General features: G+C 42.0%; 50 protein-coding genes, 1 other RNA gene and 1 pseudogene (1 of these 52 only partly in view). 8 read left to right on the forward strand and 44 right to left on the reverse strand.

The features are described 5' to 3' along the window. Positions 1 to 906 carry the 5' portion of an elongation factor G gene (locus tag WJP93_RS08355; protein WP_262536428.1) on the reverse strand. It extends 1,176 nt beyond the left edge of the window, so only the first 906 of its 2,082 coding nucleotides appear in the window; the start codon lies at positions 904 to 906; the stop codon falls past the left edge of the window. Between the two features lie 297 nt (positions 907 to 1,203). On the opposite strand from WJP93_RS08355, the pseudogene WJP93_RS08360 reads away from it, so the two are divergent. Further along, positions 1,204 to 2,325, forward strand: a pseudogene (locus WJP93_RS08360) (prephenate dehydrogenase); the annotation flags it as partial. 23 nt (positions 2,326 to 2,348) lie between these two features. After that, positions 2,349 to 4,040 (forward strand): FAD-dependent oxidoreductase, encoded by a 1,692-nt coding sequence (locus tag WJP93_RS08365; protein ID WP_337547738.1) that lies wholly within the window; start codon positions 2,349 to 2,351, stop codon positions 4,038 to 4,040. Between the two features lie 29 nt (positions 4,041 to 4,069). Here the strand turns inward: WJP93_RS08365 and WJP93_RS08370 are convergent, their stop codons facing one another. From WJP93_RS08370 to gnpA, 12 genes are all read right to left on the reverse strand, one after another. Beyond that, positions 4,070 to 4,567, reverse strand: coding sequence for a GNAT family N-acetyltransferase (locus tag WJP93_RS08370; protein ID WP_337547797.1), 498 nt, complete (start codon positions 4,565 to 4,567; stop codon positions 4,070 to 4,072). 43 nt (positions 4,568 to 4,610) lie between these two features. Then, positions 4,611 to 4,766 (reverse strand): hypothetical protein, encoded by a 156-nt coding sequence (locus WJP93_RS08375; protein ID WP_337547740.1) that lies wholly within the window; start codon positions 4,764 to 4,766, stop codon positions 4,611 to 4,613. Further along, complete coding sequence (locus tag WJP93_RS08380) at positions 4,763 to 5,587, reverse strand: DUF5131 family protein (protein WP_337547741.1); 825 nt, start codon at positions 5,585 to 5,587, stop codon at positions 4,763 to 4,765. The genes WJP93_RS08375 and WJP93_RS08380 overlap by 4 nt, the downstream gene beginning before the upstream one ends. Continuing rightward, on the reverse strand, positions 5,584 to 6,609 hold the full coding sequence (locus WJP93_RS08385) for a Gfo/Idh/MocA family oxidoreductase (protein ID WP_337547743.1): 1,026 nt from the start codon (positions 6,607 to 6,609) through the stop codon (positions 5,584 to 5,586). The genes WJP93_RS08380 and WJP93_RS08385 overlap by 4 nt, the downstream gene beginning before the upstream one ends. A gap of 85 nt (positions 6,610 to 6,694) precedes the next feature. After that, positions 6,695 to 6,862: a hypothetical protein gene (locus WJP93_RS08390; RefSeq protein ID WP_337547745.1), complete on the reverse strand. Its 168-nt coding sequence runs from the start codon at positions 6,860 to 6,862 to the stop codon at positions 6,695 to 6,697. A 158-nt stretch (positions 6,863 to 7,020) separates the two neighbouring features. Beyond that, a complete protein-coding gene (locus WJP93_RS08395; RefSeq protein WP_337547748.1) occupies positions 7,021 to 7,386 on the reverse strand; it encodes a hypothetical protein in 366 nt (121 codons plus the stop codon). A gap of 350 nt (positions 7,387 to 7,736) precedes the next feature. Then, the gene (locus tag WJP93_RS08400; protein WP_337547798.1) at positions 7,737 to 8,249 is read right to left on the reverse strand and encodes a site-specific DNA-methyltransferase; all 513 of its coding nucleotides are present in this window, start codon (positions 8,247 to 8,249) and stop codon (positions 7,737 to 7,739) included. Positions 8,250 to 8,409: 160 nt separating this feature from the next. Continuing rightward, a complete protein-coding gene (locus WJP93_RS08405) occupies positions 8,410 to 8,880 on the reverse strand; it encodes a pyridoxamine 5'-phosphate oxidase family protein (RefSeq protein ID WP_337547750.1) in 471 nt (156 codons plus the stop codon). 27 nt (positions 8,881 to 8,907) lie between these two features. Continuing rightward, a complete protein-coding gene (locus WJP93_RS08410; RefSeq protein ID WP_337547752.1) occupies positions 8,908 to 9,318 on the reverse strand; it encodes a TIGR04076 family protein in 411 nt (136 codons plus the stop codon). Between the two features lie 652 nt (positions 9,319 to 9,970). Continuing rightward, complete coding sequence (locus WJP93_RS08415) at positions 9,971 to 10,528, reverse strand: hypothetical protein (RefSeq protein WP_337547753.1); 558 nt, start codon at positions 10,526 to 10,528, stop codon at positions 9,971 to 9,973. 442 nt (positions 10,529 to 10,970) lie between these two features. Beyond that, positions 10,971 to 12,059, reverse strand: a complete 1,089-nt coding sequence (locus WJP93_RS08420; RefSeq protein WP_337547754.1) for a glycoside hydrolase family 88 protein — start codon at positions 12,057 to 12,059, stop codon at positions 10,971 to 10,973. A 13-nt stretch (positions 12,060 to 12,072) separates the two neighbouring features. After that, positions 12,073 to 14,238 carry a 1,3-beta-galactosyl-N-acetylhexosamine phosphorylase gene (gnpA, locus tag WJP93_RS08425; protein WP_337547756.1) on the reverse strand — a complete coding sequence of 722 codons (2,166 nt, stop codon included), beginning with the start codon at positions 14,236 to 14,238 and terminating at the stop codon, positions 12,073 to 12,075. 294 nt (positions 14,239 to 14,532) lie between these two features. Here gnpA and WJP93_RS08430 point away from each other — a divergent pair, with 294 nt between their 5' ends. Continuing rightward, positions 14,533 to 15,012 carry an S-ribosylhomocysteine lyase gene (locus WJP93_RS08430; RefSeq protein ID WP_337547757.1) on the forward strand — a complete coding sequence of 160 codons (480 nt, stop codon included), beginning with the start codon at positions 14,533 to 14,535 and terminating at the stop codon, positions 15,010 to 15,012. A gap of 126 nt (positions 15,013 to 15,138) precedes the next feature. Here the strand turns inward: WJP93_RS08430 and WJP93_RS08435 are convergent, their stop codons facing one another. The 12 genes from WJP93_RS08435 to WJP93_RS08490 all read right to left on the reverse strand — a co-directional run bounded on the left by WJP93_RS08435 (position 15,139) and on the right by WJP93_RS08490 (position 25,448). Then, positions 15,139 to 15,888, reverse strand: a complete 750-nt coding sequence (locus WJP93_RS08435; RefSeq protein WP_337547759.1) for a YebC/PmpR family DNA-binding transcriptional regulator — start codon at positions 15,886 to 15,888, stop codon at positions 15,139 to 15,141. 103 nt (positions 15,889 to 15,991) lie between these two features. Next, entirely contained in the window at positions 15,992 to 16,342 is a 351-nt protein-coding gene (locus tag WJP93_RS08440) for a type II toxin-antitoxin system PemK/MazF family toxin (RefSeq protein ID WP_066562565.1), read from the reverse strand. A 155-nt stretch (positions 16,343 to 16,497) separates the two neighbouring features. Next, positions 16,498 to 17,676: an alanine racemase gene (gene alr, locus WJP93_RS08445; protein ID WP_337547760.1), complete on the reverse strand. Its 1,179-nt coding sequence runs from the start codon at positions 17,674 to 17,676 to the stop codon at positions 16,498 to 16,500. A 4-nt stretch (positions 17,677 to 17,680) separates the two neighbouring features. Then, on the reverse strand, positions 17,681 to 19,276 hold the full coding sequence (locus tag WJP93_RS08450; protein WP_337547761.1) for an NAD(P)H-hydrate dehydratase: 1,596 nt from the start codon (positions 19,274 to 19,276) through the stop codon (positions 17,681 to 17,683). Positions 19,277 to 19,278: 2 nt separating this feature from the next. Beyond that, entirely contained in the window at positions 19,279 to 19,911 is a 633-nt protein-coding gene (locus WJP93_RS08455; protein ID WP_337547762.1) for a redox-sensing transcriptional repressor Rex, read from the reverse strand. A gap of 123 nt (positions 19,912 to 20,034) precedes the next feature. After that, entirely contained in the window at positions 20,035 to 20,430 is a 396-nt protein-coding gene (locus WJP93_RS08460) for a methylglyoxal synthase (RefSeq protein WP_066562574.1), read from the reverse strand. 126 nt (positions 20,431 to 20,556) lie between these two features. Beyond that, positions 20,557 to 21,636: a peptide chain release factor 1 gene (gene prfA, locus WJP93_RS08465; protein ID WP_337547763.1), complete on the reverse strand. Its 1,080-nt coding sequence runs from the start codon at positions 21,634 to 21,636 to the stop codon at positions 20,557 to 20,559. A gap of 72 nt (positions 21,637 to 21,708) precedes the next feature. Beyond that, positions 21,709 to 22,617 (reverse strand): peptide chain release factor N(5)-glutamine methyltransferase, encoded by a 909-nt coding sequence (prmC, locus tag WJP93_RS08470; protein WP_337547764.1) that lies wholly within the window; start codon positions 22,615 to 22,617, stop codon positions 21,709 to 21,711. Next, positions 22,617 to 23,549 carry a DUF1385 domain-containing protein gene (locus WJP93_RS08475; protein ID WP_337547766.1) on the reverse strand — a complete coding sequence of 311 codons (933 nt, stop codon included), beginning with the start codon at positions 23,547 to 23,549 and terminating at the stop codon, positions 22,617 to 22,619. The genes prmC and WJP93_RS08475 overlap by 1 nt, the downstream gene beginning before the upstream one ends. Positions 23,550 to 23,620: 71 nt before the next feature. Then, complete coding sequence (rpmE, locus tag WJP93_RS08480; RefSeq protein WP_066562581.1) at positions 23,621 to 23,827, reverse strand: 50S ribosomal protein L31; 207 nt, start codon at positions 23,825 to 23,827, stop codon at positions 23,621 to 23,623. 154 nt (positions 23,828 to 23,981) lie between these two features. Further along, positions 23,982 to 24,497 carry a DUF4364 family protein gene (locus tag WJP93_RS08485; RefSeq protein ID WP_264466621.1) on the reverse strand — a complete coding sequence of 172 codons (516 nt, stop codon included), beginning with the start codon at positions 24,495 to 24,497 and terminating at the stop codon, positions 23,982 to 23,984. Positions 24,498 to 24,521: 24 nt separating this feature from the next. Continuing rightward, positions 24,522 to 25,448: a TIGR01212 family radical SAM protein gene (locus WJP93_RS08490; RefSeq protein ID WP_227102177.1), complete on the reverse strand. Its 927-nt coding sequence runs from the start codon at positions 25,446 to 25,448 to the stop codon at positions 24,522 to 24,524. 232 nt (positions 25,449 to 25,680) lie between these two features. Between WJP93_RS08490 and rho the strand changes: the two genes are divergently transcribed. Continuing rightward, on the forward strand, positions 25,681 to 27,918 hold the full coding sequence (rho, locus tag WJP93_RS08495) for a transcription termination factor Rho (protein WP_337547768.1): 2,238 nt from the start codon (positions 25,681 to 25,683) through the stop codon (positions 27,916 to 27,918). 53 nt (positions 27,919 to 27,971) lie between these two features. Here the strand turns inward: rho and aroD are convergent, their stop codons facing one another. The 8 genes from aroD to WJP93_RS08535 form a co-directional block, all read right to left on the reverse strand. Beyond that, on the reverse strand, positions 27,972 to 28,754 hold the full coding sequence (aroD, locus tag WJP93_RS08500) for a type I 3-dehydroquinate dehydratase (RefSeq protein ID WP_227102219.1): 783 nt from the start codon (positions 28,752 to 28,754) through the stop codon (positions 27,972 to 27,974). Next, positions 28,751 to 29,962, reverse strand: a complete 1,212-nt coding sequence (locus tag WJP93_RS08505) for an NADP-dependent isocitrate dehydrogenase (RefSeq protein ID WP_262536407.1) — start codon at positions 29,960 to 29,962, stop codon at positions 28,751 to 28,753. The genes aroD and WJP93_RS08505 overlap by 4 nt, the downstream gene beginning before the upstream one ends. Positions 29,963 to 30,028: 66 nt before the next feature. Continuing rightward, positions 30,029 to 31,555, reverse strand: coding sequence for a SpoIID/LytB domain-containing protein (locus WJP93_RS08510; RefSeq protein WP_337547771.1), 1,527 nt, complete (start codon positions 31,553 to 31,555; stop codon positions 30,029 to 30,031). A gap of 108 nt (positions 31,556 to 31,663) precedes the next feature. Then, a non-coding RNA gene (gene ssrS / locus WJP93_RS08515) (6S RNA) lies at positions 31,664 to 31,845 on the reverse strand. A gap of 58 nt (positions 31,846 to 31,903) precedes the next feature. Beyond that, positions 31,904 to 33,802 (reverse strand): SH3 domain-containing protein, encoded by a 1,899-nt coding sequence (locus WJP93_RS08520; protein WP_337547773.1) that lies wholly within the window; start codon positions 33,800 to 33,802, stop codon positions 31,904 to 31,906. Between the two features lie 79 nt (positions 33,803 to 33,881). Next, on the reverse strand, positions 33,882 to 34,625 hold the full coding sequence (locus WJP93_RS08525; protein WP_337547774.1) for a S8 family serine peptidase: 744 nt from the start codon (positions 34,623 to 34,625) through the stop codon (positions 33,882 to 33,884). A gap of 7 nt (positions 34,626 to 34,632) precedes the next feature. After that, positions 34,633 to 35,502, reverse strand: coding sequence for a recombinase family protein (locus WJP93_RS08530; RefSeq protein ID WP_337547776.1), 870 nt, complete (start codon positions 35,500 to 35,502; stop codon positions 34,633 to 34,635). A gap of 204 nt (positions 35,503 to 35,706) precedes the next feature. After that, positions 35,707 to 38,235 carry an HAD-IC family P-type ATPase gene (locus WJP93_RS08535; protein ID WP_337547778.1) on the reverse strand — a complete coding sequence of 843 codons (2,529 nt, stop codon included), beginning with the start codon at positions 38,233 to 38,235 and terminating at the stop codon, positions 35,707 to 35,709. A gap of 225 nt (positions 38,236 to 38,460) precedes the next feature. On the opposite strand from WJP93_RS08535, the gene pyrB reads away from it, so the two are divergent. Both pyrB and WJP93_RS08545 read left to right on the forward strand, forming a co-directional pair. After that, positions 38,461 to 39,381 (forward strand): aspartate carbamoyltransferase, encoded by a 921-nt coding sequence (gene pyrB, locus WJP93_RS08540; RefSeq protein WP_227102212.1) that lies wholly within the window; start codon positions 38,461 to 38,463, stop codon positions 39,379 to 39,381. A 20-nt stretch (positions 39,382 to 39,401) separates the two neighbouring features. Continuing rightward, positions 39,402 to 39,824 carry an aspartate carbamoyltransferase regulatory subunit gene (locus tag WJP93_RS08545; RefSeq protein WP_337547780.1) on the forward strand — a complete coding sequence of 141 codons (423 nt, stop codon included), beginning with the start codon at positions 39,402 to 39,404 and terminating at the stop codon, positions 39,822 to 39,824. 137 nt (positions 39,825 to 39,961) lie between these two features. Here WJP93_RS08545 and WJP93_RS08550 read toward each other — a convergent pair whose 3' ends face one another. From WJP93_RS08550 to WJP93_RS08590, 9 genes are all read right to left on the reverse strand, one after another. After that, entirely contained in the window at positions 39,962 to 40,903 is a 942-nt protein-coding gene (locus WJP93_RS08550) for a GTP-binding protein (RefSeq protein ID WP_337547782.1), read from the reverse strand. 100 nt (positions 40,904 to 41,003) lie between these two features. Continuing rightward, complete coding sequence (locus WJP93_RS08555) at positions 41,004 to 42,095, reverse strand: GTP-binding protein (protein ID WP_337547784.1); 1,092 nt, start codon at positions 42,093 to 42,095, stop codon at positions 41,004 to 41,006. Positions 42,096 to 42,197: 102 nt separating this feature from the next. Continuing rightward, positions 42,198 to 42,755 (reverse strand): hypothetical protein, encoded by a 558-nt coding sequence (locus WJP93_RS08560; RefSeq protein ID WP_337547787.1) that lies wholly within the window; start codon positions 42,753 to 42,755, stop codon positions 42,198 to 42,200. 118 nt (positions 42,756 to 42,873) lie between these two features. Beyond that, positions 42,874 to 44,421, reverse strand: coding sequence for a ribonuclease Y (gene rny / locus WJP93_RS08565; RefSeq protein WP_337547788.1), 1,548 nt, complete (start codon positions 44,419 to 44,421; stop codon positions 42,874 to 42,876). A gap of 138 nt (positions 44,422 to 44,559) precedes the next feature. Further along, positions 44,560 to 45,114 (reverse strand): regulatory protein RecX, encoded by a 555-nt coding sequence (locus tag WJP93_RS08570; RefSeq protein WP_337547790.1) that lies wholly within the window; start codon positions 45,112 to 45,114, stop codon positions 44,560 to 44,562. After that, entirely contained in the window at positions 45,111 to 46,163 is a 1,053-nt protein-coding gene (gene recA, locus WJP93_RS08575; protein WP_118614511.1) for a recombinase RecA, read from the reverse strand. The genes WJP93_RS08570 and recA overlap by 4 nt, the downstream gene beginning before the upstream one ends. A 221-nt stretch (positions 46,164 to 46,384) precedes the next feature. Further along, complete coding sequence (locus WJP93_RS08580) at positions 46,385 to 47,650, reverse strand: diaminopimelate decarboxylase (RefSeq protein ID WP_227102206.1); 1,266 nt, start codon at positions 47,648 to 47,650, stop codon at positions 46,385 to 46,387. 206 nt (positions 47,651 to 47,856) lie between these two features. Then, entirely contained in the window at positions 47,857 to 49,293 is a 1,437-nt protein-coding gene (gene pyk, locus WJP93_RS08585) for a pyruvate kinase (RefSeq protein WP_227102205.1), read from the reverse strand. 68 nt (positions 49,294 to 49,361) lie between these two features. Continuing rightward, on the reverse strand, positions 49,362 to 50,228 hold the full coding sequence (locus WJP93_RS08590) for a hypothetical protein (RefSeq protein WP_262536380.1): 867 nt from the start codon (positions 50,226 to 50,228) through the stop codon (positions 49,362 to 49,364). 330 nt (positions 50,229 to 50,558) lie between these two features. Between WJP93_RS08590 and WJP93_RS08595 the strand changes: the two genes are divergently transcribed. Both WJP93_RS08595 and truA read left to right on the forward strand, forming a co-directional pair. Then, positions 50,559 to 54,824: an acyl-CoA dehydratase activase-related protein gene (locus WJP93_RS08595; RefSeq protein WP_337547793.1), complete on the forward strand. Its 4,266-nt coding sequence runs from the start codon at positions 50,559 to 50,561 to the stop codon at positions 54,822 to 54,824. A gap of 61 nt (positions 54,825 to 54,885) precedes the next feature. Next, positions 54,886 to 55,629 carry a tRNA pseudouridine(38-40) synthase TruA gene (truA, locus tag WJP93_RS08600; RefSeq protein ID WP_118614527.1) on the forward strand — a complete coding sequence of 248 codons (744 nt, stop codon included), beginning with the start codon at positions 54,886 to 54,888 and terminating at the stop codon, positions 55,627 to 55,629. Positions 55,630 to 55,672: 43 nt separating this feature from the next. Here truA and rhaM read toward each other — a convergent pair whose 3' ends face one another. Both rhaM and WJP93_RS08610 read right to left on the reverse strand, forming a co-directional pair. Then, positions 55,673 to 55,984, reverse strand: coding sequence for an L-rhamnose mutarotase (gene rhaM / locus WJP93_RS08605; RefSeq protein WP_066558293.1), 312 nt, complete (start codon positions 55,982 to 55,984; stop codon positions 55,673 to 55,675). 165 nt (positions 55,985 to 56,149) lie between these two features. After that, entirely contained in the window at positions 56,150 to 57,544 is a 1,395-nt protein-coding gene (locus WJP93_RS08610) for an MATE family efflux transporter (protein ID WP_337547795.1), read from the reverse strand. Positions 57,545 to 57,671: the final 127 nt, after the last annotated feature.

Here is a 57,671-nt window from a genome sequence, read left to right on the forward strand (position 1 = left end):
GTTCTGATCACACTTTACCATTACAAGCTCTCCAGTAGATGTTTCCTTTCCATGGTTTATTGTATATTCAGGTGATGGGAAATATTTCTTAATTACGTTCATCAGCATACTGGTACCCTGATTATGAATACCTGATCCAACTAATACAGGAACAATCTGACAGTCCATAACGTGAGTTCTAAGTGCAGTAGAAACTTCCTCATAAGTAAACTCTTCACCTGCAAAATAACGCTCCATCAGCTCCTCGCTTGTATCAGCAACAGCCTCAACAAGTGCATCACGGCTGATGTTTAAGTGCTTATCCATATAATCAGGAATATCACACTCTTCATATTCGCTTGTATCATTGATAAAACGGCGGCCCTTCATCTTTACAACATTTACAAAGCCGACGAACTTTTCATTCTCACGGATCGGCACATGGAACGGTGCTACCTTACGTCCAAAACGATCATTTAACTCAAGAACGATCTTACGATAGCTGGCCTGATCATCATCCATGCCCGTTACAAAAAACAGTCTCGGCAGCTTATACTTTTCGCAAAGCTCCCATGCCTTTAATGTACCAACCTCTACGCCAGATTTGCCGTTGATCACGATAACAGCGGCACCTGCTGCGTGGCAAGCCTCCTCTACTTCTCCTACGAAGTCAAAATATCCAGGTGTATCTAAGAAATTGATCTTGATGTCCTCGAACTCGACCGGAACTACGCTGGTCGAAATGGAAAACTGACGCTTCTGCTCTTCCTTATCATAATCGCTGATGGTGTTTCCGTCCGTCACCTTTCCCATCCTAGCTGTAATACCGGTCTGGTAGGCAATAGCCTCAACAAGTGTTGTCTTACCACATCCGCCATGTCCCATTACTACAACGTTGCGGATGTTTCCAGTTTCATAAACCTTCATAAGTCACGTCCTCCAATCTTTCTTTGCTTTCCAAGTTTATTTTGTCTCTTTTGCAGTATGTAATTTCGAGACCCCTTGAAATCCGATAGATATATTATATAAAATATTTCAAATAATTGCAACTATTTTTTCACATTTTTGATATGGTTTTTATTACAATTCATGTTACGAAAGCCATTCGGTGCAATGATTTCGTCGTTGGAACTATATTTCGCGCTTTAAAGTGAAAAAGCTTGACTTTCCACTCCACTTTCGCTACAATACGTTCAGACACTCTGGTTTTCCTATACTGCCAGAGCACGGAAAGGCAAAATTATGAAGCTTAAGACAATAGGATTTATCGGGCTTGGACTGATTGGCGGTTCAATCGCCCGCAAAATAAAGCAGGTTCACCCTGATACCGTAATTATGGCTTATATGAGAACACGCAGCACGCTTGAAGAGGCAAAGGCTGACGGCATTGTTGACATAATTTTAGATGGTGTAGATGAGACACTTCGCGCATGTGACATGATCATCCTTTGCACTCCCGTTTCTTTTAATGAATCGTATTTAAAGGCTATTCGGCCATTTATAAAGCCTGGCTGCATTGTGACTGATGTTGGCAGTACAAAAACAGCTATTCACGAGACGGTAATCGCACTTGACATGGAGGACTGCTTTGTCGGCGGACATCCAATGGCAGGCTCTGAGCGCACTGGATATGCATGCTCAAAGGCTTCTCTTTTGGAGAATGCATATTATGTAATCACGCCGACTTCAAAAACAACGAACGATCAGCTCGACACAATGATTCAATTTGCCGCTGATCAGGCAGCTATTCCGCTTGTACTTGACTATAAAAATCATGACTATGCAGTTGCAGCAATCAGTCATGTACCGCACGTTATTGCATCATCTTTAGTAAATCTTGTTGCTCAGTCTGATTTTCCTGACGGGACAATGAAAAAGATTGCTGCAGGCGGTTTTAAGGACATCACAAGAATTGCATCTTCTTCTCCTGTTATGTGGGAGCAAATTCTTTTTACAAATAAGGACAATATTATTTCCTTATTAGAGGATTACAAAAAGGCAATTGACCAGACAATAACCGATCTAAAAACAGACAATCATAAAGACATTTACGATATTTTTGAGCAATCTGGTACATACCGCAACTCCATCAGCGATAAGCGCGGCAGTGCAACAATGAATCCGGAATATGCCATCTTTTGCGATATTCCTGACCAACCAGGTGCTATCTCTGTCATTGCCACTTTGCTTGCCTTTGAAAATGTCAGCATTAAAAATATAGGAATTAACCATAACCGTGAACATATGGCTGGTACAATCAAGATTGAGTTCCATGATCAGGCTTCCTGCGAAAGAGCAACAGAATGCCTTAAGTACCACCATTACCCGGTTTATCAGAAAAAATAAGAAGATATTCAGAAAGGATCTTTATGAAGATAGTAATTGTGGGTGGTGTCGCATGCGGCGCGACAGCAGCAGCCCGTATCAGAAGATTAGATGAGCATGCTCAGATTATCGTATTTGAGCGTTCCGGATATATTTCCTATGCTAATTGTGGACTTCCATATTATATTGGAGATGTTATTACAGATCCAGAGGCTTTGACACTGCAGACGCCAGAAAGCTTTTTTAAGCGTTTTCGTGTTACAATGAAGGTTCATCATGAGGTGACAGCCCTTCATCCAGAGAGAAAAACTGTTTCTGTAAAAAATCTAACTACAGGAGAGGTATTTGAGGAATCTTATGATAAATTGATTCTTTCTCCAGGTGCAAGGCCGACACAGCCAAACCTTCCAGGTATTGATATGGAAAAAGTATTCACTCTTCGCACTGTCGAAGATACTTTTCGTTTAAAAAAATATATTGAAACCAAAAAGCCCACGTCAGCTGTGTTGGCCGGCGGCGGCTTTATCGGACTTGAATTGGCTGAAAATCTAAAGGATCTTGGCATAGATGTAACAATCGTTCAGCGCCCAAAGCATTTAATGAATCCATTTGATGCAGATATGGCATCATTTATTCATAATGAAATGAGAAAGCACGGCGTAAAGCTTCTTCTTGGACGCACTGTAGAAGGATTCGAAGAAAACGGTGAAACTATTCGTGTACTGCTTAATGATGAGCAGGTGCTACATGCTGATCTTGTTGTCCTTGCCATTGGCGTCACGCCAGATACACATCTTGCAAAGGAAGCCGGACTGCAGCTTGGTATCAAAGACAGCATTGTAGTCAATGATCGCATGGAAACATCAATTCCTGATATTTATGCAGCCGGCGATGCTGTTATGGTTAAACATTATGTCACAGGCCAGGATGCACTGATTTCTCTTGCAGGACCAGCAAATAAGCAGGGACGCATTATTGCAGACAATATCTGCGGCGGCGACAGTCACTACCTTGGAAGTCAGGGAAGCAGTGTCATTAAGGTATTCGATCTGACATCTGCAACAACTGGTATTAACGAAACAAATGCACGCAAAGCTGGATTAGATGTTGATACAGTAATTCTTTCTCCAATGAACCACGCTGGCTATTATCCCGGCGGCAAGGTTATAACAATGAAAGTTGTTTTTGAAAAGAATACATATCGTTTGCTAGGCGCCCAAATTGTAGGCTACGAAGGCGTTGACAAACGAATTGACGTGTTGTCAACAGCCATTCATGCAAATCTTAAGGCAACTTCGCTACAGGATTTAGATTTAGCTTATGCGCCGCCATACTCTTCTGCAAAAGACCCTGTTAACATGGCAGGTTTTATGATTGATAATATTGCAAATGGCATCTTAAAGCAGTGGCATTTAAGTGATCTTACATCAATTTTGCAGGATTCAAATGCAACACTTCTTGATGTGCGTACTATTTCTGAATATGAACACAGTCATATTGAAGGCTTTAAAAACATTCCTGTTGATGAGCTCAGAGATCATTTATCAGAAATTGAAAAAGATAAGCCTGTATACGTAATATGCCAAAGCGGACTTCGAAGCTACATTGCGACACGTATATTGTCACAAAATGGCTATGATGCCTATAATTTTGCCGGAGGATTTCGTTTTTATGAAGCCGTAATGCATGACAGAAGCCTTGTCGAGAAAGAAACAGCTTGTGGAATGGATTTATAAGTTTCTTACTTGCCAGTGGGGACATTAATTCAGCCACCGCACCTGTCCCCCTGGTCTTTGATTATGTATTCCATCTGTGTTTCTTTTGGCTTCAGTCCCATTTTTTCATAAAATGCTTTTGCTGAGTCGTTTCCTTCCCAAACATTTAAAGTAACTTCATAGCAGCCGAGTCTCACCGCTTCTTTTTTTACATGCTCAAACAGCTTCTGACCGATATGCTTTCCTCGAATCATTGTGTCCACACATAGATCATCGATAAATAGCGAGGTAAACTGCACCATATTGTTTGAAAATGGCTGCTGTCTTAATTTGCAAAATGCATATCCTACCACTTGATCTTTTTCATCCACTGCTACATATACCGGATTTTGATCATCCTCAAACATCTGTAACAATTCTGCATCTGTATATTTTGTTGTTCCACTCACAAAAACATCTGGTCTTATTTTTGCGTGAATTTCAAGAACCTGTGACAACAGATCCATTACTTTTTTGATATCTTTTTCTTCAGCTCTTCTGATTTCAATTTGCTTCTCCATAATTTTTCCTTTCGATTATTTTATCATATCTTTATCGTGACTCTGCCTTTTTCAAAATCAACACCCAATCATTTGCTTTATCTTTTCTTGAATCAAGCTTGAAGCAGGTGTTCCAAGACCAATCTGAAACAGCTTCACTCCTGATATATGGCTCATCAGCAGGACAATAGGAAGTTATACTTTTCATTTTCCTCCACATTTTCCACACCAATGGCATCCATTACAACTATATCTTCTTTTACAAGTTTTGCATCGCGGCTGTATTGGAACATCGGTCTCTCCAGACGGATACGACAAACCAGAGCGCTTTGCCTGTACACTTTGGTATGCTTTAGGTATTCGATAAACTTTTCCATCTTTAATAAATACATTGCCTGTTCCGATAAAGTCAAATCGAACATTTTCCTTTTCACACTGATCATGTAGCGATTTTACCCACTCATGTCGACAGGGACGATTTCCGTCATAGTTTTCTCCATCACAAAGAACTTGTTCAAATTGCTTTGTTGCAAGATAAGGCTCAACATGCACTTCAGATAAAATCGGTGCAATCATAAAAGCCTTGTGTTTTGCAGGAATATCAAGTAATATCGGCAATCTTTCATCGGCTCTTTTTTGATTTTCCGTCGTGACACAAAGTATTACATTCTCCCAGCCATCATTCCAATCGAATGGAAGACACTGCTGGATTCGCCCGGCTCTTTTGGTCTGAATCCAAAAAGAAACATCCGAACGAATCCGAATCATATCCCATATTTCATCACGCCAGACATCTGCCTCTTCCAGAAAAAAATCAGACGTCATGCACACATGCAGCATTGTTCCAGACGGTATTTTGTAGATTCCCTGACGTGTTTTTTTGAGTGGAAGATTAAAATTCGTTTTGGTTTTATATATCAAACTTCCATCTTGATCCCTCTGTGCATCTAAGTAGTACATATAGCAGTGATCACAGCCTTCGCTGTATTTGTTACATCCATGCCACGGATTCCAGATATTCATTTTCATAATTCCGCTCTTGTTTCCTCTGGCACTGCTTCAATATCTTCGATCGTTTTCAATGCTTTTTCATCGCAAAACGCATTGATCTTGTCAAACAATTTTGCACATGCCAGTGTATCCTTCCACGGCACAACATCACTTTCCAATTTTCCAGCTTGAATACAGCGAATTGCATCTTGAATCTCATATGTAAAACCATTTTTTGTTTTTTGATCTACAAAATGCTCTTTTAATTCCCCGTCATTTCCATACAAATATGCCTCTGATGCATAGTGAGGATGTGGAAGAACGATTTTTCCAAATCGGCCATAAATTACCATCTGCTCCTCTAACTGTGCAACAAAGCTTGTCAGCAAATCAGCAAATGTATCTTCAAAGCAAATGGCAACATGGTCTGTAACATCGACACCGGTATCACTCCAAGTTGCCGACACGGATATATTTTTAATTGCTTGATTTAAAATAAACGTCGTGATTTCATATGTATAGACCGTGATATCCTTTGCTGCGCCACCTCCCAACTTTGGATTAAAATATCGATTTTCTTTGTCATCTGGCGCTACAAATCCAATATTACACTGCAAAACAGTTGGCATTCCGATCTTTTCTTGTTCCACCCATCTTTTTGCCTGTTGCACAGCAGGAAGATACCGACTCCACAAAGCTTCCATGACAAAAATCTTTTTCTCACTCGCTAGCGCATACAAGTTCTTCGCTTCCTCTGAATTTTGAAACATCGCTTTCTCACACAAAACTGGTACGCTGTGATTTACGCAGAGCACACTCAAGCGATAATGATCATTTGTTGTCACTGCAATATAGGCACAATCTGGTCTTTCCTTCTCCAATAAAATCTCATAATCATCATAATAGCTTTCAACACCATTCTCTTTTACAAAATTTTCTGCTCTTTCAAGACTTTTACTTGCAACTGCACATACCTCGCATCCATCAATTCGCGATACGGCATCACAAAACTGCCTTGCAATATGACCTGCCCCCAAAATGGCAAAACGAAATTTTTTCATAAGGGTCCTCCTAGTATCAACTCTTAAGTAATTGTTATCGTATTTAATTTCTCATTACCTGATTATTCTCTTTTTTATACGCATCTTAAATTTCTGGCGAGTAGTCTATCTTAACCTCCCTGATCGGCTTCAAAAATTGATCTACATCATAATACAGCCGCTCCAATATCGGTATTAGGTCAATATATTCCTCAACCTCACCTACACTGCTATACTTTGCCATTACAACCAAATAACCATGATCCCACTCCACTACTTTTATGTATCGTTCCAAACGAGTAGATGTTCGAAAGCGAATCACGTCATTATTAAATTAAAATATTGTGTAGTTCCCTTGACTCCTTAAAATGGCGCATGTGTTCACTTTTTCACCTCCATTTCTGACTATTATTTATTACTATCCATAATGCTCTACTTCATAATCTTATCCATCAATGATTTATAGCTGTCCACAACATCGTAAACAACATTGCCATTAGAGATCGCTTTAAAGTGTTCTCTTGCACAATGAATCTTTGATTCCTCAATCAAATGCAACTGCATAGAGGACATAGAACCCTTCGTTTCCGCCACAAAATAGATATGCTTTACTTTGCCCTCATAGAAGGCGATTGCCCAATCAGGGTTATAATGTCCTACTGGAGTCGAAATATAGAATCCATCTGGTAACTTTACATATACGACCACATCTGTATTGATATCCAGTTCGGTAGCAAAGTCGCGTTCATTGGTCGAATCAAACACAACATGATCATACAAATGCTTCTTTGCTTTCATCGCATTGATGCCTAACCTTCCCTTAATAGTCGGATCGGTAAAGACCTCCGTGCCGTAACACTCATCTAAAACATCGTAAGTAATGTGCTGAATAATTGCCGTAGCTTTTTCATCATTGATGAGCGCAGCTGCTTTGATGATAAACTCTTCTGGATTATCTTTAAACTGCTCGAAAACAGACTTTTGAATGCCACAAAAATAGCAATAATATCTTTACGGGTCAGCTTTGTCTCTTAAATCGCTTTTTCATTGGTATCTTGGAAGTGTCTTCTGGAAAAACTATCCTATTTTCAGCAATGAGTTGAGCCATAGATTCCGGAATATATGACCAAACACGGTTGTAATTTGGTTTATAGACCTTTCCTGTTTGTTGTCCACGGGCCACGAGGATCGTTATCCGGATTAGAATATCCTTTATAATCTTTGTCGATGCCACGAAAAGCTTGAAATGTTTTCCCTGTATATGCAAGAACATATTCGTGATCTGTGTAACATTTACTTTTATCAAGTTGTGAAGATGCTCGACGTTTCCACACAAATGTTGCCAAAAAACAACGTGTTTCAAACACTTCATCACAGCATTTCTTAAGATTCTCCTGCTCATTATCATCAATACTAATAAAAATACCCCCTTCATCCGTCAACAAATTTCTTGCCAACATCAGTCTTGAATAAATCATGCTGCACCAGTCAGAATGAAAGCGCCCGTTGGTGTCTGTATTTTTGAATAAACGGTCGCCTGTTTCTTCATCATACATTCCCATCTGTTGATTTTCTTCTTCCTGTGAATGCATGAAATTGTCAGCATAAATGAAATCGTTGCCTGTATTATAAGGTGGGTCTATTGCCCTTACAAAATTGATACAATCACACGATTATACTCTGAAACGATAGGCACAGTGTGCATTATGAACGTTACGCACAGTGTGCAAAGTGGGTGCATAATGAACGATAGCTTTTTGTGCGTACATCGGCAGCGCCTCCTTTCCTATGATTTAGGTATTGCAAACTTGAAGTTGTCTATTATCTGATACAAGCTTTGGCAGTATAGGATTCAACATCAATCTTAACCACATTTACTGCACTTGCCATCTTATCGTCGATCTCATGTTCTTCGCCAGTCTGTACTTTCATAAGAACGCCAAGTGCTTTACATTTTTCTTTTATATCTTCAATGATCATTGCTTTACCTCGACACATAACGCTCTCATACTCTGCTCCATATTTGCAAGGTATATCCGCTTTAATAAGAGATTCACCTCTATCAATTTCTACAAATACATTCCTGTTTTCTTTGAGGCACTCCAGCTTGTGTCCTTCTTTCGCACAATGCACATAAAATGTCAGCTTTCCCTTTTCCATTTGGTAGCCATAATGCAATGGTACAATATAAGGAAATTCACCGTCAAACATTCCTAAATGCATATATCTTGCTGACGCAATAATTGTCTCGATTTTATCAATGTCGGTAATCTCTCTATCTTTCCTTCGCATAGTTTTTTACTCCCTTCAAATTCCGATTTATCCCGTATAAGCGTCATCCGCCGTGTTCTTGAAGTTCTGCTTCTCCAGCCACTCCTTTTCTTCCTCATTCTCCGGGATGTCGATTCTTTCTATTTTAAATATGACAGGTCTTGTCCCGTCATTACAGCAGGTGATCATCATGCGCTCATCATTTGTCCAGCCATGCATGATGGATCCGCCCTGTAAAGCGGTATAGACATATCGGCTCACTGCATCCCATGCCTCACCGCAGAACTTGCCGTTCATCAGATGATAAAAATCATCCTGCTGTGGTGTTCTCTTCAATAAAAATGTCTCACCTGCCTTGAAGCAGGGACACGGTCCTGACTTCGGATTAGCCAGATATTTCTCCTGCAGTTCTGGGAATACTTTTGTTTCCAGAACCGTTATTCTACATTCGTGCTGCATAACATTACTCCTGTTCTGTATCCAATTTTTTCAGTCTTTCAATCCATCGACGAGACTGGGGTCAGGGCCGACCAGCTGTGTGCAGCTGGCAGACCTGACCCCGAAACTTTCACACTACACTTTCTCTATTCATGTTCTGCATCCCTATACAGCAAATGTGCGTTAGTATGCAAGAGTTTATCAAACATTGCTATTTCTTCATCGGAATATCCCTCTCGCTCTGTCCATTTATAATCTGGCAACTCGCATCTTGCAGAATCAAATCCATTTTCAGTCGGACGTTCAAAATTAACAATTACCTTTTGTTTTCCATCTTTTTCAATTATTTGTCATTGAATTTGCCGTCTAAAGCAACTCATTTCTACATTATTACTGTAATGGATAAACATAGAACCCGTAAGTGTCAATGCCCTCTCGGGCTGATGACTCATTTCTACAGTACCCCTTCAAAAACCTAGGTTTTATGCGGTTTCCAGAGCCTATTTTTGCAAGTATTTGTCAGAATATTCTGACAGGTCCTCTTTTTCGTGCATGTTTACAATTTGGACACATTTAACACGCCAAATCTTCCCAACCCCTGAGTTTACTATAGCACAAAACTATTCCTCTGTCATCCTATTTTTTCACCAAAACTATAGAAGAACACATTCGCTTATACTCTCTTTAACTCCGGTGAGAAATATGTTAAGACAGCATTTGCACCCACTTCCCATGGATTACAACTAAGTGATAAAATATGGGATGTTGGTGGATTTGTAACCACATTTAATAAGCCCCTCTGTTCAAACTGTTGATCAAGTTCTGCTCTGCTGAAACACTTGGGAAGCTCTTTTAAAATTTGCAATACTTTTGCTTCCTGATCATCTGACAGATTCATCCATATTGAACTGACAGCTGGTGGAATTACCACTGGTGTATTACAAAAGCGCTCCCAATCATTCGGATGATCTGCAAAATATTTTTTGATTTCGGTTCTTTTCTCATCGGTAACAATTTTACACCACTCTCCATCTACACACTCGCTCCTTATTTGAATCTTCATTTTGGGTGTAAAAGCTTTTTTCAGAAAGACCCACTTTCCAATTTGCTCTCCTTTTTTCCAAAATTGCTTTCCATAACCGCTATCTTCCTCTGCATATTTCGCTTTGATATCAACAACTTGCCAATATCCTACACTATACTGCGTAACCCAGTCACCTATTTGAAACATCTGCCTGCTCTATTCCTCACGTTTTTTCTTATGTACTCTTATATACTTACTTTTGCACTTCCAATCCAAGTATATTATAAATATAATATCAAGTAAAGTCAATTTTTCGCATATTTCAAGAACCTTTCGGATGTAATATTGTAACCTAAATCCGCGGTGAACCGATTTGCTTTTACGAGGCCGAACGTTGTAGCAGGACTTTCAAAGTAACTTAAGATAATAAATAGCGTAACAGGTACCTGCGGAAAAGAGAGGCCGACAAAACAATCGGCGAACCGCGCTCGTAAAACTTCCGGGTTGCACCTTGTAACCTCACGGACTCCACACACTTCCGGGTTGCACCACACACACTTCCGGGTTGCCACACAAAAAACGGCACAGCCCACTTTCGCAGGCCATACCGTTTCGGGTTGTCACATTATCATATTGTATAGCATAAAGATTACTGCTGCTTTTTGCTGTCGTTTAAAATTGCAGTAAAGAATGCCAGCGCCAGACCTTGTCCCCATCCCTGGATCCAAGCCTTTGGTACGCCCATATATCCCTCGCGGTCTTTCATAACTGCTGTGCCGCCTGATACGTTCAATACTCTTCCATCTGCGGAAACATTATCTAAAATGCCTTTTAATGCCTTCTGAACATACTTTGCATGAAGAGGATTGTTCATCTCTACCATTGCTGCTGCGATACCTGCTGATGCAGATACTTCCTCGTATGCTTCCTCATCATCGAGAATTGTTCTCCAAAGACCATTTTCTGTCTGAACGAGTTTCAATGCTGCAAGCTGATCGCGAAGTGAGCACTCTACGTCCATGCACGGTGGGAACAGATACCAGTCATACAGATTCTTCTTTACCTGAGACATGGTATATGCTGCCCATGCATTAGCACGGCCCCAGTAAAAACCTGACATGTGATCTTTATGAACGTTGTTGTAGCCATGATACCACAGGCTTGTCTCTTTGTTCTGCAGATACTGAATATGCCAGTAATACTGATTTAATGAATCGTTGATGATGTCCATTGCCTGCGGCTGATACTCCATAAGTGCTGCATCTTTCGGATCGTCTGGATTAAGCATACGAAGCTTTGAACCAACGCGAAGCATTAAGAAAGCTGCCATAAAAAGTGTATCTGCCCAGCACTGCTCTGGAAAATCGTTGTTGCTTGAAACAGTGTGCTGCAATACATGATCGCCAAAACGAAGTGCATCGTTTCTAAGATACTCGATCTTGCTCATGATGATATCCCAGTACTTCTTGTCGCCTGTGTACTCGTACAGAGTGATCAGGCAGTGACCCATTGCGCAAGTATTTACATTCCATGACGGCAGACCCATCTCGATGTACTCGTCTACCCAGTTCTTTAAAAATTCCATGTACTCTGTTTTTCCGGTTGCCTTATATGCCTCTGCCAGTCCATAATAAGCTACACCACACGGCCAGTCCCATGTCAGATCCATGGTCATCGTCTTCTTTGCCACACGGTCAATCGCAGACAAAATTTCTTCATTGTCGAATGAAACCTTCATGTTTTCCTCCTGATTATAAAATCTTTGTTGCAAATGGTGCAAGCTCTACAGTTACATCACCCTTTGCAGTCTTAATTACTGTCTTCTGTGTGTCACCACTGTTATTGATGACTACCAGCTTATCAATTTCCTCATAATATGCACACTCAGTATACAGGTTGTCACAGATATAATCTCTTACCTTATCTTCCTTGCCAAGAAGTGTTAACAGTGCTCTCATTAAGAAACGTGTAGACTCCTTTGATACGCGGAAGGATGACATATACATTGCCTTACCTGCACCAAATTGATTCAGCGTAATAAGCGGTGTCTTTCCATTAGCAGCCAGTACGCTTACATTTGCGCTCTTGCAGTAAACGCCCGGATTTTCTACCATTGATTCACCGATATTTGGTGTATCTTCCATCACAAATGTGCCTTCTGTAACTGGATTTACATACTTTCCGATACACTTTTTGGTGCCAAGATCCTTGTCGATGCCAAAGACAGGTGCTAACTGGAAGAAGCTTCCATTTGCCCATACAGCAGACGGATCATTTACGCCAAGCAGACCTCCGCCGTTGTGAACGAATGCAGTCAGTGCTTCGATTACACCAGCTTCCTTCCAATAATCGCCGCCGCTCCATGCACTGTTTGCAACACCTGCGTTAATGATAACCTTTACATCTTCTGGAATACCATTTGCTAAAACATCATCAAAGCTCATAAACTGTACATCAAATGGAAGACCTGAAATTGCATCAAGAAGATTTGTCAAATCGACCTCTGGATGCTCATGCAGATGACCGCTGCAGATCCATGAACGAAGTGAACCCCATGCAGTAAGCACTGCTACCTTGCCTGGCAATGTGTATGGCTCACATGATGCGTTGAAGCTCTTTAACAGACGAAACTCATCTGCTACCTGTGCAATGTAATCACAGAAATCCGGGAATGGCTCTACAAGATGCAGATATCCGCCCAGACCAATACGGTCTACTGGCTTACGAAGAAGTGCACGACGCACATTTACCCAGTAACGGCTTGCATCCAGCTTTGGATTTCCGCCCGGTGCAAATGTTGGCTCACCTGTCAGACCAGTCGGGAACAAATATGGATGGAAACGAAGCTCATGCGTAACACCATCTACACCTGCGCAAAGACGTGCCTCAAAGCCATTGAATACACACTTGATCAGACCATCAAAGCCAAACTCCTTAAAACGCTTGGAATACGGCTCTACACCAATCCAGCTGTCATCATAGAAAACATAAGCTTTCTTTCCATAGCTGTGAACGATATCGATTAACTTCTTTCCGAAGCTTACAACAAATTCATTGATAAAATCCATCCATGCTCTATACTTCTTAGACGGAACATTATGAGTGGAAGTATAAAGTCCTGCATTGACAAAATCCTCGGATGTCATCGCGTAGCCATACTTCTTCTCAAATTCCTTGAGCGCTAACGGTGTGGTTGTCATTGCATATGAACCCCAGTCAGAGAATGCATCTCTGCAGTTTTTGTCATCCTTCCAGAACCATGCAAAGTTGTAGAACATGGAAGTAAAACGAACTACTGTTGTATCTGGATTTTTCTCACACCACTCTGTCATCCACTTTATCATATGAGCCTGTGTCTCTGGGTATCTTGGATCAACTGCCATCAAATGTTCCTTGTCACCCCAATCATTTGTAATGTGATTATACATGGAAATCTCTTCCCAAAGGCGAACTGCAAGGAAGTTTACTGTATAGCTGTGCCACGGTGATGCACCAGTAATAGTTACTGTTTCTGCCTCAGAATCAAAGCTCCAGTTCTTGATCTCCTCGCCTGTTGTGCGGTCAAAAACTTGCCAATATGCCAGTGCTTCCTCTGACTTATTGAGCTTAAACTGCTGAGTAAAATATCCCTTTAATGGGCTGATCACTACTGTATCAGACTCTGCCATAACAGGCTCGCTCATTAAAAAGTTTTGCTGAAGTTTATCCATATTCTTTTTCGCCCATGCATTATCGGCACGGATTACGCAAATCGTAGAGTAAATACCATACCCTGCCTTTGTAATATCTTCTGAAAGCTTCGTACCATCGCTGTCGCGAATGACGTCTGCTCCCCATTTTTCTGCCATTTTTAATGTCAGGCTCTCAAAACCTGCTTCACCTGGCAGCGTAAAGCTGCCTTTCTTTATTTCTGCCATCTCATCCTCCCTTTCCTGAAAAGCTCACAGCTTCTCACACTTTCGGTAGTTACCCTTATCATAACCGAAATAATTGATCAATTCTAATCATATTGTTGTCTTTTCTTTGCAGTTTTGACGAAATAGCGTGTCCTTGCCCTTATTTTCACATACATTTTTAACAAAGCAGTTTGGAAGTTTGTTTCATGCTTGCAAGTATCCTTTTTTTCCTTTACAATGAAAGTCAGACAATCAGCTGTCTGATAAAAAAATAGGTCAAAATTCATTTTAAATTTTAGAAAGGATATATGTATTATGGAAAAAATTGCAAGCTTTCAGGTCAATCATCTTACTCTTGTCCCTGGCGTTTATGTTTCTCGCCGCGACAAAGTTGGAAGTGAAACATTAACAACATTTGATCTTCGCATGACAAGACCAAACAAAGAACCTGTCATGAACACGGCTGAGGTTCACACACTTGAGCATCTTGGCGCTACATTTTTACGCAATCATCCTGTATGGAAGGATCGCGTCATTTATTTTGGACCGATGGGATGCAGAACTGGATTTTATCTGATCTTAGCTGGTGAATTAGAGCCGATGGACATTATTGATCTGCTTTGTGAAATGTATGCTTTTATGGCTGGTTTTGAAGGTGAGGTACCAGGTGCAGATGCAATTTCCTGCGGAAACTATCTTGATATGAACTTGCCTATGGCAAAGTATCTGGCAAAACGCTATCTGGACAATGTGCTCGGTAATCTGACAGAGGGTAACACAGTTTACCCGGCATAATGGTCCCACTACAATACTTATACCCCTCGTACTTAAACCTTGAGGGCATAAAAAAAGGCACAGCCGAAGGTTCTCCTAGCGGCGGTGCTTTTTTTCGTTCTATTCAATTTGAGGCGAAAAACGTAATCAGTCCTCGTCTTCCTCTTCCGGCTGATTCCAGTTATGATATACTTCCTGTACATCATCATCGTCATCCAGCATATCAAGAATACGGTTCATAAGCTTTACATCATTATCAGATGTCAGATCAACATAATTCTGAGGAATCATAGTAACCTCTGCGCTTGCCATCGGAACACCTGCTTTTTCAAGTGCCTCTCTTACCTCAGAGAAGTTGTCTGGATCGGTGTAGATCTCGTAGCAGTCTTCTTCCTCAGAGAAATCCTCTGCGCCTGCATCAAGAGCAGTCATCATCAGCTCATCTGCATCGCCCTCATATTCTTCCTTATCTACGATGATCTGACCCTTGCGGTCAAACATGAAGGATACGCAGCCATTTGTTCCTACGTTTCCGCTGCCCTTTGTGAAAGCGTTGCGCACATTTGATGCGGTACGGTTACGGTTATCGGTCAGTGTCTCTACAATAATCGCAGTTCCGCTTGGGCCATATCCCTCGTAAGTGATAGACTCGTAGTTTGCAGCATTTGCATCTCCTGCTGCCTTCTTGATGCTGCGGTCAATGGTATCATTTGGCATGTTGTTTGCCTTTGCCTTTGCAACGACATCACGCAGCTTGCTGTTGTTTGCCGGATCTGCTCCGCCTTCCTTTACTGCAACTGCGATTTCACGGCCGATACGGGTAAATACTTTTCCCTTTGCGGCATCGTTCTTTTCCTTCTTATGCTTAATATTGGCAAATTTAGAATGTCCTGACATTTTTAACGCTCCTTTGTGACTTAAAACTATATGTTTGTTTAACTAATTTATCTTATCATGTATTTTTCAATCTTGCAAGTATAATTTGAAAGACCCGCTCTATCTATGTACGGGTGATGTCTAAACTGACGCGCAGTGCCTCGTCTATCTGGCGGATCATATCCTCTTCCAGATGACATACCTTTTCGCGAAGGCGCTGTTTGTCTATTGTGCGAAGCTGCTCTAGTAATACAACGGAATCTTTTACGATACTGCAGCAGCGTGAATCAATTACAACATGCGTTGGCAACTTTGCCTTTGACATGCGTGATGTAATGGCGGCACAAATCACTGTCGGGCTGTGCCTGTTTCCCATATCGTTTTGTATAATAAGTACCGGGCGGACACCACCCTGTTCAGAACCTACCACAGGGCGAAGATCCGCATAATAAATATCACCTCTACGGATTACCATATATGCACACTCCAATTTCTTTCAGGATATTCTAAGTATTTCCATATTGGAATTTCTTATTCATCCTGACAGATGCTGTTATTGTATGGTATGTGCATATATTGATCATCGCAACAATTTAACGCTGTGCTTTGCACTCCCGCATCTTACTCTGATTACATAAAATCACAGTAATCGTCTTCGTTATAATCCTTGCTTCCGACTACTTTGCCGTGGCGGTAATAAACTCTCGGAATACGCTTTCCAAGGTCACACAAAAGTTCATAATTAAAGCTTCCCGCAAGTTCAGAAACTTCCTCGGCGCTCAGCTCATTATCACCGCTTTTTCCAATGACAACTACCTCGTCGCCTTCTTTTGCTTCTGGAATATCACTGATATCTACCATTGTCTGGTCCATGCAGATACGGCCCAAAATCGGCGCTTTCTTTCCATGGATTAAAATACTTCCCTTATTTGAAAGTGCTCTTGGATAACCATCTCCATAGCCAATTGGAATCGTGGCTACCACAGTTTCATGATCTGTTACAAATGTTGCTCCATATCCGATTGCTGTTCCTGTAGGAACAGTCTTAATATAGGCAATCTCAGACTTTAGTGTTAGTGCCGGTGTGAGCGATACAATATCCTTTCTGACTTCCTCTGACGGGTAATAGCCGTACAGAGAAATACCGATACGAAACATATTGCCCGGCGCATTTGTCATCCAGATGCCTGCTGCTGAATTAGCACAATGGCAGATTGGAGGACAGCATCCTGCCTCTTTTAAGCTCTCTACTATCTTTTGGAAGCGTTTTTGCTGCTCAATAGCTCCTTGATTTTTGATCATATCAGCAGTTGCCATATGAGTAAAAATACCCTCTGTACAAATATTCTCCTGAGTTGAAAGCCATTTTACAAAAGAAAGTGCATGCTCTGGTGTCATGCCAATGCGGCTCATTCCCGTATCTACCTTTACATGTACATATGCTTTTTTGCCCATCTTTTTTGCCGTCTCAGAAAGAAGCATTATCTTATCTTCCTCAAAACCGGCATAACGAATTTTATGATCAACCAGATCTGCAAAGCGTTCCGGATGAACATAACCGAGCACCAGAATGGGCTTTGTGATGTTATGGCGGCGCAGATTTAATGCCTCGTCAATTGTGGCTACGGCATAGCCCCATACCAGATCATCAATTGTTTTTGCAACTGGGACGGCTCCCAGACCATATCCATCTGTTTTAATAACACCGCAAAGCATTGCCTCTTTTGGAACATTATCTCTAAACGACTCCATATTGGCTCTTATGGCATCCAGATTAACCTCTGCCCAGACTCTGTGATAGTTATGCATATCCTTATACCTTCTTCCTGCTTGTTTGTATCAGCACTTTTGATAGTCCATCTGCCAGATCACGCGCGATCATACTATATGGACTCTTTTCCTTTGCCGCCTCATCACCAGCTGCGCCATGCAGCCAGACGCCAAGAACAGCTGCCCTTTCGGCAGACAGCCCCTGTGCGGCAAGCGACGCGATCACGCCGGTCAGTACGTCACCGCTTCCGCCTGTTGCCATACCGCTGTTTCCGGTAAGGTTCAGATATCTGTTTTTTTGTGTTAGAATGACTGTGCGAGCATCCTTGCAGACGCATATACAGCCAAACTTTTTTTGTAATTCTTCTGCAAAATATAGAAGATTTTTAGCTGCCTCTTTCGCAGATGAGTCCATCAAGCGACCAAGCTCACCTGGATGCGGCGTAAGAATCACATTTTCTCCAAGGTATTCTGCCTGATCAATATTTGTTCTCATCGCAAGCAGATTTAAGGCATCTGCATCAATAACAATAGGGCAATTTTGTGATCTGTTCCACTCTAAGACCATATCCAAAAGCTTTTTTGCTAAGGTATCGGTTGAAAGTCCTGGTCCAATCACAATAGCTTTTGCCTTTGGAAGTACCTCATTTCGCAGATATGCCAGCTGTTCTTCATCTTTTGAAATTTCTGAAATACAATGCAGCACTGCCTCTGGAAGCAGCTGCTGTAAAACCAGACGATTGCATTTGGGTGTGACAATATCAACAAGACCTGCTCCTGTGCGATAGGCAGCAAGTGCCGACAAATATGCGGCTCCTGCCATGCCGCTGCTTCCTGCAATAATCACAACACGACCAAACGTCCCCTTATTGCCCCACAAACAACGGCTGCCAAGCCAGTCTTTTGCATCAGATTTTTCAAGACAATTAAATGGAAATCCGTCTACATGATAAACTGCTTCATTTGGCATACCTATATCGCATATGATTGTCTGATCTGATAATGATGCACCAGGATACAGAAACTGACCTACTTTTCCATAGCCAAATGTGATCTGTACATCTGCCTTAACACATGCACCGAGCATCTGTCCGCTTTTTGCGTCTAAACCAGAGCATATATCAACAGCAACACCATATGCACCGCACTTCTTTTTATGTTCATTCCATTCTTCAATAGCAGCGCGGTAAACTCCACTCACCTTGCGCGACAAGCCAACGCCAAATAGAGCATCCACATACACCTGCGCCGGCACATAAAGATTTGAAAGTGCTGATCTGTATTCTTCTTCATCCTTATCATCTGACTCATAAAAGTATTGCACGGGCAAAATTTCCATTTTGTCTAAAAGTGCTTTTTGATAGAGCCATTCCTTCGTTGCCTTCTCGATTTGTCCAATAGCAGCAATTCTAACAGACCAGCCGTTTTGTGAGAGGATTCTTGCCATTGCCAGTCCATCAGCACCATTATTCCCCATGCCGCACATAATAAAGACGCATCCTGGTTTTTGCACTGACATGATGTGCTGTGCTGCACAAAGCGCTGCACGCTCCATCAAAATCAGGCTTTCCATTCCAAACTCTTTAATTGACCATGTGTCCGCCTGCTTCATCTGCTTTCCTGTCAACAGCTGCTTCATGATTATTCCTCCTGATTACTAAGACGATATGAAATACGCATCAGACTCTCTGACAAATGAACATTTTCTACAACCACATCATCTGGTACACGAAGATCGGTGTGGGCAAAATTCCAGATACCGCGAATGCCGATCTTGATAAGTCTTTTAGCTGCTGCCTCTGCCCCTGCCTTTGGAAGAGTCAGTGCTGCAATCTGAACATCGTTATTTCTGATATAATTTTCCAGATCATCCATTGAATAAACTGGAATACCACGTACAGTCTTTCCCTTTAACTGTGGATTTGTATCAAACATTGCCTTTGCAACAAAACCACGACGCTCAAAATTGGCATAGTTTGCAATCGCCTGACCAAGATTTCCTGCACCGATTATAATTAAATTGTATGTCTTATCAAGCCCCAATATTTTTCCGATTTCATGATAAAGATACTTTACATTATAGCCGTATCCCTGCTGTCCGAAGCCTCCAAAATTATTCAGATCCTGTCTAATCTGTGATGCTGTAATCTGCATTCTTTTGGATAACTCTCCGGAAGAAATTCGCTCTACGCCCTCCTGCATAAGTTCTCCCAGATAACGATAATACCGCGGTAGCCGTTTGATAACAGCTCGGGATATTTCTCTATGCTCCATGATGTCTCCTTTTTTAATCACTTGTAAATTTATTTTATTATCTGCTTTTAAGTTTTAAATTAAATATTGCTTAAAAACAAATGAATGCAGCCTTAAGGGCTGCATTCTGTGCATAACTGCGTACTATTTGTAATCTCTCCACTCCATATCACCTCGGTCAAGACACAATACAAGTGACTCTGCGGTGGCGATGTTTGTCGCCAGAGGGATATTATACATATCACACAACCGTGAAATCTCAGCCAGATTCATACTTTCTGCATCCTGCTCTAAATCAGCACTGTGAAAAAATATAACCAGATCGATATCATTGTTTGCGATCATATTTTGCATCTGCTTCGAGCCTCCCATCTGACCCGGAAGCAAACTGGTCACTTTCATGCCTGTCGCTTTGGCAATGTGGTTTGCTGTCGCATTGGTCGCAATCAGCGTATGCTTCTTAAAAATGCCTTTATACGCAATGCAAAAACTTTCCAGCAGCGTCTTTTTGCTGTTATGAGCGGTAAGTCCAATGTTCATATCTAATCCTTCCTTTCCACATAGCTAAGAAGAATTATATCATATCTTTTCAAAAAGTCTATATTTTTTGATGTTTTTATCAAAAAAGAGCAATTTACACAAAATAGTACAACACTTTTTGTAAAACTACATTATCTGATTTTCCATATTCGACAGTTTTTCAGCCTGATCTGCTGCTGTCAGACTGTCAATCAGTTCAAAGAGATCACCGTCCATAATGGCATCAAGTTTATAAAGTGTCAGCTTAATTCTGTGATCTGTCACGCGGCTCTGCGGAAAGTTATAAGTACGAATTTTCTCAGAACGGTCTCCTGTTCCAATCTGGCTTCGTCTGTACTTTGCCTGCTCATCCTGCTTCTTTGCTGTCTCAAGTTCAAACAGCTTAGCACGAAGTACCTTTAATGCCTTATCTTTATTTTTAAGCTGAGACTTTTCGTCCTGACAGGAAATTACGATTCCTGTTGGAATATGAGTCAGACGTACAGCTGAATCTGTCGTATTGACACACTGGCCGCCATTTCCTGATGCACGGAATACATCAAACTTGCAGTCATTCATATCAATGACAACATCGACATCCTCTGCCTCCGGCATGATTGCAACTGTTGCTGTTGACGTATGGATTCGTCCGCCGCTTTCTGTCTCAGGCACACGCTGAACACGATGCACACCACTTTCGTATTTAAGTCTAGAATAAGCACCCTGTCCGGAGATCATAAATACAACCTCTTTCATGCCGCCAATACCACTCTCATTTACACTGATCAGCTCACTTTTCCAGCGGTTTCTCTCTGCAAATCTGCTGTACATACGAAACAGATCTGCGGCAAAAAGTGCTGCCTCATCTCCGCCTGCACCAGCACGAATCTCAACAAATACGTTTTTCTCATCATTAGGATCTTTTGGAAGAAGCAAAAGCTTTAACTCTTTTTCAAGCTCAGGCATCTGTTTTTTTGCCTCAGCAAGATCTTCCTTTAAAAGCTCGCGCATCTCTTCATCACGCTCTTCCTCTAAAAGCTCCAGATTTTCTTCAATGCTTTTTTTTGTTTTCTTATACTGTGTATAAGTCTCCACCAGAGGGGCAAGCTCGGCCTGCTCCTTCATAAGACGGCGAAATTTTTCCGGATCAGATGTAAGTACCGGATCACCCAGTTCATGAAGAAGCTCCTCAAAGCGGATTAATATATCATCCAAACGGTCAAACATAAATAACTCCTCTTTTCTATTATTCATTCACATTTTCTACTTACGGACGCGGCTTAACGATTGTTTTGTAAATCATATCTCATCCAGTACGCCCCACACCACGCGGTCAAGTCCTGCAAGATCGCGCACAAGAGTCGGCTTTGAAAAACCATTTGCACGAAACAGCTCTGCCACCGCTTCCCACTGGTTATAGCCAATCTCGACAAAAAGTGCGCCGCCCGGATTTAAATGATCTTTTGCAGTTTCAGTCAGACGCCTGTAAAAGATAAGCCCATCTTTTCCGCCTGATAAAGCAAGCATAGGTTCATTATCCTTTACCTCCGGCTCTAACCCTAAAATTACATCGTCTTCAATGTAAGGTGGGTTTGACACAATCATGTCAAATCGTCCTGGCACCTGTTCGAGTAAATCACTCTCGAAAAACTGCACCGATACATGATTGTCTGCTGCATTTTTCTTTGCCACCAAAAGCGCTGCACTTGAAATGTCGGACGCTGTCACCTGTGCAAAATTTCCGTAATGAGCGAGCGACACAGCTATGCAGCCACTTCCCGTGCACACATCAACAAGACTTGCCCCTGGCTTATCCTTTGCATATGAAAGCACTGTCTCTACAAGCGTCTCTGTATCCTGCCTCGGTATCAAAACAGCAGGGGTTACAGAGAACTCTAACCCCATAAACCCCTGCGTCTTTGTCAGATACTGAAGTGGAATACGCGCTGCGCGCTGTTTTATAAACTCACGATACTGTTTTATCTTCTCTTTCGATTCCACAATTTGTCTGCGATTTAAAAAGAAGAAACTCTTTGTAATCGAAAAGCAGTGCTCCATAAGAAGCCATGCGTCAATGTCTGCATCTGGTACATTTGCTTTTGTAAGTGTATCTTTTGCCTCGCTTAAAAGCTGTCCCCACGAAATTATTTCATCATTTGACAATTGATTCTGACTTTGTATTTCTTTCTGTACCTGATTATCTTCCATCAATTAAAGTTTGCCTCCTCATATGCCTTCCAGTCAAATACGGCCTCTACTGCACAGATAGCTACCTCTGCCATCTTTTCATCTGGCTCCTTTGTGGTCAGTCCCTGAAGCATTAAACCTGGCTTACTTAAAAGATTAACAACTGGATTGTCACTGTTTCCGGCAAGACGCAAAAACTCAAAAGAAACGCCGGCGATTACCGGAATCAAAAGGATTCTTGATACCAGACGAAGCCACAATGTCTCCGGACGAATCACCAAAAAGAAAAGAATGCTGATAACCATGACAATTAACAAAAAGCTAGTTCCACAGCGCTTATGCTCCTTAGAGCTTTTCATAACATTTTCTACTGTTAATGGCATTCCATGCTCAATACAGTTAATACACTTATGCTCTGCACCGTGATACATATATGTTCTTTTGATATCTGGCATCAATGAGATCAGTCCAACATAGGCAATAAAAATAGCGATACGAAGCACGCCTTCAAAAAGTGCCATCCAAATACCATTTCCAAGAAGTGGCTTCATGAGTGTGGATACCCATGTTGGAAATACCATAAAAATCCCCATCGCTAATATGATAGAAATAACCATGGTCAGGTCCATAATTACTTTTTCTGCTTTATCGCCAAACTTTTTCTGAAGCCATTTTTCAAAGCGTCCCGGTTCTTCTTCCTCGCCGTCCTCCATAAAAAGGCTTGCAGAATAATTTAAAGATTTCATGCCAAGTACAAGTGAATCCACAAAGCTAAAGATTCCTCTTATAAATGGAAGACGAAACAGCTTACACTTTGATCCCACGCCCTTGTATGTTTCTTTTTTTACTTCAATTTCTCCATTTTCCTTGCGAACAGCCACACTATACTCGCTGCCGTTTCGCATCATAATTCCTTCCATGACGGCCTGGCCGCCAATTCCTGATGACTTCATCCGCACTCCTTTGTTTGTCCTTAAACGACAAAAGAGGTTGAGATAAAAATCTCAACCTGCTTCAGTCAACATCATTCACTCTTTAAACCATACTTACGGTTAAACTTATCAATACGTCCGCGTGCGGAAGTTGCCTTCTGCTGGCCAGTGTAGAACGGATGGCACTTAGAACAGATTTCAACGTGGATCTCCTTCTTTGTGGATCCGGTAACGAACTCGTTGCCACAGTTGCAGGTAACCTTTGCCTGATAATATTCTGGATGGATTCCTTCCTTCATGAGCTCACCTCTTCTTCCTTGTGATGGTTCCCAACCATCATCATAGTCATAATAATTTACGCGCACTTGACACTGTACGAACACAGCGCTTATAACGCAACAATAAAATCATAACACAAAACATTCCTCTGTGCAAGTACTTATTTTATTATTTTTATAACAATTTTTTCATGGCAAACTCATAGATTTCTTTGCTTGCTTTTTCCCAATTGTCGCACATTTTTTCAGCCATCTCCTCTGTCGCTGCCGAAAGCTTTAACTCAATTAGCGTATTCTTGCCTTCCTTTACGACACAATCAATCTCAAAATCATTGCTTGCCGTACTCTTATAATAATTGGCCAGCACAGAATTTTCTGTTCTAAGCTTAAAATTGTTTTCCTTTAAAAAATCATCCATGTCCTGCTTGACTTCGCCTGTTATTTTATTTTCAAAATAAAAGAGCACCTCTTCGCCCTCTTTTGTCAGCTCGTAGCGTGATGTATTTCTGATTGTTTCCTTGTGAATCAGAGAGGTTCCCAGCAGTTCATTGATCACCATCTGAAAGGTAAAATAGTCTGTATACGATTTACTCACAAAGAACTCAGACATCTGCCCGTTTGACAACGGATAATTCACCTTTTTCAATAAATAAAGTATCATCAGTTTATATAATGTCAATGGTTCTGCCATAATCCAATAGTTCCTTTCTATATATCAGCCCTGCTCTTTTAAAAAGCAGCCTTGGTATATTCCCCGTGTCTTCAATTCATGATGAATACAATTAAGCACACTGCGCTTTGCCCGGCTCCACAGCGGTGAAATCAGCTGATTTGACGGACCATCTCCTGTCAGCCTATGAATGACAATATCTGGTGAAAGTGCACCGATGCAGGAAACAACAAGATCCACATATGCTTCCATAGACAATGTCTGAAACTTTCCGGCACGAAATTCATCTGCAAGGTCAGTATTTTCAAGCACATGAAGAAGCTGCAGCTTTATTCCAAAGATCCCTGCATTATTCAGATAACGAATAGTTTCGAGCATTTTTTCCTTATCTTCGCCTGGAAGACCAAGTATCACATGAACGATTACAGGAATCTGTGCATCATTAAGACGCTTTAATGCGTTTTCAAAGCATGTCAAATCATATCCACGTCTAATATAGGCTGCCGTGTCCTCGTGTATTGTCTGAAGTCCCAGTTCTACCCACACCGGCTTTCTTTTGGAATATTCACAAAGAAGTGAAACAACATCCTCTCCCACACAGTCTGGTCTTGTCGCAATATCCACCACTGCAACCTTTTCATGTAAAAAAGAAGGTTCATAGACACGTCTTAAATAATCCAAATCTGCATATGTATTTGTAAAAGCCTGATAATATGCAATATACTGCTTTGCATGAAAGGAGCCAAGCTTTTCAATCTGACTGTCGATCTGCTCTTTAATTGACAGCGCTCTGCTGCCTGCAAATTCACCTGAACCGCCTCTGCTACAGAAAATACATCCGCCGCGCCCGATTGTTCCATCCCTGTTTGGACAAGTAAAACCGGCATCTAACGATGCCTTATAAGTCTTTGAACCAAACGTTTGCTTCAGGTAATAATCAAGCGAATAATACGGTTTTTCTCCCCACAGCATCTTTTTCCTCCTTCACACGTGACGCACTATAGAATAATGATATCAATTTTACATACATTCGTCAAGTTTTGGTTTATTTTTTTACTTTACTTTTTGCCATTTCATTCGTATAATGATAGTGTGATGTTTAGCTGCAGCTATGCGAATGCTGCATCATTTCGAAAGGTGAAATTAAAAAAATATTATAATTTGTATTTTGTCTGACAAAAACATGAGAAAGGCATGGTTATTTATGCGTGGAAAATTAAAATCACTTCCGCTCACTGAGCTAAAACAGATTGCGAAAGAAAATCACATTAAGAACGTTTCTACTCTGCGCAAGGCGCAGCTGATTGATGTAATTCTGGAAAGACTTAGCCCGGAACAGGCACAGACGCCGCAAACACAAAATGTTCAAACATCTGATACGGCTTCATCCGACAACGAACTTGTATCGGCATCTTCTGAAACAAATTCCACTGATACAAAGACAGCTTTATCAGAGACAGATTCTTCACAAATGAGCTCTGCTCCATCTTCTTCTGATGATGTACAGGATTCTTCTTCTGAAAAACTTGCTGATCCAACAGCACAAAGAGAGCGCCGCTCCTATGCTGCTTCTGCAGCTTCCTATGCTGCCGCAAGAAATAATTTTTACAGCAGGAATAATTCCTATTCCTCCTCTTCCTTTAAGGATCTTCGCCAGTCAAACGCCCACACGGTTCATCCGCGTAAGCCACGTGTACGAAACGGTCGCCCTGATTCTAACTGGCGCGAGGATTCTGTAAACCGCTTCGATACTACAAGAAATGATTCCCAAGGACGCTTTGATAATACAAGAATAGATTCTACAAGCCGCTTTGATAATACAAGAATGGATTCCTCAAATCGCTTTGATTCTACGAGAAATGATGTTCAAAATCGTTTTGATAATACAAGAAATGATTCCCAGGGACGTTTTGATAATTCCGGAAGAGATTTTTCAGGACGCAGTGATTTTTCAGTCAGAAATGACTACTCAAACCGCTATGATTCCAGAAATGATTATCAGAACCGCTATAACAATTCTTCAAGAGATTATACAAACCGCTACGATAATTATAGAAATGATTTCCAGAACCGTTTTGATTCCAGAAATGACTATCAAAACCGTACCGACTTTAATCGAAATGACAGAAATGATGCTATGAACAGAAACGATATGACAAACCGTACCGATGCTGTCAATCGCTTTGATTCAAGAACAGAGCTTTCCAGTCAGAATCGTTTTGATTCAAGAGATACATCTGCTCAATATTCTAATCGTTTTGATAACGCAATGCGTGATGATTTTGCAAACCGCTTTGATAATGATGGTGCTCTTCCAGAAGGATGCCAGCCGGCATGCGGTATTCTTGAGGTTTTACAGGAAGGCTTTGGTTTCCTTCGCTCTGCAAACTTCTTAACTGGTCAGCAGGATGTATATGTTGCGCCGTCTCAGATTCGTCGTTTTGGCCTTAGAACAGGTGATATGGTAGATGGTTTCCAAAAAGCAAATCCAGATGATAATAAATATGATGCTTTGATTCGCATCAATACAATCAATGGTGTTAATCCTGAGCTTTGCTCACACCGCCCGAATTTTGAAAAGCTTACTCCTGTTTTCCCTAACAGTCGTCTGTCTATGGAGGTTGAAGGCGGCTCCACTGCTCTTCGCATTGTTGATCTGATCAGCCCTATTGGAAAAGGACAACGCGGTATGATCGTCTCCCCGCCAAAAGCTGGAAAGACAACGCTTTTAAAGGAGATTGCAAATGCTGTTACACACAATTATCCTGATATGCATCTTATCATCCTTCTTATTGATGAGCGCCCAGAGGAGGTTACAGATATCCGTGAATCCATTCAGGGAGAGCATGTTGAGGTAATTTATTCTACATTTGATGAAACACCTGAACATCACAAGCAGGTTGCTGAGATGGTTCTTGAGCGTGCGAAGCGTCTTGTTGAGCATAAGCAGGATGTTATGGTTTTATTAGACAGCCTGACTCGTCTGGCTCGCGCATATAATCTTACCGTGACTCCAAGCGGACGCACTCTTTCTGGTGGACTTGATCCGGCTGCACTTCATATGCCAAAGAAGTTTTTCGGCGCTGCCAGAAATATGCGTGAGGGCGGCAGTCTTACTATCCTTGCCACTGCACTTGTTGACACTGGAAGCCGTCTTGATGATATGGTATTTGAAGAATTTAAGGGAACTGGAAACATGGAGCTTGTATTAGACAGAAAGCTGTCTGAGCGCCGTATCTTCCCGGCAATTGATATTACCCGTTCTGGAACAAGACGTGAAGATCTGCTTCTGACACCAGATGAACTTACAGCTGTTTCCACTATCCGCAAAAGCATAAGCGGACTAAAGAATGATGATGCAATTGAACAAATTTTAAATCATTTTGTACACACAAAAAATAACGCTGAATTTATTGAAACACTTCCAAAGGTAAAACCATAATTATAGTAAATCTAAAAAAAGCAGTCAACTGACTGCTTTTTTTTAGATTATAACTATTCAACTGCTCGCTCAATTGCCCATAACACATCTGACAGCTCTTTGGCTGATACCTGTCCCGGTGCACTGGCTTTTCCCATGCTTCCAAAACTCATTACACTGCCAAATAAACCGCCGCAAAGCCTGCTCACACATCCTGTGCGCCCCATTGACATTGTAATTAAAAGTGTCTCTGGATGATTCTCCTTCATAGTTCCTGTCGCCAAAAGAAGCGCTGCCACATCTGCAAGAGACTGAGGCATCACTGCTATTTTGCAGACATCTGCGCCGTAGCCTGCCATCTGCTCCATTGTTGTAATAAGATTTGAAGCTTCCGGTGTCTTTTTAAAATCGTGCTGTGATACAATCACACCGATACCCATCTGGTGTGCATGTTTTATCAATTCCTGTACACATGCCATTCCCTGACTAAGCTCAACATCAAGAAGGTCAACCACATTGCTTTCTATACTATTACTTTCTATTATTTCATCAAGAAGTGCCTGGTAAGCTGTGGGAGTAATATCCCTTTCACCGCCCTCTCGTCTGCTTCGAAATGTTACTAAAAGCGGCTTTCCCTGCAGATTCTTACGAATTTTTTTTGCAAGCGCATTTCTCTTTCTTGGCTGAAACACGTCCTGATACCAATCGATACGCCACTCAGCAATATCTGCCACACTGCTTTTTCCAATGCGCACAGACTCTTCTAAAATCTCATTTTCTGTTTCATAAGCAATTGGTACACAGATTCGCACCTTTCCATCCTCAAGTGTTGTATTTCCTGCTCTCAGAACACTCATGCAAGCAATGCCTCCAATCTGCTTCTGATTGCACTAAGAAATTCCTCACTAGTTACTGTCTGTGCATTTGAAAGCGTTGTGATGGCAGACAAATCCTTTGTCATAATGCCAGACTCGATTGTATCAATAGTTGCCTGCTCTAACTTGTCTGCGTAATCACACAGCTTCTCTAAGCCGTCCATCTCGCCTCTTTTTCTGAATGCACCGCTCCATGCAAAAATTGTTGCAACTGGGTTAGTGGAAGTCTTCTTTCCTTCCTTATACTGATAGTAATGTCTCTGTACTGTTCCATGAGCAGCTTCATACTCGTAGCAGCCATTCGGAGATACTAAAACAGATGTCATCATTGCCAGAGAACCAAATGCTGTTGCTACCATATCACTCATAACATCACCATCATAGTTCTTGCAAGCCCAGATATATCCGCCCTCAGAACGAATTACTCTTGCAACAGCATCATCGATCAATGTATAGAAATACTCAATACCAGCCTTCTCAAATGCTTCCTTATAATCGCGATCATAGATCTCCTGGAAAATATCCTTAAAGGTGTGATCATACTTTTTGGAAATGGTATCTTTTGTCGCAAACCACAGATCCTGCTTTGTATCAAGCGCATATCTAAAGCAGCAATGTGCAAAATTCTCAATGGAAGCAACGACATTGTGCTGTCCCTGAATGATACCTGCTCCTGTAAAGTTATGGATCAGCTCTCTTGTCTCCTCACCAGCTTCGTTTGTGTAAACAAGCTCTGTCTTTCCCGGTCCCGGAATCTTCATCTCAGTTGCCTTGTAGACATCACCATACGCATGTCTTGCAATTGTGATTGGCTTCTTCCAATTTTTTACAAGCGGTTCTACGCCTTTTACAAGAATCGGTGCACGAAATACAGTTCCATCTAAAATAGCACGAATAGTTCCATTTGGACTTTTCCACATCTCATGCAGGTTATACTCTGTCATTCTTGCCGCATTTGGAGTGATCGTTGCGCACTTAACGGCAACACCGTACTTCTTTGTCGCATTCGCACTGTCAATCGTTACCTGATCACGTGTCTGGTCACGGTATTCAAGTCCCAAATCATAATATTCTGTTTTCAAATCAACAAACGGAAGAATCAGCTCGTCCTTAATCATCTTCCAGAGAACTCTGGTCATCTCATCTCCGTCCATCTCTACTAATGGAGTTGTCATTGCTATTTTTGTCATAATTTTCCTCCTCCTGCAGCTTCGAATGCTGACATATCTTCATGTGAAAACATTCACTTTGATAGTTTACCATGTTATTGTATCAAATGCAATCCCCTGATAAAAAAACAAAAGAATCTCCTGCCACGTTTTTCCCTGCTCTAATAGTTGGTACGCACAATTTTGTGATAACCCAATACCATGTCCATTTCCGCCGCCACAAATCACATAGCCTGTCATCTTATCCTGATTCATCACTGGAATCAGACAAAAAAAAGCACTTGGAAGGTAATTTCCTTCGCTTAGCGATACTGTTTCCTCTGATTTATTTTGATATGTACGATTAGGTTCACTTAAAAGCTTTCTCATAACAAGCTCTCCTGTCACCAAGACACTTCCTTTTTCGTATTTAAGCTTAAGCCCTGATGCCATGCCGCCGGCGAAACGACCCGTCACCTGCACAGATGTTAATGTTGAGCCGATGATCTTTTCTAAGCTTTCTCCTTCTGCCTTGATACATTCACTTTGACTGGCGCTAAGCGCTGGAAGACGTTTTAAAAACAGTTCCTGCATTACATCAAGAGGGATCTCACAGCGCCACCTGTACCATGCCATATTTGACTCTAATCCAGCTGCATTCTGGTCCTGTAAAAATGCACTGACTGTCGCCTCATCTGTCATATCACGATCTGGCTCTCCTGTTAAATTAAGTGATTTCAGATAAGGAAGCGTCTGATTTCCAGACCAGGCAAGATTATCTGAAGTATAGCCGCATGATGTTGAAAAATAATATGGCACGATTGGCGCACCGTCACGCGTCATTATCACACCTGATGTAAGCTTTGCTCCCTGCGCTGAAATCTCCTGATAGCCTGCACTGTTATACACCTGATAATCTACAGAATCATCTGCAAATGAGCCATAATTATCAATCGTTTTTTGGTGAAGAATACGTTCATATGCATATGTACGTGCACATACAGCCTGCAGCTTAGCTGCTTCTAATCCATAGGAAACAGGCATCTCGCTTGGTACTACCTTTGAAACATAATCCTCAAGCGGCAGTTCATTTACAATCACAATGCCCTGTTCACTAAGATATAAATCAAGAACACCTTCATATTCATGGCTGATGCCGCGCCTTAAAATACTGTCAATTATAACGAAGCCACCCTCCGATGCCACACGAATCGATCCTTCCTGAAAAAACGGATGCTCCGGTGTAATCGTAACAGTCTGTCCGCCGGTAAAAATCTGCTCCTTTGTGCCAGACTGTATATGAAATGTATCTGGACATGTTATGATTACCTTGGCATGCTCAAATGAGGTGTTGTCTGAATTTTTCAGCTTAACGCGCATAGAGGGCATCGAAGCTACAGCTTCCTCAACTGGTTTTGTTTCTTCCTGATTTTGAGTCGCTGTTTTTTCATTTTCCTGTATATCAGACGTTGTTTCTTCTTGTGTCTCTGACAAAACACTTTGTTTATTTGCCGTCTGGATTTGTGTTTCATTCCAAATAGCATTTTTCCACAACACAAAAGCTGCGATCAAGATCTCTGCCGTTGCAATAGCCAGGCAGACGATATGGATACGCCTCACGCGGAAATTTTTCATGCTGACACCCCTGCCGCCTGTTTTTAATGTTTACACAAGAAAAGAAAGAAGGCACTACTGCAGAATGTTCTGCTGTAATGCCTTCGTACGTTATAATTTTATCTTTTGTACTATCCCAGAGTGCCGTCCCTGCCCATTTGACGCCTAGCTAATGCTAGGTGGGCAACCGCAATCAAACTTCTGCCTTCCACTGCACAACGGAGGCCTGACATCTGCCTGACAATATAGGAATCCCGTATTAAGTCATGTAGGTTCAAATAAAAGCAAGACTTCGTACACCCCAGGATCTATTGTTAGTATAACATATTTTACAGAAAAATCAAGTAATCATTACATTTTTTTCTGTTCTTATTCTTCATCCCAGTCATCTTCTAGGATTTCATCGCCCCAGTCATCCTCGTCGGAATATTCTTCGTGCTCGTCGTAGTCATCATATGCTTCTTCCTGATACTCGTCTTCGTACTCTTGCAAAGTTTCTTCACCGCTTTCATCAACAAAGCCTTCGTCTTCTGCATTTTCATGCTCTGGATCATTGTCCCATTCGGCTTCCTCAATTTCCTGTGGCTCCCATACAGTGTGTGTATCCTGTACTGGCACTGCTTCTTCTTTTGACTCTTCTTTTGCTTCCTCTATCGGACGTTTATTCTTAGCTGCCTTCTTTCGTGCTTCCTGCTCTTTTGCACTCTGCTTTACGTGTGCCTTCGCTGTCTTTTGTGCACGCTGCACTTTTTCCTGTGCAGATATAGGCGTTGGAACAATTGCTTTTTCTTCGTCGTTTCCGGCTTCCTGCTCATACACATCATCATCATCGTCTTTGTTTCGTCTTCTGATTAATGTAACTGCAAGAATAGCAACAACAATTGCAATCGCAAAGATAACACCAATGATGACCATTGTTAAATTATTAATAGTCAGCTGATAACGGTATGTCTGCTGGGGAATGGTCGGGCCTGCTGCTACAGTTGTTACCTGCTGATTCTGTGCGTTTGTCTCTGCTTCATTACTTTCATTTTCCTGTGCCTGTGATTCAGGCTGCGTGGCTTCGACAGCCTCTTCACTGCTTGTCACCTCTGCCTCATCTGACTCCTGTGAAGTCAGAACAGGTGCTGCAGACTTCTGATCATCTGTCAGTGTATTTACAACTTCATATGTTCCTACAGGTGTGCCATCCTGGAAAATAAGATACTGTGAAGAGACATAACCAACACCATTTGGTGTCTCAACCTGACTCCAGTTTCCAAATGTTCCAATGCGGTGAACTGCATCGCCTGGCATTAAAGAAGCAATTCTTGGTGCTGATGTGCTTGGATACTGACGCACATTTAATCCGGAAGCCAGATCATTTTGAGCCATTACAGAGTCATCTGCCGCTGCATATACTTCCTGCTCGTTTCCCTGCACCTTTAAAAATGCATGGTCGAATAATGTCTCTGTATCACTGTAGAAATTATCATTATCTGATTTCATGATTACACAGATAAGATCCATGCCATCACGATATGCTGCTGTAACTAATGTACGTCCTGCTTTTGCAGTATGTCCTGTTTTTCCTGCATACACACCTTCATATGGACGTGCACCATTAATCAGCTGATTTGTGCTGGTACAATTTCTCTCACCATACTTGTTTGTTGCCGGAATCGTGTAGGTTGCTGTTGAATCAACATAACGAAAAACATCATTTTTCAGTGCTGCATCAAAAATAATCGCCATATCGTGAGCTGTTGTATAATGATCATCATCATCTAGTCCATGCGCATTCATGTAATGTGTATTGACTGCACCAAGCTCTTGTGCCTTATCATTCATCATCTCAACAAATGCGTCAATGGAGCCTGCCGTATAAACTGCCAGCGCGCTCGCACACTCATTTGCGGAATTAAGCATAAGGCCAAACAGCGCATCACGCACTGTCATCTCCTCGTCCAATATTGCCACTGGATTTAATGTAGAGCTGTTGCTGCTGATAGAATCCATAACTTCACTGTTAAATACAACAGTATCGTCAAGATCAGTACAATGCTCAAGTGTGACAAGTGCCGTCATAATTTTCGTGATACTTGCCGGGTAGTAACGGTCATCCATATTTTTTGAATATACAATGGAGCCGTCCTTTCTGTTAATTACACAGTATGCCTCCGCCTTGACATCAGGACCATCCTGCTGTGCAAATACGGATACGACAGACAGCATGCAAAGACATACTGCTACTAGTACTGCCGTTATTCTTTTCATTGTTTGCTTCATAATACGTAACCTTTCTTACGCCTTCCATTTTTCATTTTCTGTTGGTCATTATACATTATTTGTTTGTATTATGCAAGCACTATTCAAGTAAATGACTTATATCAAGCTGTCCCCACCCCTGATGACTGCGCGGCAAACCTAGATTTTTCGCACTTTTCCAAAGCTTTAGCTTCACATTTGTATTTGTCATTTGGGGATAACGTTCCAATAAAAGAGCTGCTGCACCAGATACCATAGGCGTAGACATGCTTGTTCCGCTCTTTACTGTATAAGGGCGGTCATCTTCCCCCTTCATTGCATTTGTTGCCACAATATTTGTTCCAGGTGCTACGATCTCTGGCTTACAAATACAGGCAATTGTCGGTCCTCTTCCTGAATAATTATGGTAGAATCTTCCACCCTCATCAATCATTTCCTTATCATCGCAGGAACCAACAGTGATAATTTTTCTGCTTATTCCCGGCGATGTAATATTATGCTGCTGCATACCCTCGTTGCCTGCCGCTGAACAAATCACAAGACCACTATCCCAAAGCGATTCAACAGCCTTGACAAGCTGCGAATTTTCTTTCTGCTTTTTAACTGAACCTACTGAGATATTTACAATTTGTATACCAAGGCGTTTTCCATTTTCTTTAAGCCAGCGAATGCCTTCCAGCATAGCAGACAGCCTTCCTTTTCCGTGAGCATCAAGAACACGTACAGACACAATGAAAGCCTGCGGTGCAATTCCCTGAATATGACCTCCAGAAAGCGTGCCGTCACCTGCGATAATGCCTGCAACATGGGAAGAAGGAAATGGTGTGATCGCAGTTATTTTCACGAAATGCCTACTCGGTGAAGCGCCTGTGTTTTTTCTCCTGTACAAAAAAAAACATTTCCTCTGATATAATCGGTTCATGGACATGTGCTATCCTAATCCACTCTTCTGGCGGAATCTGTATCCTCGCTTGATTTTTGTAGCTGACTGTCCTTGTCTTTCCCTGCACTATTTTCCCGGTGTAACACTCGTTTGCTAAAATCCGGTAAATGCTTCTGCTGCTCCAGCCTGCTTTAGCATCTGGAGATGGATATGCTTTTTGCTGACAGTGCTTCACAAGCTCTTTGACTGATGTGCCAGCCGCATACGCCTCGAATAGTTCTCTTACAATTGATGCCTCTGGTTCTTTTAATATCAGCTTATGTGGATTCTCTGGTGACTTTTGATAGCCAAATGGAGCGCTGCTTCCAATAAACTCACCGCTAAGCACCTTCTGATGCAAGATTTCCCGCACATTTTCAGAAATCTCCTGACAATACCACTCGTTTACAAGAGCATATATCTGTCTCGTCTTTTTTCCACTTCGACGCACTGCAATATTATTATTTTTGCCAGTATCTACACCGTCCGTCACACCAATAAAACGAATATTAAGATGCGGCAGCTCCCGATGAAGGTACTGCTCAATATGTAAAAAATTCCGTGAAAAGCGTGACTGATTCTTTGCCAGAATCACATCAAAATGACCTTGTCTGGCATCATCCATCATCTTAGCAAAACCAGGGCGCGTGTCTGTTAAACCAGATATTGCTTCATCTGTATATTCTTTTACAACCGAAAAACCATGATCGTTTGCATACTTCCTTAAAAGAGCCCTCTGATTTTCAATGCTCTCCTGTTTATCTTCTTTGCTCAGTCTAAGATATATTGCTGCTCGCATACACTCCCCCCACCTTAAATCTTGCAGGTTATACCCTTTATTCATTCTATGGCAGACACTCCATACTAATTCTTGTACAATTACAATTCACAGATAAACCAATATTAATGGCATAGCCTCATCCGTAACTTATAACCTTGCACATAAATAAAAAAGCACAGCAATCCGCAAATTGCTGCACTTTTTATTTATAATGTTTTTTTCTTATACACCTCTAAATCGTCTTGTCTTTACCTTTATCGGCTTTGGCGGCTTGACATCATGGCGATGATCGTACCAATAGAAAAACTTATCATAACCCTTTGTTGCAAGATCAATAATCATTGGTGCGAAGTTTACTGCTGCCAATGTGACTATAACGCATGTAAAGTTTAATCCAACTAGTTCCATAATACGCTGACCAATTACCATTGCTACAAGGTAAGCTGTCTGCATAAGGTAAATAACAAATTTGCGGTATCCTGTCATTGGCGAATATACCTGACGAAGTGTGATCAGATAAACCCATCCCGTTGCCAGTACACATACAGTTGAAAGCATCTCACGCGGTGTTCCAATTGAATGGCCAATATTGTTTATAATAGTAATCATTGCTGTAATAGTAATGGCTGCCGGCATTGACATTCGAAGCACCTCTCTGAAGAAATGCTTGTTGACCTTCTGGAAGCTTGGTTCTAGCTGCAAAAGCATCGTTGGAATTGCAACTGCACATCCGTTGATGACTGACAGCTGAATCGGCTGGAACGGATAATTCTGTCCAACAATGATTGTCAAAAGTGCTGTCAAAACAGAAAATCCTGTCTTAATTAAGAACATTGAAGCTGCTGCCTTGATATTGTTGATGACACGTCGTCCTTCATTTACAATATGTGGCAGTGATGCAAAGTCTGAATTTAACAATACCAGATTAGCTGTATTTTTTGCTGCCTCACTTCCTGATGCCATCGCAATACTAACATCAGCATCCTTGAGTGCAAGCACATCGTTTACACCATCACCAGTCATAGCCACTGTACGGCCATTTTGCTTTAGAAGCCTTACCATCTGCTGCTTTTGCTTTGGAGTAACACGTCCAAAAACTGAATATTTTAAGATGGCATCCTCCATTTCCTCATCAGTATGGATCGTTGTCGCATCTATATATTTGTCGGCATCCTTTAATCCGGCGCGTGCTGCAATTGCCGCTACCGTTACAGGATCATCACCTGAGATTACCTTTAAGTCAACACCCTGCTCCTCAAAATAACCCAAAATGTCAGGTGCATTCTTACGGACAACATCTGTCATGAAGACGAAACCAACAATCTCAAAGTCCTCTGCTAACGTATAATCTGTCATCTCATTTGGACTGTGCGCAACTGTCAGCACACGAAGACCCTGACTTGCATATTCTGCAATCTTTTCAAGCACTGCCGGATCTGCCTGTGGGAAAATAAACTGGTATGCACCCATAAGGTACGTTCCTTCTCCCTCAAACACAACACCACTGAACTTGCGCTCTGACGAAAATGGAAGCACAAGCTTTGTGTTTGTTGACTGGTTTCTCTTGTAATGCTGACGAAGCGCCTGAAATGTCTCATTTTCATCTCCAAGTGCTGCAACCATTCTGCCCATCAGCTGCTCTAAATCAACGTCTTCCTTTACTGATTCCTCACCCTGTACGCAGAGATGACCTTCTGTGATTGTTCCTGTCTTATCAAGACAAAGCGTATCTACGCGCGCCAAAGTTTCGATACAAAACAGCTCACGAACAAGCGTGCTTCGTCTCGCCAGACGAACTGCACCAAGTGCCAGCGCCACACTAGTCAAAAGTACAAGACCTTCTGGGATCATACCAAGCACTGCGGCTACTGTATCAAGTGCTGCCTGCTCATAGGTGCTGCCTGAGATCCAATACTGCTTTGCAAATAATATAATGCCAAGCGGTACAATAATGATACTGATAAACTTTAAGATCGTATCCAGATTTCTCTGCAGCTCTGTCTTATAGCGCTTAAACTGTTTTGCCTCTGACGAAAGCTTTTCCATATAACAATCATGTCCAACTTCTGTCAGAAGACACATTGCCTTTCCTGATGTCACAAAGCTTCCCGAAAGCACCTTGCTGCCGCACGTCTTATGGATTGAATCAGACTCTCCTGTTAAAAGAGATTCATTTACATCCACCTCTCCATCCAAAATCACACCGTCCGCTGGAATCTGTCCTCCGCTCTTTAGCAAAATAACATCATCCTTTACCAGTTCTGAAACTGTTACAGACTTTTTCACACCATCACGTATTACATCTACATGACTTACTGTCAGGATCTTCAATTTATCAAGCGTAATCTTTGCCTTGATTTCCTGAAAAATACCAATCAGCGTATTTGCGATGATGATAAAGATGAACAGCATGTTTTTGTAGGAGCGAACAGATAAAACTAGTGCCAACAGCACTATATTGATAAAGTTGAAAAACGTCAATGTGTTTCCCATCACAATATCTTTAACACTGCGGTTGCTTGAATCCTGAATGGCATTTACCTGTCCGTCTGCAATACGCGCTTCTACCTCTGCCTGCGTCAATCCCTGAAAGCAAAGCTCTCCATTTGCTCCTGTCTGCACACGTGTGTGCTTTTTCGGGTCAAAGTCATCTGTGGAATTTTGCGGCTGCGGCTCATCACCAATCCCTGGCTGATCCACTTTCTGATCTACAGTCTCCTGATCAACAGATAATTCTTCGTTGTCGCCCATACTCTTTTTCTTTCATTCCTACTCTTTCTTCATTTTAATTTTAGAGCCAATGTCTGTAAATTCACAATTGTACAGACAGTTCTTATTTTATCATACCGATTTGTCAAATACAAGTTTTTCCTTTTTTTTTAAAGAACTTTTAATTTTCTCTTCCCATTTTGTTCTTTATGGTATATAATACCCGTGAATCAAATGAGTCATACAATCGGAAAGGAGTTATTCTCTATGAGACACTTATTAAACCCATTGGATCTGTCCATGGATGAGCTGGATAATATTTTAAATCTGGCTAATGATATTAAAGAAAATCCAACCAAGTATGCACACAAATGTGACGGCAAACGTCTTGCTACACTTTTCTATGAGCCAAGCACACGAACCCGTTTAAGCTTTGAATCAGCAATGCTTAATCTCGGGGGTACTGTTATTGGCTTTTCTTCTGCCGAAAACAGTTCTGCTTCTAAGGGCGAGAGCGTTGCTGATACAATCCGTGTTGTATCATGCTATGCCGATATCTGTGCAATGCGCCATCCAAAGGAAGGTGCTCCAAAGGTTGCCTCCATGTTTTCTAGCATCCCAGTCATCAATGCAGGAGACGGCGGACACCAGCATCCAACTCAGACGCTGACTGATCTTTTCACAATCCGTACCTTAAAGGGACATACAGACAACATGACAATCGGTCTTTGCGGCGATTTAAAATTTGGCCGTACCGTTCATTCTCTGATTGAATCTCTGGTTCGCTATAAAAATGTAAAATTTGTTCTTATCTCCCCTCCGGAGCTTCGCGTTCCAAGCTACATCCGTGATGAGGTATTAAAGGGATTTGAATTTAAGGAAGTAACAAATCTGGATGATGTTCTTCCAGAGCTTGATATTCTTTACATGACACGTGTTCAGAAGGAGCGTTTCTTCAATGAGGAAGACTACATCCGCATGAAGGACTGCTATATCCTGACAAAAGAAAAGATGGATCTGGCAAAGGATGACATGCTCGTTCTTCATCCACTTCCACGTGTAAATGAAATTTCTGTAGAAGTAGATAACGATCCGCGTGCTGCATACTTTAAGCAGGTTCAGTTTGGCGTATATGTCCGCATGGCACTTATTCTGACACTGCTCGGACTTGCACCTGAAAAAATCTAAGAAATTTGAGGAGGAATATTATGCTGAACATCAGTGGTATTAATAACGGTGTCGTTCTCGACCATATCCAGGCAGGAAAATCAATGGATATCTACCATTATTTAAATCTTCAGGAACTGGACTGCCAGGTTGCTATCATCAAAAATGCAAAGAGCAACAAAATGGGCCGCAAGGATATCATCAAGATCGAGGGCAGCTTAGATCTGCTTGATCTTGACGCACTCGGCTACATTGATCACAAGATTACCGTTAACATCATCAAGGATGGCGTGATCTCTGAAAAGAAGATCCTTCGTCTTCCAAAGCGTATCACAAACGTAATTCACTGCAAGAATCCGCGTTGCATCACCTCCATTGAGCAGGAACTGCCGCACGTATTTGATCTGACAGATGAAGAAAATAAAGTATATCGCTGTATCTACTGCGAGACAAAGCATCGCTAATTGTACTAGCTTGATCAGAAAAGCCAAAATAATAGAGCTACGTGCAAAGGTTATGTTGTTTTGAAAAACCCCATCGGCTTACCTAATAAGCTGATGGGGTTTTCATATTAACTCTAATTTTAATAATTCAACACTTTTTAGAAGTATACAAGATCTTCCTTCGGTGCACTTGTCTGAGCAACCTCAGTCGCACGAAGCACCGGTCCCTTCTCGCCATAAAGATCAGAATATTCCCACTCAAACGTTGCAGTGACCATTACCCACTGACGTCTCTTTAAGCTCGCTGTATCCTTATACTTGCAGACAAAGCCAAGGAAACGAATATCATCGGCACAGCATGTCATCGCATTTCTTCCTGGAACGAACACATCTGCCGGGAACTCCTTATTCTTCATAACCATTGCCTTGAACACAATGGTCTTTCCGACATACTCATCTGGATTATCCTGTGCATCAATATACCAGATACCGTAATCCTCATCCTCAAGATGAATCACATCCTGATCGCGGTCATAAGGAAGTACATCTTCTGGCTGCAAAGTCTCTCCATCCTTTGTCTCAAACATCACCTCTGCACGGCGGTTTACTGCCTTGATTGAACGATTGAATGTATCAATTGGCGTCTCCTGTGTACAGCGATTGAAAACAACCATATCAGTGTATGTTAAAAGTTCCATTGCAAGTGACTTGATATTATTTAAGTACAGCTGGAAGGTGCTTCCGTCGAGAACAGTGATCGTCTGATACAGTTCCCATGAGTATGGAAATGGAAGCTGTGTAATATTCTTTGGAGACCACATACCATTATACTCGATAATAACACGATCTGGCTTGTGGCGCTTTCCTACCTCACGGAAGTACTCTCTGTTTAATTCACTCTCTTCCTCGATTGTCTCTGTCACAACATGATACTTGTCCATAAATTTCTGATCAAGCTCTGTCTCTCCTTCTTCGCAAAGGATTAAAAGTGTCTTAGATCCATCATTAAAATAATCCTGCTGCAGCGTAAATTTCAAAAATGATGTCTTTCCGCCTTCCAGAAATCCGGTGATCATATATACTGGTATCTCATTTGCCATGTTACTGTCTTCCCTTTCTAACGCTTTTATAACGAAGAGCTGCCTCACCTTATTACAGGATTGGCAACTCTATCGCCATGTTTCTCTACTTTTTTATCGCTTACAGCTTAAACAGCTTTTCTAACTTATCGGTATCCATCTTAGAACCAATTACACAAAGTCTTCCTGTGTAATCCGGTGCACCATTACGGATCTCATACTCACCCGGAACAAGGTCGAAATACAGCCATGTGCCATCTGCTGCCGGCAGCATTCCCTTTGCTCTTAAGATAATACCAAACTCGGTCTCCTCAGACAGCTTAACAAGAATTTCATCAAGCTCTTCCTTTGTATACTTTCTAGGAGTCTCCTTGCCCCAGCTTGTAAATACCTCATCTGCATGATGATGGTGATGGTGATGATGATCATGATCGTGGCAACCACATGTGCACTCCTCGCCATGCTCGTCATGGTCATGATGATGCTCATGCTCGTCATGATCGTGATGATGCTCGTGACAATCGCACTCGTCGTCATCATGATCGTGGTGATGATGCTCATGCTCCTCTTCTTCATGAAGCTTCATAGCCTCTTCCATCAGCTCCTCTGCCAGTGAATGACCCTGCTCCATAACAGCCAGAATCTGCTCACCTGTCAGCTCGTCCCACGGAGTGGTAATGATCCTTGCCTTTGCATTCTTCTCCTGAATCATGGAAACTGCCTGAGCCAGCTTTTCTTCCTTCATTCCCTGAGTTCTGCTTAAGATGATGGTGTTTGCGCTCTCAACCTGATTGTTATAGAACTCACCAAAGTTCTTCATATACATCTTGCACTTTGTCGCATCTGCAACTGTTACAAAGCTGTTTAAGTCAAGATCAATCTCACCTGCAACGTTCATAACAGCTGCGATAACATCAGACAGCTTGCCTACGCCTGATGGCTCAATAATAATGCGGTCTGGATGATACTGCTCAACTACTTTCTTTAAAGCAGCGCCAAAATCACCTACAAGTGAGCAGCAGATGCAGCCTGAGTTCATCTCAGTAATCTGGATTCCAGCGTCCTTTAAAAAGCCGCCGTCAATGCCGATCTCACCAAACTCATTCTCAATCAAAACGACCTTCTGGCCATTTAATGCTTCCTGTAAAAGTTTCTTTATTAAGGTTGTCTTTCCTGCTCCCAGGAAACCTGAAATAATATCAATTTTTGTCATTGTGTAACCATACCTTTCTGTACTCTCGTACAACAAAACAAACGTTGCCGCTTCCAACTTTGTATCTTAGCATGTTTGCTTATATTTTGCAAGCCTTCTTTTTCAAATAAAAACCGCCACAAATATTTTTGTAACCACAAGCGGCGCCAGCAGCACCTCGCTTCCTATCCCTACAGCCCATATCAGCCCTATGCGAAATAAAATCCCGATTTGCTCTCCTAATCTAAATTCGCTGCGTTTATAGGCTAGCTCGTAAAGTGCCCAGTATCCAAAAATGTAAAAGATAAAGTGCGGCAGAAAAAGAGCCAGAGCCTGCAATATTCCTGTGATGCCAAAAAGCATCGTTGCTGATGTGATTATAACTGCTGCTGATACACCAGAAATAAAGGCGATTGCTGCAAAGGCAGCTGGTGCAGCATTTGTTAAAGCTGACACTGCTATCATCAAAAAAACGGGCAGGCGAAGGCGGCAAACATACTTCAAAAAGCCAGAAGGAAAACCTGCCTGTTTGATTTGAAGATGAACTGCCGGAAGATAGCAGACCGTTTGCTTATATAAATACGCTGAGCGCCAAATACTGACTGCTGTTCCAATAAAAATCCCTGCTACAAACATTACAATCGGCAAGCTGTAAAGTAAAGAATTTCTCCTAAGATCCATCGCACACCTCCCCCTAAGCAAAGCTTATCACGCAACTATATTTTATGCTGTGTAAAAAGAGAATATGCGAAAGTGATATAAAAGAAAAAAGGTGCTGCTCTCACAACACCTTTTATCATTACTTTGCTATGTCGGTAACTCTGGACTCTCTGATCACACTTACCTTGATCTGTCCAGGATACTCCAACTCTGCTTCAATCTGCTTTGAAACATTTCTGGCCAGAATAACCATATCAGCATCTGACACCTGTTCCGGAATAACCATAATCCGAACCTCTCGGCCCGCCTGAATTGCATAGGATTTCTCAACTCCCTTAAACGAATTGGTAATCTCCTCCAAATGCTTCAGACGATTCGTGTACGCTTCGAGAGTTTCTCTTCTTGCACCTGGTCTTGCTGCAGAAATTGTATCTGCGGCCTGAACGATGCATGCAATTAAAGAGGTTGGTTCTACATCGCCATGGTGGGACTCAACGGCATTGATCACAATCTGGGACTCTCTGTACTTGCGGCACAGCTCGGCTCCCAGCTGAATATGTGAGCCTTCCATCTCATGGTCTACTGCCTTTCCAATGTCATGTAACAATCCGGCACGCTTTGCCATACGGACATCTAACCCCATCTCTGCGGCCAACAGTCCTGAAAGATGAGCAACTTCGATTGAATGCTTTAACGCATTCTGACCGTAGCTTGTGCGGAACTTCATGCGTCCTAAAAGCTTTACAAGCTCTGGATGGATGCCATGAACACCCACCTCAAGCAGGGCTGCCTCTCCCTCTTCACGAATCATTACTTCAACTTCTTTTTGCGCCTTCTCCACCATCTCCTCGATTCTTGCCGGATGAATACGGCCATCAAGGATCAGCTTTTCCAAAGCGATTCTTGCCACTTCTCTTCTCATAGGATCAAAAGAGGACAAAACAACTGCTTCCGGTGTATCATCAATAATAAGCTCTACTCCGGTAAGCGTCTCAAGGGTACGAATATTTCTTCCTTCACGTCCGATAATTCTTCCCTTCATCTCATCATTTGGCAGCTGAACAACTGAGATTGTTGTCTCTGCTACATGATCGGCAGCACATCTTTGAATGGCAGTCACTACATATTCCCTTGCCTTCGCGGATGCCTCATCCTTTGCCTTTGCCTCCATCTCCTTAATCATCTTTGCAGTGTCAAGTTTTACTTCGTTTTCCACGCTCTTGAATAAAAACTCTTTTGCTTGTTCGGAGGTCATACCTGAAACACGTTCCAGTTCCTGAGAAATCTGTGCCGTAAGTTCGTCAGCCTTTGCATGTTTTCTGTTCAGGCTTTCTTCCTTTGCATTCAGGCTCGCTTCCCGCTTTTCTAAAATACTTGTCTTTCTGTCAAGCGCCTCTTCTTTATTGACAGCACGCTTTTCCATTCTGGACAATTCGCTTCGGCGTTCTTTGATCTCTTTTTCGAGTTCATTTTGAGCTTTCAGGTTTTCTTCCTTCGCCTCAAGAAGCACCTCGCGTTTTTTGCTTTCTGCGGTCTTAAGAGCATCGTCTATTATTGTTCTGGATCTCTCCTCCGCACTTCCAACGGTCGCTTTGTACTTGGACTGCTGGATGCCGGTTGCGACGAACCAGACGATAACAGCAACAATCACTGCAGTAACCGCTGCTGTAATAATAATAGGAACCACAGGAGCACCTCCTTTATGAAATTTTCATTGTACGGTTTATATTTCATATATAAACAGGCAACAGTATAATTTTATACGATTCATTTATAAAAGTCAAGACGTTTTGTGGAATCCAACATACATCCAGCCTTTCTTTGCCTATTTATTTGTAGAACCATACTCATCACGCAGTTCCCAGACAGCACGTTTTGCCATTTCGTACGGAAATCCCTTTGATACAAGACTTTTTACTGCCTTTAAAAAATCTTCTTCTGTGCGAGGCGGCTTTTGCATAAGACGCTTTCGTGCCAGACGGCGCACCGTATTTTCCTGTTCATCTGCATAGGCCTCAAGTGCATCTTCAATTGATTCCTTATCCACACCGCGGCTTGAAAGCTGCATATAAAGCTGACGCCTGCTCTTTTTCTGACAGCCAGTCCGAACATATTCCATAGCATAATTTCCATCATCCACATAGCCAAAGCTTTCGGCGTAACGAATAGCATCATCTGTCTGTTCTGCCGAAAAGCCATCGTCCATTAGGCGTTTTTTCAGCTGATAAACCGTTCGTGGACTGTACTCGAGAAGATGCAGGCAGCGTCTTCTGGCCTCGGTGTTAAAACCTTCTGAATCTTTCTGAAAAGGCAAAGAACCGTCCTCAGACGGACGGCTCTTTACCTCGCGATACAGCTCGCTTGTCTCCCACTGCTTCACTCTGCATCATCCCCTGACTCTGCTAGTGCTGTCGGCTCTGCATCCTTAAGCGGAAGGTTATAGTGTGCACGTACCTTATTCTCAACCTCAGCCATGATATCAGGATGCTGTGACAAATAAATCTTCGCATTCTCACGTCCCTGGCCAATCTTTGCATCATTATAAGAGAACCATGCACCTGCCTTGACAATGATATTTAAATTCACCGCAAGATCAAGCACATCGCCTTCCTTAGAAATACCCTTTCCAAACATGATATCAAACTCTGCTTCTTTAAATGGCGGAGCAATCTTATTCTTTACTACCTTAATTCTTGTATGGTTTCCGATTACCTCACCTGCCAGCTTCAAGGACTCTACACGGCGCACATCAAGACGAACAGATGAATAGAACTTAAGTGCACGTCCACCAGTAGTCGTCTCTGGATTTCCAAACATAACGCCAACCTTCTCACGCAGCTGATTGATGAAAATTACGATACAATTGGAACGGCTGATTGCTGCTGTCAGCTTACGAAGTGCCTGTGACATAAGTCTTGCCTGAAGACCCACATGGGAATCACCCATATCGCCATCGATCTCTGCCTTTGGAACAAGTGCTGCAACAGAATCAACAATCACAATATCAATAGCACCTGAGCGAACCATCGTCTCAGTGATTTCAAGTGCCTGCTCTCCATTATCCGGCTGAGATATGTAGAGATTATCAATATCAACACCAATATTTCTTGCATAAACAGGATCAAGTGCATGCTCAGCATCAATAAAGCCTGCAATGCCGCCTCTTTTCTGAACCTCTGCAACTGCATGAAGAGCAACAGTTGTCTTACCACTTGATTCTGGTCCGTAAATCTCAATAATACGACCTTTCGGCAGTCCGCCAAGTCCAAGTGCAATATCAAGACTAAGGGAACCTGTCGGTACAACCTCAATATTCATATTTGCGCCAGAATCGCCAAGCTTCATAACGGCACCCTTGCCGTAAGCCTTCTCAATCTGAGTTAACGCAACGTCCAATGCCTTAAGCTTTTCCTGATTATTCTTATCCAAATCTTACCTCTTTCTGTACAGAATAGTCTGTACGCTTTTTATGAACGCATGTTCGTATCTATACTATATAATACACCAGTTCGACACTTTTGTCAACAAGATATTTTTCGATTCCTCTTTATAATACACCAAAACACATGTTTTGTGAAGTGGAAATTTAACGCAATTTTCGACAAATAAAAACCCCGGCTGCAAACCAGCCGAGGCTTTTATTTTTGTTTTTATTTTTCGTCCTTCAAGCCCGGATAATCAAGCGTTGCAAAGTAGTCCTGCGGTGTCTCTGCACGGCGAATCTGCTTTACAGTGCCATCTTCTTTAAGTAAAAGCTCTGCACTTCTTAATTTGCCGTTATAATTATAGCCCATTGAAAATCCATGCGCACCTGTATCGTGAATTACAACATAATCTCCGATGTCGATCTTTGGCAGCATACGGTCGATTGCAAACTTATCGTTGTTCTCACATAAACCGCCTGTCACATCATACATATGATCACACGGCTCGTTCTCTTTGCCAAGTACGGTGATATGATGATAAGCACCATACATTGCCGGACGCATCAGATTTGCTGCACACGCATCAAGTCCGACATAATCCTTCCAGATATGCTTTTCATGAAGCACCTTTGCTACAAGACAGCCATATGGTGCAAGCATGAAACGGCCAAGTTCTGTGAAAATAGCAACATCATCCATTCCTGCTGGAACGAGAACCTCATCATATGCCTCTTTTACGGCTGCACCGATTGCCATGATATCATTTGGTTCCTGATCTGGGCGATATGCAATACCGACACCACCTGAAAGATTTACAAATGCGATATGAACGCCAACCTCTTTCGACAGCTCTACAGCCAGCTCAAATAAAATTCTTGCCAGCTTCGGATAGTAGCCAAGTGCTACTGTATTTGATGCTAAAAATGCGTGGATTCCAAAGTGCTTAACGCCATGTGCCTTTAACTTTGTAAAAGCCTCCTTCATCTGCTCCTTTGTCATGCCATACTTTGCATCCTTAGGCGTATCCATAATCTCATTATGCAGCGTAAAGTTTCCGCCCGGATTATAACGACAGCACATTGTCTCTAAAAATGGTGCGCCAATCTCCTCATAGAAATCAATAAGAGACACATCATCAAAGTTAATGATTGCACCAAGCTCAGCAGCCTTTTTAAAATCCTCTGCAGGTGTTACGTTAGAAGAAAACATGATATCATGACCCTTAAGGCCAACAGCATCTGACATCAAAAGCTCTGTATAAGATGAACAGTCTGCGCCGATTCCCTCTGACTTTAAGATATCCATGATGTACGGGTTTGGCGTTGCCTTTACAGCAAAATATTCATGGAAGTTTGGATTCCATGCAAACGCAGCCTTTAGCTTTCTGGCATTCTCGCGGATTCCTTTTTCATCGTACAGATGAAATGGAGTCGGATATGATGCAGCCATCTCTTTTACTTGCTCTAATGTTACGAACGGTTTTTTTTCCATAATGTGTCTCTCCTCGCTGTGTACTTCTTTATCCTATCGTTACAGTTCATCCGCGCCATTATTCATTCGCAAAACCGCCCTAACAGGCTTTTCGCTGCTTCGCAGCTATTTTGCTCATGAAATGGCGCTCCTTTCGAGTGCAATGTTTAGAAAAAACATGCAAGCATGTTTTTTCCTAAACAATTGCACTCGAATGAACTGTTAAATCAATTGACTACGATTACTCTCATATTGTTTGTCTCGCCGATTGCGTAGCTTGGCTGATTCTTATGCTTTACGCCAACTGTAACAATAACGGTATCTCCGGACTCAATATAGCCCATCTCCTTTACAGTATTCACGGAATGCTCAATCAGCTCATCGGTATCAGTCTCCCTCATAGCCTTAACCGGTGTTACGCCCCAATTCAACTGCATTTTACGTAAAACATCCCAATTTGGAGACATACCAATGATACGGCATTTTGGTCTCCAGTTTGACAACAGATTTGCAGTAAATCCATGCATCGTTGGCACAATGATTGCCTTTGCATTAAGAATCTCTGCTGTACGTACTGTTGCACTGCTGAGTGCGTTTGAAATCACATGATCAGAACGCTTTACATCTCTGCGGTTATAAGTACGATAATCAAGATATGGCTCAGATGACTCTGCAATCTTTGTCATCATGCGAACTGCCTCAAGCGGATAACGTCCTGCTGCTGTCTCACCTGAAAGCATAACAGCATCTGTTCCATCATAGATTGCATTTGCAACGTCAGTAACCTCTGCTCTTGTAGGGCGTGGATTACGTATCATAGAATCAAGCATCTGAGTAGCTGTGATAACTGGCTTTTGTGCTTCATTACACTTATCGATGATTGTCTTTTGGATATGAGGAACTAATTCTGCCGGAATTTCAACACCAAGATCACCTCTTGCAACCATGATGCCGTCTGCTGCCTGCAAAATCTCATCAATATTTTCAATACCCTCTGCGCTCTCAATCTTTGCAATGATGCGCATTCTGCTTCCATGAATATTTAAAATATCGCGGATTTCCTCGATACAAGCTGCATTTCTTACGAATGATGCTGCCACAAAATCAAATCCCTGATCAATACCAAATAAGATATCCTTCTTATCCTTCTCAGTAATTCCTGGCAGATTGATCTTTACATTCGGTACGTTTACACCCTTCTTAGAGCCTAACTCACCGCCGTTTACAACTGTACAGTGCAGAACATTTTCTTCCTTAGAAATAACCTTTAACTCGATCAAACCATCATCAATCAAAATACGGCAGCCAATTTCAGCATCTGCAACAAGACCTTCATAGGTAATAGATGCGCTTTTTTGTGTTGTCTCTACGCTCTGATCAATTGTAAGATCAAAATCCTGTCCTTCTACAAGCGTAACCTTCTTATCCCCTGGTACGCTTCCAGTACGAATTTCTGGTCCCTTCGTATCAAGCATAGTGGCAACAGGAATATTCACAGCCTTTCTTGCTTCCTCAACAAGTGCCATACGTCCTGCATGCTCCTCATGACTTCCATGAGAAAAGTTGAAACGGGCAACATTCATGCCGCTTTTGATCATTTCCTTCAAAAGCTCAACATTCTCTGTTTTCGGACCCATAGTACAAACAATTTTTGTTCTCTTCATACTCTTTTTTTCTTCTCCATTCGATTTTTTTGCACGTTTACAAACGCTGCCAATTACTGCCTGTCATATTACTGCTTATCATACGAATGTGCAACAATGTGCTTATGCGTATAAAGATGCTCGCTGCAATACTCGTAAGCGCCGTCACACTTTGAACAATAACGAAACTCCAGATCTGGAAAATCCTTATCTGTTCTTCCGCAGACGGTGCACTTATGCAGTGGCCTGCCGCTTTGTTCCCTCTCCCCCATCTTCTTTTGAAAATCTCTTCTTCGATGTACCTCTTTGGGGTTGATCCGCTGAAGATCTCTCGTGCCGAGGAAATAAAGTATAAAATTTATAAGTGAAAATACAATCATGATCAGCATTGCAAAACCATACGGCATCCAGCCTAATCCGTTTACAACCTGCATCAGATCATAGAGGTACATTACTGCACTCAAAAGCGCCATCCACTTTGCCTTGATCGGAATAATGAAAAACAGCAAAAACTGCACATCCGGGAAAGTAGCTGCCAGCGCTAAAAATAATGAGTTGCTAAGGTAAGAGATGCTGACCTGCATACCCATCTCCACACCAAACACAAAGTACACCAGAAACGCTGCCACAATTGTTCCAAGCAGACCAGTAATGATGTACATATCCATGCGGAAAGATCCCCATACACGCTCAAGCGTCTGGGAAATCGAATAATACAAAAATGCAAAAATCAAAAAATTAACAGGGCTTGTCGTGTACGGCACAAGAATAAATGAAACAATTCGCCAGATCTGTCCATGAAGAATGGCACTTGTGGACCAACACAGATAGTACTGTGCCTGCGGATACATGATGGTGATCAAAAGCCCTGCCGCATTAAGAATAATGATGTAGAGCATCAGATTTGGAACGGCATACCGACCAAATTTACGCTCAAGCTTGTTCAGAAATTTCATAGATAATCCTTTCTCGCCCGGCTTCCCCCCGACCGGATCATCTTTATCTTTTTTTATTCTCTTTTTCACACATACCTCTATTATAGTTTTCACACGTTTGTTTGTCAAACTTTTTTAGAGAGCATTCTTAAATTAGTTTGTATCCCTCATAAAACCACATTAGTACGCGTCTGAAATATAAATTCATTCTTACATTTTTATTAGTACCTTGCATTTTTTTTCAAAAACCGCTATAATTCATCTGTATTTTGGATTTTATTGCCATAGTTTAAATATCATTCATTTCCATATTTATTTTTATAATGTATCATTTCATTAAGGAGGTTTTTAATGGGTACATCAAATAAAACATATAATCGTCTCGGCATTGATATCGGTTCTACGACTGTCAAGGTTGCCATCCTCGACAGCGAAAACAAGCTTTTGTTTTCCGATTATCAGCGCCATTTTGCAAATATTCAGGAAACACTTGCCGAACTTTTAACAAAAGCATATGACAAATTAGGTCCAATGGATCTGGCTTCCTCCATCACCGGTTCTGGTGGTCTGACACTCGCAAAACATCTTGACATCCCATTTGTACAGGAGGTTGTTGCTGTTGCCACCAGTTTAAAAGACTACGCGCCTCAGACAGATGTTGCGATTGAGCTTGGCGGTGAGGATGCTAAAATCATCTACTTTACCGGCGGTGTCGATCAGCGTATGAACGGTATCTGCGCTGGAGGTACCGGTTCTTTTATTGACCAGATGGCTTCTCTTTTGCAGACAGATGCATCTGGCTTAAATGAGCTTGCAAAAAATTACCATGAAATTTATCCTATCGCGGCACGCTGCGGCGTATTCGCAAAGACAGATATTCAGCCTCTGATCAATGAAGGTGCTGCCAAGGAAGATTTGGCTGCCTCTATCTTTCAGGCTGTTGTTAATCAGACTATTTCAGGTCTTGCCTGTGGTAAACCAATCCGCGGTAATGTTGCTTTCCTTGGTGGTCCGCTCCACTTTCTGGATCAGTTAAAAGAAGCTTTTATCCGCACACTTCATCTTACAGATGAACATATTATTGCTCCAGAGCACTCTCATTTATTTGCAGCAATTGGTGCTGCGATGAATGTAAAAGTGGGCACTACAGTTACGCCGATTACTCAGATGATTGACCGCCTTACAAAAGGCATCAAGATGAATTTTGAGATCAAGCGTATGGATCCTTTGTTTGCTTCTGAAAAAGAATATGAAGATTTCACAGTGCGTCATAAACAGCACACTGTAAAGAAGGGAAATCTTCGCGAATACCACGGCAAATGCTTCTTCGGTGTTGATGCCGGCTCCACAACTACAAAGGTTGCTCTTGTCGCTGAGGATGGATCTCTTTTATATTCCTTCTACAGCAATAATAATGGAAGCCCGCTCTCAACAACTGTTCGCGCAATCCGTGAAATTTATGAGCAGATGCCTGATGACGTTACAATTGCCTACGGATGTTCCACTGGCTACGGTGAAGCACTTATTAAGGCAGCACTTCAGCTTGATATGGGTGAGGTTGAGACTGTTGCTCACTACTATGCGGCATCCTTCTTCCAGCCTGATGTTGACTGTATCCTTGATATCGGCGGTCAGGACATGAAGTGCATTAAGATCAAAAATCATACCGTCGACAGCGTTCAGTTAAATGAAGCATGTTCCTCTGGCTGCGGCTCATTCATCGAGACATTTGCAAAATCCTTAAATTATACAGTTGTCGATTTTGCAAAGGCTGCGCTTTTTGCTAAAAATCCTACCGACCTTGGAACTCGCTGTACAGTATTTATGAATTCAAACGTAAAGCAGGCACAAAAGGAAGGTGCTACTGTTGCCGATATCTCAGCCGGTCTTGCATACTCCGTTATCAAAAATGCGTTATTTAAGGTTATAAAAATCAATGATGCTTCTGATCTTGGAAAGCATGTTGTTGTGCAAGGCGGTACCTTCTATAATGATGCTGTTCTTAGAAGCTTTGAAAAGATTGCTGGCTGTGAAGCTGTCCGTCCAGACATTGCTGGAATCATGGGTGCCTTTGGTGCTGCTCTTGTTGCAAGAGAATATTATCAGTCACATAAGGAACCAAAGACAAGCATGCTGTCCATGAATGACATTTTGTCTTTAAAATATACAACACGTCTGACACGCTGCCAGGGCTGTACTAACCACTGTCTTCTGACAATCAACCGTTTCAGCAACGGCAGTCATTACATATTTGGAAACCGCTGTGAGCGTGGTCTTGGCAAGGAGAAGAATACGGAAAATATTCCAAACCTTTTTGATTACAAGTATCATCGTATTTTTGATTATGAGCCGCTTGAAGAAAAGGATGCAAAACGCGGAACTGTTGGAATTGCGCGTGTATTAAACATGTATGAGAATTTCCCGCTGTGGGCAGTTTTCTTTAAGAAGCTTGGCTACCGCGTTGTACTCTCTCCTGATTCCAACCGCTCTATATATGAGATGGGTATTGAGTCTATACCAAGTGAATCTGAGTGTTATCCTGCAAAGCTTGCTCATGGTCATGTTACATGGCTGCTTCGCAACAATGTACACTTTATCTTCTACCCTTGTATTCCATATGAGCGCGTAGAGTTTGATGATGCGCAGAACCACTACAACTGCCCAATCGTTACTTCATATGCAGAAAACATTAAAAACAATGTTGAGGAGCTTCGCAGTCCTGACGTTACCTTTATGAATCCATTTTTAGCTCTTACAAACGAGGAGATCATGACAAAGCGTCTCGTTGAGGAGTTTGGAAAGCTTGGCATTCCAGAGGACGAAATTCGTGAAGCCGCTCACGCCGGCTGGCTTGAGATGCAAAAATGCCGTGAAGATATCCAGAAAAAGGGTGAGGAGACTCTTGAATATTTAAAGAAGACAGGAAAACGCGGTATTGTTCTTGCTGGTCGTCCTTATCATGTCGATCCTGAGATCAACCATGGTATTCCGGAATTGATCACCTCCTATGGTATTGCAGTATTAACAGAGGATTCCATCTCTCATCTGGCAAAGATGGATGGTCGTCTGATTGTATTAAACCAGTGGATGTATCACTCCAGACTTTATGCAGCTGCACAGTTTGTGCGCACACAGGAAAATCTTGATCTGATCCAGCTAAATTCCTTTGGCTGCGGTCTTGATGCCGTAACAACAGATCAGGTCAATGATATTTTGACCGGCTCAGGAAAGATCTATACTGTCCTTAAAATTGATGAAGTAAATAACCTTGGTGCAGCGCGTATACGTATCCGCTCCCTGCTTTCTGCAATCCGCGTCCGCGAGCAAAAGCATATTGAGCGCCATGTTGTTTCTTCTGCCTATAACCGTGTTCTCTTCACAAAGGAAATGAAGAAAAACTACACCATTCTTTGTCCGCAGATGAGTCCGATCCACTTTGATCTGCTTGAAACTGCACTCAGAAGCTCCGGTTATAATGTTGAAATCATGAAGGAAAGCCGCACAGCTGTCGATGTTGGTTTGAAATATGTAAATAATGATGCCTGCTATCCGTCACTGATTGTTGTCGGCCAGATCATGGATGCTCTGTTATCAGGCCGCTATGATCTTAACCATGTTGCTATCTTTATGACTCAGACTGGAGGCGGCTGCCGTGCAAGTAATTATGTCGGCTTTATCCGCCGTGCACTAGAAAAGGCTGGAATGGCTCAGATTCCTGTTGTCTCACTTAATTTAAGTAAGCTTGAGGCAAATCCGGGTATGACCTACACTCCTGCTCTCGCCATCCGTGCTGTACAGGCTATCGTATATGGCGATATCTTCATGCGCACCGTATATCGTATGCGCCCATATGAGAAGGTTCCTGGTTCTGTCAATGCAATGCATGAAAAATGGAAACGTATCTGCAACAATGACTTAAAGCGTGCTCCTAGCATGACACGTTTTAACCACATTATTAAGGATATGATCCGCGACTTTGATAATATTCCGATCTATGAAGATAAAGTTATTCCAAGAGTCGGAATTGTCGGTGAGATCTTAGTAAAGTTCCTTCCACAAGCAAATAATCATCTTGTTGAACTTCTTGAGCGCGAGGGCGCTGAGGCTGTTATGCCAGATATGCTTGACTTCTTCCTGTACTGCTTCTACAACAGCAACTTTAAGGCTGAAAAACTTGGCACAAGCAGTGCTGCTGCCAGAATGTGCAATATCGGCATTACCGCTCTTGAATATATGAGAAAAGCAGCACGAAAGGCATTTGCCCAGAGTAAGCACTTTACACCGCCTGCTGACATTCGTGATCTTGCAAAATATGCAGATCCACTCGTATCAATCGGAAATCAGACAGGTGAAGGTTGGTTTTTGACAGGTGAAATCATGGAGCTGATTCACAGCGGCGTCAACAATGTTGTCTGCACACAGCCATTTGGCTGCCTGCCAAACCATATTGTTGGAAAGGGTGTTATTAAAGAGATCAGACACCAATATCCAGAATCTAATATAATCGCTGTCGATTACGATCCAGGCGCTTCAGAAGTTAATCAGCTGAATCGTATCAAGCTGATGCTTGCAACTGCACAGAGTAATCTGGATAAAGATCAAAAGAATAAGAAATAATAAACAATCAGGTCAGTTCCATTTATAGGAGCTGACCTGATGCAAAATAGGAGTAATTTTCATGAATAATTATCGTTTTACCATCAGCTACGATGGAAGCCGTTACAGTGGCTGGGAGCATCAGAAGCATACTGATGACACGATTCAGGGAAAAATTGAGGCTGTTCTTGCAAAAATGTGCGATACTGATACTGTAAAGCTAGTCGGCGCCGGCCGCACTGATGCCGGTGTACACGCAAAGGCTATGACAGCTAATGCACTTCTTGACACAACGCTTCCTGTACGTGAAATTCGTGACTATATGAATCGCTATCTTCCAGATGACATTGTTATCTTGGAGGTTTCTGAAGCTTCACAGCGTTTTCACAGCCGTTACAATGCCACTGGAAAAACATATTGCTATACCTGCTATGTTGGTCAGACAAAGCCTGTCTTTGACCGCCGATACGTTACAAGATTAGAGGGAATGCCAGATATTGCTGCTATGAATCAGGCTGCCGCTTATCTGACTGGCATGCACGATTTTGCCAGCTTCTGCGGCAATCCCAAAATGAATAAAAGCACTGTCCGCACAGTCGATTCAATCCGCATCCAGCAAAAAGGTGATTACCTTACACTTTCTTTCCACGGAGATGGCTTTTTGCAGCATATGGTGCGCATTATGACTGGTACACTGCTTGAAGTTGGCTTTCACCGCATGCAGCCAAATGATGTCATTACAATTCTTCAGGGTAAAAAAAGAAGTCTTGCAGGACCTACTGCTCCGGCGCAGGGACTTTGCCTAATTGAAGTAGACTATAATTAAAAAAACGTTTCCAGCCGCTTTGACTGGAAACGTTTTTTTAGATTTAATCTAAGTGGAATACGGTCTTTAAGTCGATAGATACTGGGCTGTTGTCTGGATTAGTCTCCATGATATCTGCCATGAAATCCCACCACTTGCGGTTGATTGCAGTGTCTGCGCCCTTTGCCCAAAGCTCCTCATTTTCGATCTCGATATAACCAAATAATGTCAGAGTCTCGCGATCTAAGAAGATAGTATAGTTCTTTCCGCCATGCTCATGAATCATATCCTTCATCTCTGGCCACAGCTGGTTATGTCTCTTCTCGTACTCTGCCTCCATACCTGGGTACAGCTTCATCTTAAATCCTTTAATCATTTTCCTGCCATCCTTTCAATTTTTTCCGCTTTGTCCTGTAAACAGTAACATTTGCTTCTCTTTTAAGAAGTTTCACGGAGCCATTACTTTCATGAATATTTTACTCTATTCCATATTTTTATTCAAGAGCACATCATGTCAGAATCAAAAGGATATTGTGCAATATCAATCATTATCAACGATTTTTACAACCCATTTTCCACGTTTTACAAGAATATAGCCTATAACAACCTTTATCAGATCAGCTCCTGTGCAGCACGCATAAAGAACACGCACTGGCATATCAGTCAAACGTGAAAGCATCATGGCAAGCGGAATGGAAACAATCCATACAAATCCGGCATCGAAAAAGAAGGTAATAAGTGTCTTGCCGCCAGAACGAAGCGTAAAATAAGCTGAATGCAAAAATGCATTGAACGGCATCATAAATGCTGAGAATATAATAAAAAATGTAGCGAGCTCTTTAACTTCATCGGTCGTATTGTAGAGCTGTGGGAACAGCGGTGCAACTATTGCCATGATTGTTCCGATTACAAAACAGCTTGCTACTGAAGCAAAGATAAGCTTTGTATCTGTTTCTTTTGCTTCCTTTAGTTTTCCTGCTCCCAAAAGCTGTCCTACAATTATCGCCAGCGCACTTCCCATAGCAATAAATACGACATTGAACAAATTTGTGATCGTTGAGGAAATATTGATTCCGGCTACAGCTGCCAGTCCTCTTGTTGAATAACACTGATTTAAAATAGCAATACCAAATGCCCACAATGCTTCATTTAAAATAAGAGGAAGTCCCTTTGCCACAATTTGCTGTGTCAGTTCCTTTGGTATCTTAAGAGTGCGGTATACACCTTTAATATATGGTACCTTATCTGTATGTGTATGAGACCATACAGCGATAATACCAAGTTCCACATAACGAGACAAAACTGTTGCAATTGCAGCACCCTCAACGCCTAATTTCGGGAACCCAAAGCTTCCATAAATTAAGAGATAGTTGAAAATCAGATTGACAAATACAGCTGCCACACCTGCAACCATAGGCACAATCGTCTCGCCTGTCTCACGAAGTGTGCCCGAATATACCTGACTGAGCGCAAACGGAAGCAAGCCGATCAAAATCCAACCCAGATACTGCTCGCCATATTTCAATGTCTGCATGATATCACCAGACTCTCCTCCTTCATGAAGAAATAGTGAGATCAACTGTGAACCTGCTGACACAAATGCAGCGATACCAATTACAGAAAAAGCGATGCTGATGAGAAATTTAAAACGAAACGTATTTCGCACACCCTCATAATCGCCATGTCCAAAAAACTGTGCAGTAAAGATTCCGGCACCAGAAACTGCACCAAAAATACACAGATTAAAAACAAAAATTAACTGATTGACGATTGCAACACCTGACATTTGCTCTGTTCCAATGCGTCCAACCATCAGATTATCAAGCAAACTGACAAAATTGGTAATGCCATTCTGAATGATAATCGGTACAACAATTGCAAGCAGCATTTTGTAAAAATGCCTGTCGCCTATGTAGCGCCTTAGCTTCTTCTTCATAATCTTTCTCCTTTTTCCCTCAGCTACAGCTCACCCGCGCTTATCATGCGCAAAACCGCCCTGTCGGGCTTAATCGCTTCTTCGAAGCTGTTAAATCAAAAAACCTCCTGAATTTGATCAGGAGGTT

The organism is Anthropogastromicrobium sp. (genome assembly GCF_037349415.1).
Taxonomy (GTDB): Bacteria; Bacillota; Clostridia; order Lachnospirales; family Lachnospiraceae; genus Anthropogastromicrobium; species Anthropogastromicrobium aceti.

Excerpts from the sequence above, each read along its gene's own strand:
- WJP93_RS08365 (WP_337547738.1), top strand. The coding sequence starts at position 2,349 with ATGAAGATAGTAATTGTGGGTGGTGTCGCATGCGGCGCGACAGCAGCA.
- WJP93_RS08375 (WP_337547740.1), bottom strand. The coding sequence starts at position 4,766 with ATGAAAAGTATAACTTCCTATTGTCCTGCTGATGAGCCATATATCAGG.
- WJP93_RS08380 (WP_337547741.1), bottom strand. The coding sequence starts at position 5,587 with ATGAAAATGAATATCTGGAATCCGTGGCATGGATGTAACAAATACAGC.
- WJP93_RS08385 (WP_337547743.1), bottom strand. The coding sequence starts at position 6,609 with ATGAAAAAATTTCGTTTTGCCATTTTGGGGGCAGGTCATATTGCAAGG.
- WJP93_RS08395 (WP_337547748.1), bottom strand. The coding sequence starts at position 7,386 with ATGAAAGCAAAGAAGCATTTGTATGATCATGTTGTGTTTGATTCGACC.
- WJP93_RS08405 (WP_337547750.1), bottom strand. The coding sequence starts at position 8,880 with ATGCGAAGGAAAGATAGAGAGATTACCGACATTGATAAAATCGAGACA.
- WJP93_RS08410 (WP_337547752.1), bottom strand. The coding sequence starts at position 9,318 with ATGCAGCACGAATGTAGAATAACGGTTCTGGAAACAAAAGTATTCCCA.
- WJP93_RS08415 (WP_337547753.1), bottom strand. The coding sequence starts at position 10,528 with ATGTTTCAAATAGGTGACTGGGTTACGCAGTATAGTGTAGGATATTGG.
- WJP93_RS08420 (WP_337547754.1), bottom strand. The coding sequence starts at position 12,059 with ATGAAGGTTTCATTCGACAATGAAGAAATTTTGTCTGCGATTGACCGT.
- gnpA (WP_337547756.1), bottom strand. The coding sequence starts at position 14,238 with ATGGCAGAAATAAAGAAAGGCAGCTTTACGCTGCCAGGTGAAGCAGGT.
- WJP93_RS08430 (WP_337547757.1), top strand. The coding sequence starts at position 14,533 with ATGGAAAAAATTGCAAGCTTTCAGGTCAATCATCTTACTCTTGTCCCT.
- WJP93_RS08435 (WP_337547759.1), bottom strand. The coding sequence starts at position 15,888 with ATGTCAGGACATTCTAAATTTGCCAATATTAAGCATAAGAAGGAAAAG.
- WJP93_RS08440 (WP_066562565.1), bottom strand. The coding sequence starts at position 16,342 with ATGGTAATCCGTAGAGGTGATATTTATTATGCGGATCTTCGCCCTGTG.
- alr (WP_337547760.1), bottom strand. The coding sequence starts at position 17,676 with ATGCATAACTATCACAGAGTCTGGGCAGAGGTTAATCTGGATGCCATA.
- WJP93_RS08450 (WP_337547761.1), bottom strand. The coding sequence starts at position 19,276 with ATGAAGCAGCTGTTGACAGGAAAGCAGATGAAGCAGGCGGACACATGG.
- WJP93_RS08455 (WP_337547762.1), bottom strand. The coding sequence starts at position 19,911 with ATGGAGCATAGAGAAATATCCCGAGCTGTTATCAAACGGCTACCGCGG.
- WJP93_RS08460 (WP_066562574.1), bottom strand. The coding sequence starts at position 20,430 with ATGAACATTGGACTTACCGCTCATAACAGCAAAAAGACGCTGCTGGAA.
- prfA (WP_337547763.1), bottom strand. The coding sequence starts at position 21,636 with ATGTTTGACCGTTTGGATGATATATTAATCCGCTTTGAGGAGCTTCTT.
- prmC (WP_337547764.1), bottom strand. The coding sequence starts at position 22,617 with ATGGAAGATAATCAGGTACAGAAAGAAATACAAAGTCAGAATCAATTG.
- WJP93_RS08475 (WP_337547766.1), bottom strand. The coding sequence starts at position 23,549 with ATGAAGTCATCAGGAATTGGCGGCCAGGCCGTCATGGAAGGAATTATG.
- rpmE (WP_066562581.1), bottom strand. The coding sequence starts at position 23,827 with ATGAAGGAAGGAATCCATCCAGAATATTATCAGGCAAAGGTTACCTGC.
- WJP93_RS08485 (WP_264466621.1), bottom strand. The coding sequence starts at position 24,497 with ATGGCAGAACCATTGACATTATATAAACTGATGATACTTTATTTATTG.
- WJP93_RS08490 (WP_227102177.1), bottom strand. The coding sequence starts at position 25,448 with ATGCTGTGGGGAGAAAAACCGTATTATTCGCTTGATTATTACCTGAAG.
- rho (WP_337547768.1), top strand. The coding sequence starts at position 25,681 with ATGCGTGGAAAATTAAAATCACTTCCGCTCACTGAGCTAAAACAGATT.
- aroD (WP_227102219.1), bottom strand. The coding sequence starts at position 28,754 with ATGAGTGTTCTGAGAGCAGGAAATACAACACTTGAGGATGGAAAGGTG.
- WJP93_RS08505 (WP_262536407.1), bottom strand. The coding sequence starts at position 29,962 with ATGACAAAAATAGCAATGACAACTCCATTAGTAGAGATGGACGGAGAT.
- WJP93_RS08510 (WP_337547771.1), bottom strand. The coding sequence starts at position 31,555 with ATGAAAAATTTCCGCGTGAGGCGTATCCATATCGTCTGCCTGGCTATT.
- WJP93_RS08520 (WP_337547773.1), bottom strand. The coding sequence starts at position 33,802 with ATGAAGCAAACAATGAAAAGAATAACGGCAGTACTAGTAGCAGTATGT.
- WJP93_RS08530 (WP_337547776.1), bottom strand. The coding sequence starts at position 35,502 with ATGCGAGCAGCAATATATCTTAGACTGAGCAAAGAAGATAAACAGGAG.
- WJP93_RS08535 (WP_337547778.1), bottom strand. The coding sequence starts at position 38,235 with ATGGGCGACAACGAAGAATTATCTGTTGATCAGGAGACTGTAGATCAG.
- pyrB (WP_227102212.1), top strand. The coding sequence starts at position 38,461 with ATGAGACACTTATTAAACCCATTGGATCTGTCCATGGATGAGCTGGAT.
- WJP93_RS08545 (WP_337547780.1), top strand. The coding sequence starts at position 39,402 with ATGCTGAACATCAGTGGTATTAATAACGGTGTCGTTCTCGACCATATC.
- WJP93_RS08550 (WP_337547782.1), bottom strand. The coding sequence starts at position 40,903 with ATGGCAAATGAGATACCAGTATATATGATCACCGGATTTCTGGAAGGC.
- WJP93_RS08555 (WP_337547784.1), bottom strand. The coding sequence starts at position 42,095 with ATGACAAAAATTGATATTATTTCAGGTTTCCTGGGAGCAGGAAAGACA.
- WJP93_RS08560 (WP_337547787.1), bottom strand. The coding sequence starts at position 42,755 with ATGGATCTTAGGAGAAATTCTTTACTTTACAGCTTGCCGATTGTAATG.
- WJP93_RS08580 (WP_227102206.1), bottom strand. The coding sequence starts at position 47,650 with ATGGAAAAAAAACCGTTCGTAACATTAGAGCAAGTAAAAGAGATGGCT.
- pyk (WP_227102205.1), bottom strand. The coding sequence starts at position 49,293 with ATGAAGAGAACAAAAATTGTTTGTACTATGGGTCCGAAAACAGAGAAT.
- WJP93_RS08590 (WP_262536380.1), bottom strand. The coding sequence starts at position 50,228 with ATGAAATTTCTGAACAAGCTTGAGCGTAAATTTGGTCGGTATGCCGTT.
- WJP93_RS08595 (WP_337547793.1), top strand. The coding sequence starts at position 50,559 with ATGGGTACATCAAATAAAACATATAATCGTCTCGGCATTGATATCGGT.
- truA (WP_118614527.1), top strand. The coding sequence starts at position 54,886 with ATGAATAATTATCGTTTTACCATCAGCTACGATGGAAGCCGTTACAGT.
- rhaM (WP_066558293.1), bottom strand. The coding sequence starts at position 55,984 with ATGATTAAAGGATTTAAGATGAAGCTGTACCCAGGTATGGAGGCAGAG.
- WJP93_RS08610 (WP_337547795.1), bottom strand. The coding sequence starts at position 57,544 with ATGAAGAAGAAGCTAAGGCGCTACATAGGCGACAGGCATTTTTACAAA.